Origin of the sequence: Pseudomonas sp. NY15463, from assembly GCF_048068415.1 — a bacterium.
Classification (GTDB): domain Bacteria; phylum Pseudomonadota; class Gammaproteobacteria; order Pseudomonadales; family Pseudomonadaceae; genus Aquipseudomonas; species Aquipseudomonas mosselii_C.
In genome coordinates, this window is the sequence record NZ_JBLUQD010000004.1 from 286,903 (window position 1) to 344,573 (window position 57,671).

The 57,671-nt window shown below is 61.8% G+C and carries 45 protein-coding genes and 2 pseudogenes; 15 read left to right on the plus strand and 32 right to left on the minus strand.

Translation table 11 applies throughout. From position 1 onward, the window contains the following. Window position 1: 1 nt before the first annotated feature. The 3 genes and pseudogenes from ACNFIC_RS12085 to ACNFIC_RS12095 all read left to right on the plus strand — a co-directional run bounded on the left by ACNFIC_RS12085 (window position 2) and on the right by ACNFIC_RS12095 (window position 2,825). The gene (locus tag ACNFIC_RS12085) at window positions 2-715 is read left to right on the plus strand and encodes a methyl-accepting chemotaxis protein (protein ID WP_416781174.1); all 714 of its coding nucleotides are present in this window, start codon (window positions 2-4) and stop codon (window positions 713-715) included. A gap of 187 nt (window positions 716-902) precedes the next feature. Beyond that, window positions 903-1,922: pseudogene (locus ACNFIC_RS12090) on the plus strand (methyl-accepting chemotaxis protein); the annotation flags it as partial. 198 nt (window positions 1,923-2,120) lie between these two features. After that, a complete protein-coding gene (locus ACNFIC_RS12095) occupies window positions 2,121-2,825 on the plus strand; it encodes a methyl-accepting chemotaxis protein (RefSeq protein WP_416781175.1) in 705 nt (234 codons plus the stop codon). A 103-nt stretch (window positions 2,826-2,928) separates the two neighbouring features. Here the strand turns inward: ACNFIC_RS12095 and ACNFIC_RS12100 are convergent, their stop codons facing one another. The 7 genes from ACNFIC_RS12100 to pip form a co-directional block, all read right to left on the minus strand. Beyond that, window positions 2,929-3,663 carry an amino acid ABC transporter ATP-binding protein gene (locus tag ACNFIC_RS12100; RefSeq protein ID WP_138219270.1) on the minus strand — a complete coding sequence of 245 codons (735 nt, stop codon included), beginning with the start codon at window positions 3,661-3,663 and terminating at the stop codon, window positions 2,929-2,931. After that, the gene (locus ACNFIC_RS12105; RefSeq protein ID WP_138219271.1) at window positions 3,656-4,618 is read right to left on the minus strand and encodes an amino acid ABC transporter permease; all 963 of its coding nucleotides are present in this window, start codon (window positions 4,616-4,618) and stop codon (window positions 3,656-3,658) included. Before ACNFIC_RS12105 ends, ACNFIC_RS12100 begins: the two co-directional genes overlap by 8 nt. Window positions 4,619-4,728: 110 nt before the next feature. Continuing rightward, a complete protein-coding gene (locus ACNFIC_RS12110) occupies window positions 4,729-5,526 on the minus strand; it encodes a transporter substrate-binding domain-containing protein (RefSeq protein WP_138219415.1) in 798 nt (265 codons plus the stop codon). Window positions 5,527-5,769: 243 nt separating this feature from the next. Further along, complete coding sequence (gene mdoH, locus ACNFIC_RS12115; RefSeq protein WP_138219272.1) at window positions 5,770-8,337, minus strand: glucans biosynthesis glucosyltransferase MdoH; 2,568 nt, start codon at window positions 8,335-8,337, stop codon at window positions 5,770-5,772. Then, entirely contained in the window at window positions 8,330-10,057 is a 1,728-nt protein-coding gene (locus tag ACNFIC_RS12120) for a glucan biosynthesis protein G (protein ID WP_205884547.1), read from the minus strand. The genes mdoH and ACNFIC_RS12120 overlap by 8 nt, the downstream gene beginning before the upstream one ends. A gap of 264 nt (window positions 10,058-10,321) precedes the next feature. Further along, window positions 10,322-10,759 carry a D-aminoacyl-tRNA deacylase gene (gene dtd / locus ACNFIC_RS12125; RefSeq protein ID WP_138219273.1) on the minus strand — a complete coding sequence of 146 codons (438 nt, stop codon included), beginning with the start codon at window positions 10,757-10,759 and terminating at the stop codon, window positions 10,322-10,324. After that, window positions 10,756-11,727, minus strand: coding sequence for a prolyl aminopeptidase (gene pip, locus ACNFIC_RS12130; RefSeq protein WP_138219274.1), 972 nt, complete (start codon window positions 11,725-11,727; stop codon window positions 10,756-10,758). Before pip ends, dtd begins: the two co-directional genes overlap by 4 nt. Before the next feature lie 267 nt (window positions 11,728-11,994). On the opposite strand from pip, the gene ACNFIC_RS12135 reads away from it, so the two are divergent. Then, entirely contained in the window at window positions 11,995-13,293 is a 1,299-nt protein-coding gene (locus ACNFIC_RS12135) for a dermonecrotic toxin domain-containing protein (RefSeq protein ID WP_416781074.1), read from the plus strand. A gap of 3,386 nt (window positions 13,294-16,679) precedes the next feature. Next, complete coding sequence (locus ACNFIC_RS12140; RefSeq protein WP_416781176.1) at window positions 16,680-17,489, plus strand: NEL-type E3 ubiquitin ligase domain-containing protein; 810 nt, start codon at window positions 16,680-16,682, stop codon at window positions 17,487-17,489. A gap of 46 nt (window positions 17,490-17,535) precedes the next feature. Here the strand turns inward: ACNFIC_RS12140 and hutG are convergent, their stop codons facing one another. The 6 genes from hutG to hutC form a co-directional block, all read right to left on the minus strand. Further along, complete coding sequence (gene hutG / locus ACNFIC_RS12145) at window positions 17,536-18,339, minus strand: N-formylglutamate deformylase (RefSeq protein ID WP_416781075.1); 804 nt, start codon at window positions 18,337-18,339, stop codon at window positions 17,536-17,538. A 113-nt stretch (window positions 18,340-18,452) separates the two neighbouring features. Further along, window positions 18,453-19,658 (minus strand): imidazolonepropionase, encoded by a 1,206-nt coding sequence (gene hutI / locus ACNFIC_RS12150; RefSeq protein ID WP_138219276.1) that lies wholly within the window; start codon window positions 19,656-19,658, stop codon window positions 18,453-18,455. Window positions 19,659-19,832: 174 nt separating this feature from the next. Continuing rightward, window positions 19,833-21,365, minus strand: coding sequence for a histidine ammonia-lyase (hutH, locus tag ACNFIC_RS12155; protein WP_416781076.1), 1,533 nt, complete (start codon window positions 21,363-21,365; stop codon window positions 19,833-19,835). A 92-nt stretch (window positions 21,366-21,457) separates the two neighbouring features. Then, on the minus strand, window positions 21,458-23,137 hold the full coding sequence (gene hutU, locus ACNFIC_RS12160; RefSeq protein WP_416781077.1) for a urocanate hydratase: 1,680 nt from the start codon (window positions 23,135-23,137) through the stop codon (window positions 21,458-21,460). A gap of 378 nt (window positions 23,138-23,515) precedes the next feature. Beyond that, window positions 23,516-24,091 (minus strand): HutD family protein, encoded by a 576-nt coding sequence (locus ACNFIC_RS12165; protein ID WP_138219279.1) that lies wholly within the window; start codon window positions 24,089-24,091, stop codon window positions 23,516-23,518. Then, a complete protein-coding gene (hutC, locus tag ACNFIC_RS12170) occupies window positions 24,088-24,798 on the minus strand; it encodes a histidine utilization repressor (protein ID WP_171030931.1) in 711 nt (236 codons plus the stop codon). Before hutC ends, ACNFIC_RS12165 begins: the two co-directional genes overlap by 4 nt. Window positions 24,799-24,944: 146 nt before the next feature. On the opposite strand from hutC, the gene ACNFIC_RS12175 reads away from it, so the two are divergent. Beyond that, window positions 24,945-26,309 carry a formimidoylglutamate deiminase gene (locus ACNFIC_RS12175; RefSeq protein ID WP_416781078.1) on the plus strand — a complete coding sequence of 455 codons (1,365 nt, stop codon included), beginning with the start codon at window positions 24,945-24,947 and terminating at the stop codon, window positions 26,307-26,309. A 142-nt stretch (window positions 26,310-26,451) separates the two neighbouring features. Here the strand turns inward: ACNFIC_RS12175 and ACNFIC_RS12180 are convergent, their stop codons facing one another. Then, window positions 26,452-27,024, minus strand: coding sequence for a lipocalin family protein (locus ACNFIC_RS12180; RefSeq protein WP_416781079.1), 573 nt, complete (start codon window positions 27,022-27,024; stop codon window positions 26,452-26,454). Further along, window positions 27,021-27,275, minus strand: coding sequence for an outer membrane protein assembly factor BamE domain-containing protein (gene bamE, locus ACNFIC_RS12185; RefSeq protein WP_138219283.1), 255 nt, complete (start codon window positions 27,273-27,275; stop codon window positions 27,021-27,023). Before bamE ends, ACNFIC_RS12180 begins: the two co-directional genes overlap by 4 nt. A 226-nt stretch (window positions 27,276-27,501) precedes the next feature. Here bamE and ACNFIC_RS12190 point away from each other — a divergent pair. Continuing rightward, window positions 27,502-28,536 (plus strand): annotated as a pseudogene (locus ACNFIC_RS12190) (cache domain-containing protein); the annotation flags it as partial. Window positions 28,537-28,668: 132 nt separating this feature from the next. After that, window positions 28,669-29,394: a methyl-accepting chemotaxis protein gene (locus ACNFIC_RS12195; RefSeq protein WP_416781177.1), complete on the plus strand. Its 726-nt coding sequence runs from the start codon at window positions 28,669-28,671 to the stop codon at window positions 29,392-29,394. A 285-nt stretch (window positions 29,395-29,679) separates the two neighbouring features. On the opposite strand, the gene ACNFIC_RS12200 is transcribed toward ACNFIC_RS12195, so the two are convergent. The 3 genes from ACNFIC_RS12200 to ACNFIC_RS12210 all read right to left on the minus strand — a co-directional run bounded on the left by ACNFIC_RS12200 (window position 29,680) and on the right by ACNFIC_RS12210 (window position 34,002). Further along, window positions 29,680-30,276, minus strand: a complete 597-nt coding sequence (locus ACNFIC_RS12200; protein ID WP_416781080.1) for a DUF924 family protein — start codon at window positions 30,274-30,276, stop codon at window positions 29,680-29,682. Window positions 30,277-30,279: 3 nt separating this feature from the next. After that, complete coding sequence (locus tag ACNFIC_RS12205; protein ID WP_138219286.1) at window positions 30,280-31,290, minus strand: class 1 fructose-bisphosphatase; 1,011 nt, start codon at window positions 31,288-31,290, stop codon at window positions 30,280-30,282. Window positions 31,291-31,536: 246 nt separating this feature from the next. Continuing rightward, entirely contained in the window at window positions 31,537-34,002 is a 2,466-nt protein-coding gene (locus ACNFIC_RS12210; RefSeq protein WP_416781081.1) for a glycogen/starch/alpha-glucan phosphorylase, read from the minus strand. A 173-nt stretch (window positions 34,003-34,175) separates the two neighbouring features. On the opposite strand from ACNFIC_RS12210, the gene ACNFIC_RS12215 reads away from it, so the two are divergent. After that, window positions 34,176-34,580, plus strand: a complete 405-nt coding sequence (locus ACNFIC_RS12215; protein WP_138219288.1) for a YkgJ family cysteine cluster protein — start codon at window positions 34,176-34,178, stop codon at window positions 34,578-34,580. Between the two features lie 237 nt (window positions 34,581-34,817). Here the strand turns inward: ACNFIC_RS12215 and typA are convergent, their stop codons facing one another. From typA to ACNFIC_RS12230, 3 genes are all read right to left on the minus strand, one after another. Continuing rightward, a complete protein-coding gene (gene typA / locus ACNFIC_RS12220; RefSeq protein ID WP_138219289.1) occupies window positions 34,818-36,638 on the minus strand; it encodes a translational GTPase TypA in 1,821 nt (606 codons plus the stop codon). Window positions 36,639-36,766: 128 nt separating this feature from the next. Beyond that, entirely contained in the window at window positions 36,767-38,221 is a 1,455-nt protein-coding gene (gene thiI / locus ACNFIC_RS12225; protein WP_138219290.1) for a tRNA uracil 4-sulfurtransferase ThiI, read from the minus strand. Between the two features lie 377 nt (window positions 38,222-38,598). Further along, on the minus strand, window positions 38,599-39,099 hold the full coding sequence (locus tag ACNFIC_RS12230; RefSeq protein ID WP_138219291.1) for an ATP-dependent zinc protease: 501 nt from the start codon (window positions 39,097-39,099) through the stop codon (window positions 38,599-38,601). Between the two features lie 265 nt (window positions 39,100-39,364). Here ACNFIC_RS12230 and ACNFIC_RS12235 point away from each other — a divergent pair, with 265 nt between their 5' ends. Further along, on the plus strand, window positions 39,365-40,252 hold the full coding sequence (locus ACNFIC_RS12235) for an acyltransferase (protein ID WP_138219292.1): 888 nt from the start codon (window positions 39,365-39,367) through the stop codon (window positions 40,250-40,252). Between the two features lie 494 nt (window positions 40,253-40,746). Here the strand turns inward: ACNFIC_RS12235 and ACNFIC_RS12240 are convergent, their stop codons facing one another. Both ACNFIC_RS12240 and ACNFIC_RS12245 read right to left on the minus strand, forming a co-directional pair. Then, window positions 40,747-41,319 carry a DUF2780 domain-containing protein gene (locus tag ACNFIC_RS12240; RefSeq protein WP_138219293.1) on the minus strand — a complete coding sequence of 191 codons (573 nt, stop codon included), beginning with the start codon at window positions 41,317-41,319 and terminating at the stop codon, window positions 40,747-40,749. Window positions 41,320-41,482: 163 nt separating this feature from the next. Further along, window positions 41,483-41,761, minus strand: coding sequence for a hypothetical protein (locus tag ACNFIC_RS12245; protein ID WP_138219294.1), 279 nt, complete (start codon window positions 41,759-41,761; stop codon window positions 41,483-41,485). 400 nt (window positions 41,762-42,161) lie between these two features. Between ACNFIC_RS12245 and ACNFIC_RS12250 the strand changes: the two genes are divergently transcribed. From ACNFIC_RS12250 to ACNFIC_RS12265, 4 genes are all read left to right on the plus strand, one after another. Then, window positions 42,162-43,106: an RHS repeat-associated core domain-containing protein gene (locus tag ACNFIC_RS12250; protein ID WP_138219295.1), complete on the plus strand. Its 945-nt coding sequence runs from the start codon at window positions 42,162-42,164 to the stop codon at window positions 43,104-43,106. A 292-nt stretch (window positions 43,107-43,398) separates the two neighbouring features. Beyond that, the gene (locus ACNFIC_RS12255) at window positions 43,399-43,578 is read left to right on the plus strand and encodes a hypothetical protein (RefSeq protein WP_138219296.1); all 180 of its coding nucleotides are present in this window, start codon (window positions 43,399-43,401) and stop codon (window positions 43,576-43,578) included. 175 nt (window positions 43,579-43,753) lie between these two features. After that, window positions 43,754-44,650 carry an RHS repeat-associated core domain-containing protein gene (locus ACNFIC_RS12260; RefSeq protein ID WP_416781082.1) on the plus strand — a complete coding sequence of 299 codons (897 nt, stop codon included), beginning with the start codon at window positions 43,754-43,756 and terminating at the stop codon, window positions 44,648-44,650. Between the two features lie 826 nt (window positions 44,651-45,476). Further along, the gene (locus ACNFIC_RS12265) at window positions 45,477-46,379 is read left to right on the plus strand and encodes an RHS repeat-associated core domain-containing protein (protein ID WP_416781083.1); all 903 of its coding nucleotides are present in this window, start codon (window positions 45,477-45,479) and stop codon (window positions 46,377-46,379) included. Between the two features lie 70 nt (window positions 46,380-46,449). On the opposite strand, the gene fdhA is transcribed toward ACNFIC_RS12265, so the two are convergent. From fdhA to ACNFIC_RS12300, 7 genes are all read right to left on the minus strand, one after another. Further along, window positions 46,450-47,649, minus strand: a complete 1,200-nt coding sequence (gene fdhA / locus ACNFIC_RS12270) for a formaldehyde dehydrogenase, glutathione-independent (RefSeq protein WP_138219299.1) — start codon at window positions 47,647-47,649, stop codon at window positions 46,450-46,452. Window positions 47,650-47,931: 282 nt separating this feature from the next. After that, window positions 47,932-48,789, minus strand: coding sequence for a formyltetrahydrofolate deformylase (gene purU, locus ACNFIC_RS12275; RefSeq protein ID WP_138219300.1), 858 nt, complete (start codon window positions 48,787-48,789; stop codon window positions 47,932-47,934). 12 nt (window positions 48,790-48,801) lie between these two features. Further along, window positions 48,802-49,434, minus strand: a complete 633-nt coding sequence (locus tag ACNFIC_RS12280) for a sarcosine oxidase subunit gamma (protein WP_138219301.1) — start codon at window positions 49,432-49,434, stop codon at window positions 48,802-48,804. A gap of 191 nt (window positions 49,435-49,625) precedes the next feature. Next, complete coding sequence (locus ACNFIC_RS12285) at window positions 49,626-52,643, minus strand: sarcosine oxidase subunit alpha (protein ID WP_138219302.1); 3,018 nt, start codon at window positions 52,641-52,643, stop codon at window positions 49,626-49,628. After that, window positions 52,640-52,975 (minus strand): sarcosine oxidase subunit delta, encoded by a 336-nt coding sequence (locus ACNFIC_RS12290; RefSeq protein WP_138219303.1) that lies wholly within the window; start codon window positions 52,973-52,975, stop codon window positions 52,640-52,642. Before ACNFIC_RS12290 ends, ACNFIC_RS12285 begins: the two co-directional genes overlap by 4 nt. Before the next feature lie 14 nt (window positions 52,976-52,989). After that, entirely contained in the window at window positions 52,990-54,240 is a 1,251-nt protein-coding gene (locus ACNFIC_RS12295) for a sarcosine oxidase subunit beta family protein (RefSeq protein WP_138219304.1), read from the minus strand. A gap of 15 nt (window positions 54,241-54,255) precedes the next feature. After that, a complete protein-coding gene (locus tag ACNFIC_RS12300) occupies window positions 54,256-55,509 on the minus strand; it encodes a serine hydroxymethyltransferase (RefSeq protein ID WP_138219305.1) in 1,254 nt (417 codons plus the stop codon). A gap of 329 nt (window positions 55,510-55,838) precedes the next feature. On the opposite strand from ACNFIC_RS12300, the gene ACNFIC_RS12305 reads away from it, so the two are divergent. Beyond that, a complete protein-coding gene (locus ACNFIC_RS12305; RefSeq protein WP_138219306.1) occupies window positions 55,839-56,879 on the plus strand; it encodes a threonine aldolase family protein in 1,041 nt (346 codons plus the stop codon). 36 nt (window positions 56,880-56,915) lie between these two features. Here the strand turns inward: ACNFIC_RS12305 and ACNFIC_RS12310 are convergent, their stop codons facing one another. Then, window positions 56,916-57,218 carry a cell division protein ZapA gene (locus ACNFIC_RS12310; protein ID WP_138219307.1) on the minus strand — a complete coding sequence of 101 codons (303 nt, stop codon included), beginning with the start codon at window positions 57,216-57,218 and terminating at the stop codon, window positions 56,916-56,918. Further along, entirely contained in the window at window positions 57,215-57,424 is a 210-nt protein-coding gene (locus ACNFIC_RS12315) for a hypothetical protein (protein ID WP_138219308.1), read from the minus strand. The genes ACNFIC_RS12310 and ACNFIC_RS12315 overlap by 4 nt, the downstream gene beginning before the upstream one ends. Window positions 57,425-57,671 lie beyond the last annotated feature (247 nt).

Here is a 57,671-nt window from a genome sequence, read left to right on the forward strand (position 1 = left end):
CATGAACGAAATGGCCGCTACCGTGCAAGAGGTCGCGCTCAATGCCGAACAGGCCCGCGAAGCCGCCCTGATGGCCGACCAGCAAGCCCGCGAGGGCGACAAGGTGGTCGGTGAGGCGATCGCCCAGATCGAGCGCCTGGCCTGTGAGGTGATCAACTCCAGCGAGGCGATGAACCAGCTCAAGGCCGAGAGCGACAAGATCGGCAGCGTGCTCGATGTGATCAAGTCGGTGGCCCAGCAAACCAACCTGCTGGCGCTCAACGCCGCCATCGAAGCCGCCCGTGCGGGCGAGGCCGGGCGTGGCTTCGCAGTGGTGGCCGATGAAGTGCGTAGCCTGGCCCAGCGTACCCAGCAGTCCACCGAGGAAATCGAAGAGTTGATCGCCAGCCTGCAAAATGGCACCCAGCGAGTCGCCAGTGTGATGGACAACAGCCGTGCGCTGACCGACAGCAGCGTGGAACTGACACGCCGTGCCGGTGGCTCGCTGGGCACCATCACCCGTACGGTGTCATCGATCCAGGCGATGAACCAGCAGATCGCCACCGCCGCTGAGCAGCAAAGCGCAGTCGCAGAGGAGATCAACCGCAGCGTGATGAACGTGCGCGACATTTCCGACCAAACCTCCGCGGCCAGCGAAGAAACCGCCAGCTCCAGCGTCGAACTGGCCCGCCTGGGCACGCACCTGCAAGGGTTGGTGGGCCAGTTCCGGCTGTAGTCGATCTGCGGCTCGGGCGTTCGGAATGAGCGCCCGAGCAAAATGCCCACCACGCCACGGGAAATCTCCTACAGCATTTACAGGTCCAGTCCTACGCAACCCCGGCCGATGAGCTGAGGGTCCGCGCCTTGCGGCGTGTACCCCTTTCCATTGCTGGAGACTCATCATGCTCGGACCTTTCAACAGGATGCTCAGCCACCTCAGCGTTCGCGCGAAACTGGCCAGCGGATTCGCCGTAGTACTGCTGCTGACCCTGCTCACCACACTGACCGGCTGGTTCGCCTTGGACGATGCCATCGAACGCTCGGAAAAGCTCACCCAGATTGCCCACCTCAACGACTACAGCAAGGACCTACGCGCCGAGCGCATCACCTATCGCGTACTCGCTGACGAGCACAGCCGTACCCAGGTAGAAAGTGCGATCCAGCAGATCGAAGGCCTGCTTGACCAGATGCGCCCGCGTTACAACAGCCCTGAAAGCCTCCGCGTGCTAGCCAACACGCGCGACATCGTCAGTCGCTACCGGAGCGACTTCAGCAACCTGCAAAAGGCAGTAGCCACACGCCAGCAGCAACAGCAGGCACTCACGACGCAGCAGACAACGCTGGACACGGTCAGTACGCAGGTGCAGCAAAAATTGGTGGTACAGCTGAGTCAAGTGGATCAGACGGCCACGAAAAGCCAGGCCTTCTACCTATTGGATAAGGTCATCCGGCACATCGAAATGTCCAGCCAGAGCGCTGCAAGCCCAGCCTATTTCAGCGAGCCGCTGCAAGCCTTCGCGCAAGTCGGCCAACCTGCCGTTGCCTCTGCCGACGCCGCTCTAGGTGAATTGCGCACGCTGCTGCCCCAGGCTCAGCAACTGATCGAGCCATTGAGCAATCACCTGGCGCGCTACCGCGAGCAGTTGCAGCAATACGCCCGCGCCGCCATCGCCGTCGAAGAGCTACAGGCCGACATGGAGCGGTTGGGCGACCAGATCACCGCCAGCAGCCGTGAAATGAGCGACAACCAAGTCGTGCTGCGCGACCAGCAAGCCTTGGCCGCCCGCAGCCTGATGAGCAGCGTGGCGCTTATAGCCCTGTTGATCGGCAGCCTGGCAGCCTTGCTGATCAGCCAGCAGATCACCGGGCCGCTGCGTCTGACCCTGCAACAAGCCGAGCGCATCGCTCATGGCGACCTGAGCCAGGTCGACGAGGTGCACCGTGAGGATGAACTAGGGCAATTGCAACGCAGCATGCGCAGTATGACCTTGAGCCTGCGCGAGCTACTGGGCGGTATCGACAAAGGGGTGTCGCGACTGTCCCAGGCTACGACTGAACTGTCGTCGGTCAGCGTGCAGACCCAGCAGCGTGTCGGCCAGCAGCGCGAGGAAACCGACCAGGTCGCCACGGCCATGAACCAGATGAGCGCTACCGTGCAGGAGGTGGCACACAACGCCGAACTGGCCTCTCAGGCGGCGACCACGGCCGATCAGCAGGCGCAAGTGGGGGATCAGGTGGTGGCCGAGGCGATCGGCCAGATCGAGCAACTGGCCGAGCAGATGGACCATTGCCTGGGAGCGATGAACCACCTGGCAGCGGAAAGCGAGCGGATCGGCACGATTCTCGATGTGATCAAGTCGGTATCCGAGCAGACCAACCTGCTGGCCCTCAACGCCGCCATCGAAGCGGCACGCGCCGGTGAGGCAGGACGCGGGTTCGCGGTGGTGGCCGACGAAGTACGCGGCCTGGCCCAACGCACCCAGCAGTCCACCGAAGAAATCGAAAAACTGATCGAAAGCCTGCACGGCGGTACCGACCAAGTGATGACACTACTGGGAGACAGCAAGCGCTTGACCGAGCAGAGCGTCGAACTCAGCCGCAAGGCGGGCGAAGCGCTGGGGCAAATCACCAGCACCGTGTCGACCATCCAGGGCATGAACCAGCAGATCGCCACGGCCAGCGAAGAACAGAGCGTGGTGGCCGAGCAGATCAACCGCAGCGTGATCAATGTGCGCGACGCCTCGGACCAGACCAGCACGGCCAGCGAGCAGACAGCAGCATCAAGCGTCGAATTGGGGGACTTGGGGCGGGAACTGCGTACGATGGTGGGGCGTTTCAGGCTCTGAAACAGCTACAAGCTGCAAGCTGCAAGAAAAAGCCAGACCGCGACATCCCTACATTCTGGGTCTGGCGTTGCTTGTCGCTTGCAGCTTGCAGCTTGCTACTGCTTCACAGCACCTGGCGCAGAAATGCCTGGGCACGTGGGTCTTTCGGCGCATCGAAGAACGCCTGGGGCACCGAGTCCTCCAGCAGCTTGCCGTGATCGAAGAACAGCACGCGGTCGGCCACTTCACGGGCAAAGCCCATCTCGTGGGTGACGCAGACCATGGTCATGCCTTCCTGGGCCAGGGTCTTCATCACGTCCAGCACCTCGCCGACCATCTCCGGGTCGAGCGCCGAGGTGGGCTCGTCGAACAGCATCACCTTGGGCTCCATCGCCAGGGCGCGGGCAATTGCCACGCGCTGCTGCTGGCCACCGGACAGGCGCGAGGGGTACTCGTTGGCCTTCTCGGCGATGCCGACCTTTTTCAGCAGCGCGTGTGCTTTGGCTTCGCGTTCGGCCTTGTTGCGCTTGCGCACCACCTTCTGTGCCAGGCACAGGTTCTCCAGCACAGTCATGTGCGGGAACAGGTTGAAGTGCTGGAACACCATGCCGACTTCGCGGCGGTAGGCGTTGATGTCGGTCTTCGGATCGTCCAGTTGCAGGCCGTCGATGGCCACATGCCCGGCATCGAAATGCTCCAGGCCGTTGAGGCAACGCAGGAAGGTCGACTTGCCCGAGCCCGACGGGCCCAGCACCACCACCACCTCTCCCTTGGCCACGCGGGTGGTGACGTTGTCCACGGCGCGAACCAGCATGCCGCGGGTGTCGAAGACTTTCAGCAGGTCACGAACTTCAATCACTTTGCGCAAGCCTCCGCTCAAGCCGGCTGGCGATATGCGACAGCGGCAGGTTGATCAGCAGGTACAGGCCAGCCACGCAGAACCAGATCTCGAAGGTCGAGAACGAGGTGGTGATGGCTTCGCGACCGCTCTTGGTCAGCTCGGTGATCGCGATCACCGACACCAGCGAGGTGTCCTTGACCAGGCTGATGAACTGCCCGGCAAGTGGCGGCAGCACACGTTTGAAAGCCTGCGGCAGGATCACGTGGCGCATCGACTGGCTGCCGTTCAGGCCCAGCGAGCGCGCAGCCTCGTTCTGGCCCTTGGCGATCGACTGTACGCCGGCACGCACGATCTCGGCCACGTAGGCGCCAGTGAACAGTGCCAGCGCCGCGACCCCGGCGAACTCGCGGGACAGGTTGAGCACGGTGCCGATGAAGAAGTAGAAAATGAAGATCTGCACCAGCAGCGGCGTACCGCGCACCAGCTCTACATACACCGTCGACAAGTCGCGCAGGGTCGGGTTGGCGGACAACCGGCAGAGGCCTGCGAACAGGCCGATCAACAGCCCCAGGGCACCGGAAATCACCGAGATCCACAACGTAGTCCACAGGCCCCAGGCCAGGGGGCCTGCGGCCCAATGACGGGTGACGCCGATGGCATCGCCTTCGGCCACATCGTCGCCACGCGATAATTGCAGGCTGTCGTTGGCCACGTCGATGACTTGCGTGGTGCCGCTGTCATCTTTCAGGGTGACCCGGGCGTTGTCGCCGGACACCACGATTTGCTCGACGGTGCCGTAGTTGGCGGCACGCTGGGTTTCCTCGGCCTTGTAGGCGAAGTATTGCGGAACGCGGTTCCAGCGCCACTCGTAGGAAATCATCGAGGTGGCCAGGTACAGGCTAACCGCCAGGCCCACCAGGACCAGCGCGGTCAGCCCATGCCAGGGCCACTGGGCTTTCTTGTGTTTGATCACGTGTCAACTCCAGAAAGCGACAAGCCGCAAGCTACAAGCTGCAAGGCAAGCGGACCCAAGGTGGACCTGCTTCTTCTTGCAACTGGCAACTTGCGGCTTGCAGCTGTCTCTTATTCCATTTCCTTCAGCCAGTCCTTGCTCTTGAACCACTTATCGTGGATACGATCGTAGGTCCCGTCATGCTTGATCTGGTGCAGGAAGTTGTTGATGTAGTTGATGCTGTCGTAGTCGCCTTTCTTCAGGCCGAAGGCCAGCGGCTCGTAGGTGAAGGGTTCTTCCAGGAACACCAGCTTGCCAGCGCCGGCTTTCTCCACGGCAACCACGTTGTAGGGCGAGTCGTAGACAAAGGCATCGGCCTTGCCGTTGACCACGTCCATCACGCCTTCCTGTTCGTTGTCGTAACCGTGGTACTTGGCTTTGCTGATCAGCTTCTTGGCCACCATCTCGCCGGTGGTGCCGAGCTTGGAGGTCAGGCGGTACTTCTCGTTGTTCAGGTCCTTGTACGACTTGATCTCACCGGCCAGTTCCTTGCGGATCAGCAGGGTCTGGCCGACCACGATGAAGGGCTCGCTGAAGTTCAGGCGCAGGTTGCGTTCCTGGGTCAGGGTCATGCCGCTGCCGATGAAGTCGAACTTGTCGGTCATCAGGGCCGGGATGATGCCGTCGTACGCGGTGGAAACCATCTCCAGCTTGACGCCCATAGACTTGGCCATCGCCTTGAGAATGTCCACCTCGAAGCCGATGATCTCACCGCGCTTGTTGGTCATCTCGAACGGCATGTAGGTCGGGTCCATACCGACACGCAGGGTGCCGCGCTTGACCGCATCGTCGATGGCGCCAGCCTGGGCTGTGCTCACCGCGACCAGTGCGGTCACGCCGAGCAGCAGTCGCGACAGGTATTTCTTCATCATCACCAAGTCCCCTGAAAAAAATAGTCTGCAGTTGTTCTTATAGGCACGGCCGTACCGACCTGTGCGATATGTCGGGTGGGATGCTAACGCATGCGCGGCCTGGGACCTAGTGCCGGGGGGGACTTTGTTGGCCAAATTCGCCGCAAAAGCATCGCGGGCAAGCCCGCCCCCACAGGTCGGTGAAGATCCTGTGGGAGCGGGCTTGCCCGCGATTGGGCCGCTAAGCAGCCGCTAAGCGCATCAAGCCAAAGCCGGCTGGGCCTGGCTCTCTGGATGCAGCGGCAGCAGTGGCGAGTGCGGATCGTTGTCGATCGATGCGCGCCACACGTCGATCCACGCCGAGTGATGCCCGGCCCAGACCTGCTCGTGCAGGCGCGACAGAGCCACTGGATCGCTCAGCAAGGCCAAGCGGGTATTGCCGTCCAGCCCCTTTGGCCCGACTTCCAGCGCCTTGGCCACTCGCTCGGCACGCAAAGCCTCGATTGGCGCAGCCTTGCCATGCCGCGCCGTGGCCATGGCACAAGCCAGCGCGTTCTGGCGCGGGTCGACCACGGCCCGCACGAAACCGTCGTGCAGGGCGTGCCAGCGGTTCTCGTGGGTGTACTGGTCGGTGGCCAGCAGCGCTTGCGGCGTGGCGTACTCCTCAGGAATCAGGAACAGCTTCTCGTCACGGGCCGCCAGGCCCAGGCGCACACGGCTGGAGATAACCGATACCGGGATCGACAACACCAGCGAACCCACGATTGGTGCCAGCCACCACAGGAAACTCGGATTCAACCATGCCACCAGGCCAGCCCAGGCAACGCCGAGCAGGGTCTGCGGACCGTGGCGGCGTACCGCCTCGCTCCATGGAGTGGAGTCATCGTCACGCTGCGGCGAGTTCCAGGTTGCGGCCCAGCCGAGGAACGCAGCCAGCACGAAACGGGTGTGGAAGATCATCCGCACCGGCGCCAGGAGCATGGAAAACAGCATCTCCATCAGCATCGACAGGGTGACTTTGACGCGCCCACCGAATTCGGTGGCGCCCTTGGCCCAGATCAGTACCACGCTCAGCAGCTTCGGCAGGAACAGCAGCACAATGGTGGTGGAGAACAGCGCGATGGCTTTTTCCGGGTGCCACTGCGGCCACAGCGGGTAGAGCTGGAACGGCTCAATGAAGTATTGCGGCTCCATCAATGTGTTGGTCGCCAGCAACGCCGTCGACAACACCAGGAACAGGAACCACAGCGGTGCCGACAGGTACGACATGACACCGGTGAGGAACACCGCGCGGTGTACCGGGTGCATGCCCTTGACCAGGAACAGGCGGAAGTTCATCAGGTTGCCGTGGCACCAGCGACGGTCACGCTTGAGTTCATCGAGCAGGTTCGGCGGCAGCTCTTCGTAACTGCCCGGCAGGTCGTAGGCAATCCAGACGCCCCAACCGGCACGACGCATCAACGCGGCTTCGACGAAGTCGTGGGACAGAATCGCCCCGGCGAACGCGCCCTTGCCCGGCAACGGCGCCAACGCGCAGTGCTCGATAAAAGGCTTCATGCGAATGATCGCGTTGTGGCCCCAGTAGTGCGACTCGCCCAGTTGCCAGAAATGCAGGCCGGCGGTGAACAGCGGGCCATACACCCGGGTGGCGAACTGCTGCATGCGTGCATACAGGGTATCCATGCCCGAGGCCTTCGGCCCGGTCTGGATGATGCCCGCATCCGGGTTGGCCTCCATCAGGCGCACCAGGCTGCTCAGGCATTCGCCGGTCATGACGCTGTCGGCGTCGAGCACGACCATGTACTTGTACTCGCCACCCCAGCGACGGCAGAAGTCGTCGAGGTTGCCGCTCTTGCGTTTGACCCGGCGCCGACGGCGGCGATAGAAGATGCGCCCGAAACCTTTGGTCTCGCGGCACACGTCCAGCCAGGCCTGTTGCTCGGCCACGGCGATATCGGTGTCGTTGGTGTCGCTGAGCACGAAGAAGTCGAAACGGTCAAGGTTGCCGCTGGCGGCCACCGACTCGAACGTCGCCCGCAGGCCGGCGAACACACGCGGCACATCTTCGTTGCAGATCGGCATCACCAGCGCGGTGCGCGCCTCGGGAGCGATTGGCTCATTGCCTGCGCTGCTGCCCGAGATGCGGTACTTGTCACGCCCGGTGAGCAGCTCCAAAAAGCCCATCAACGCGGTCCAGAAACCGGCCGATACCCAGCAGAACAGGATGCCGAACAGCACCAGGATGGACGTCTGCAAGGCATACGGCCAGACCTGCACCACGGTGTCCCACAGCGGCTGGTTGAAGATCTCGTCGAAATCGACGAACGACCAGCCCTGGTAAGGCAGGATACCCTTCATGTACCAGCCGGCAACGAACGTCTGGCCGATCATCAGGGTCAGCAGGATGTAGCGACGGATCGAGCCAACCGTACGCCAGCGCGCTGGCGGCAGCTCGCGCTTGGGCGGCTGCGGGGCGTTGGTGCGACCGGTCATGCGCCGCCAGATACGGATCAGCACGTTGGTGCGCCACGGCTCGGGCACGACCTTGGTGCGCTTGATCGGCGGGGCGATCTTCAGGCACAGCCGCCCACTGCCGTCGACGCCGAGCATTTCGGCCTCTTCCAGCTCGGCGGCGCTGCCAATAGTCAGGCGCGAACCCACCGAGGCCTGCACGGCCTCGGTAGTGCTGGCGGCAGGTTGCGCCGCCAGGCGTTGGTGCAGCTCGCTGAACGAGGTGCAGCTAGCGAGTTCCGCACGCTGCTCGTCGCTCAGAGGAAGGTGGGCCAGGTATTCGCCAAGCGATTCTGGCCTTGGGCTTGAGTTACTCATCGGCAGGCAACTGATAGCTCCAGGTCTCGGTCAGCACTTTCTCAGTGGTGGCCGGGGCCTCGGTGGTGGACGCCGCGTCGGCGGCAGGTTGCTCGGCAGCTTTCTCAGCCTTGGCTTTCTCGGCCTTGGCGTGGACGTTCTTGGCGGCGGCCTTGGTTTCCTTGGCAGGCTTAGGCTGCTCGACCGGCACGTCACGCACCAGGGCGGCACGCATTTCGGTGGACTTCTTCGGATCCTTGATCTTCAACCGCAGGGTCAGGCGCCAGCCTTTGGTTTCCGGGTTGTAGCGCAGGTTGTTCTCGACCACCTCGGCGTTGTCGCCGGTGCTGACCTGGCTACGCACAGCGGCGTCGGCCGGCAGGGCGGCGAGGTTGGGGCCGACGAAGTCGACCAGCAGGGCGACGCTGCCATCGAGCTGGCGAATCAGGTTGGCTTGCTTGACGTCACCGCTGGAGCGTAGGGTCTGCTTGACCCAACCCAGGTCCTGGGCGTGCAGTTGGTCTTCCTTGATGGTCCAGCGCAGGCGATAGTCGTACTCGAACGGCTTGCCTGGCTCAGGCAAGGTTTCCGGGCTCCAGAAAGCCACGATGTTGTCGTTGGTCTCGTCGGCGGTTGGGATCTCGACCAGATCGACAGTGCCTTTGCCCCAGTCGCCTTTAGGCTCGATCCAGGCGCTCGGGCGCTTTTCGTACTCGTCGTCGAGGTCTTCGAAGTCGCTGAACGCGCGCTGGCGCTGCAAGAGGCCGAAACCACGCGGGTTTTCCACGCTGAAGTTGCTGACTGCCAGGTGCTTTGGGTTGTTCAGCGGGCGCCACAGCCATTCGCCGTTGCCCGCGTGGATGCTCAGGCCTTCGGAGTCGTGCAGGGCCGGACGGTAGTTCTGTACCTTGGACGGCTGGTTGGGACCGAACAGGAACATGCTGGTCAGCGGGGCGATGCCCAGGCGGCTGACGTGGTCACGCAGGTACACGCGCGACTTGACGTCGACCAGGGTGTCTTCGCCCGGACGCAGGGTCAGCTTGTAGGCCCCAGTGGAACGCGGCGAGTCGAGCAGTGCGTAGATCACCAGATGCTTGTCGTTAGGCTTGGGCTTCTCGACCCAGAACTCGCGAAAACGCGGGAACTCTTCGCCCGACGGCAGTGCGGTGTCGATGGCCAGGCCACGGGCCGACAGGCCGTAGCGGTGGCCCTTGCCGACCACGCGGAAGTAGCTGGCGCCAAGCAGGGTCATGATCTCGTCCTGCTTGTCGGCCTTGTTGATCGGGTAGAGCACGCGGAAGCCTGCATAACCCAGGTTCTTGGTGGCCTCGGCGTCATGCGGCACGTCGCCGAACTCGAAACGGCTTGGGTCGTACTTGATCTCTTCGACCTTGTTGGCGGTGATCTCGTTGATTTTCACCGGCGTGTCGAAGTGCATGCCCTGATGGTAGAAGGACAGCTTGAACGGCGTCTTGTCCTTGGCCCACTCGGCCTTTTCCTGGAGGAAGTGGATCTTCTGGTAGTCGGCGTACTTCATGTCGCGGAACACCGGCGGCAGATTGCTCTTCGGTGCCTCGAACTTCTGACCGGCCAGATCCTTTGCCTTGGCTGCAACATCGTCCAGATTGAATGCCCACAGCTGGCCTGCGCTCATCAGGCCGACCAGCGCAACGCCAGCCAGCACGACCTTACGTAGCCGGGTGCCGGGGATTCTTGGTGCAATACAGGGGCTTACAATCACGAGCAATCCTCGCCGAAAAACAGATCATGAAACCAACGGCCAGCGACAAATGCCGGGTTGGCGAGCACTGTTCGGACCCCGTGAGGGCGTAATGATTCCCCAAACGGATCCAGACAATGCTCGTGTCAAAGTGAACCGAACCTACGAACGCAGGCTCACGCAGCGCGCGATTATCCAGCAGGTCGCGTTACAACGCATCAGGCTGGACAAAGTATTTATCGTACAAAACCCCTTGTTTTCCTACAAACAAGGGGTTTTTTGACCTCATATTTGTAACATAAATGTTACCGGGCCATCATTGACCAGGTGAACCTGCATATCGGCACCAAAACGCCCGCTGGCCACGTTCGGGTGTTGGCGCCCAGCCTGCGTGAAAAGATACTCGAACAACTCGGCGCCAAGTGCCGGAGGGGCCGCGGTCGAGAAGCTCGGGCGCATGCCGCTGCGGGTATCTGCCGCCAGGGTGAATTGTGAAACCAGCAGCAGCCCACCGCCGACATCTGTCAGCGAGCGATTCATCTTGCCCTGCTCGTCACTGAACACCCGATAGTTGAGCAGCTTGTGCAGCAGTTTATCGGCATGTTCCCGAGAATCTTCAGGCTCAACCGCCACCAGCGCCAGCAAACCCTGGTCGATGGCGCCGACGATCTCGCCGGCAACTTCGACCCGTGCGCCGCGCACACGCTGGATCAGGCCTTTCATGCTTCGTCCAGGGGCAGGTCGAGCAGGCGGCGGGCCATCTGGTCGGCAGCGCGCACCAGAGCATCGGTAATACCGGGTTCGGAGGCCGCGTGACCGGCGTCGCGGATCACCTTCAACTCGCTGTTCGGCCAGGCCTGGTGCAGCGCCCAGGCGTTATCAAGCGGGCAGATCACGTCATAGCGGCCATGCACGATCACCGCTGGCAGGTGGGCAATCTTCGGCATGTCGCGGATCAGTTGGTCCGGTTCGAGGAACGCGTTGTTAGTGAAATAGTGGCACTCGATGCGGGCAATCGACAGCGCGCGCTGCGGCTCGGAGAAACGATCGACCACCAACGGGTTGGGACGCAGCGTGGCGGTGCGCCCTTCCCAGGTGGACCAGGCCTTGGCCGCGTGCATCTGGGCGATCTGGTCGTTGCCGGTAAGGCGCTTGTGGAAGGCACCGACCAGGTCGCCCCGCTCTTCGGGCGGGATCGGCGCGATGTAGTCCTGCCAGTAGTCGGGGAACAGGCGGCTGGCACCTTCCTGGTAGAACCAACTGATCTCCTGCGGGCGGCACAGAAAAATGCCACGCAGGATCAAGCCGTGCACGCGTTCTGGGTGCGTCTGGGCATACGCCAGGGCCAGGGTCGAACCCCATGAGCCGCCGAACAACACCCACTTGTCGATCCCCAGGTGCTCGCGAATACGCTCGAGGTCCTCGACCAGGTGCCAGGTGGTGTTGTTCTCCAGGCTCGCATGGGGCGTGGAACGGCCGCAGCCACGCTGGTCGAAGGTGACGATACGGTACAGGTTCGGGTCGAAGTAGCAACGGCTCTGGGCATCGCAACCAGCGCCAGGGCCGCCGTGGATGAACACCACCGGCAGACCTTCTGGCGAGCCGCTTTCATCGACGTACAACACGTGCGGCGCTTCCACGGCCAGATCGTGCCGGGCGTAGGGTTTGATCTGCGGGTACAGGGTCTGCATTGCGCACTCCGTGTGAGGATTTAGTCAGCCGTTGGGCATCATAAACCTGAATTGCGCTTTGAGCATGTGTCTCGGCGAGATCATCTTGTGCATAGGCAGTAGGCAAGGCCCATTACCCACCGCCCACCTGCAAATTACCCGACAAGCCGATGCCGACCTGCACGCGCAGCCACTCAGCCAAAGGCCTGTGAAGCACATATATCTACCACTTTCGCGCCAGGCGGAACCGCCAAAGTCCGTTGCCCTCATCACGCAATGGAGCTCGCTATGCCAACCTCGCCCAACATCCACTACGCCACGATCGAACAAAAGATCCCTGCCTGGCTAAAACAAACCTCCGCGCCAGTGCACCACGCGCTGCGCAAGGCGCAACAGGCACCCGCCTGGCTGGTGGCGGCGATCCAGCGACAGCCCGATGTCGCCAAGGCCTGGAGCGATGAGCATGCGCGCCACCGTGAACACCATGCACGCGTGCAGGAACTGTTCGCCCAGTTGCCCGACCTGGAGAGCTTTGCCAGAAAGGTGCTGAGCGATGCCATCGAAGAACGGTTCAGCCCCGCGTCCCCCATCGATGTGGACAAGACCTATCTCATCGACGCACGCCTGATCGACACGACCCATGCCATCGACAGCCGCCAGGCCGTGAACCGCGCGACACGTTCACTACTGCAATGCGCTCTGCACAACTTCGATACCGACTCGGCAGCCGAGCATGGCATGGACGCACCCGATGCGCTGTTGAAGAAGTCAGTGATCGTCGATCACCGCCGATTCATGGGCACACTGCCCATCAACAACCGGATCGACATCACCGCCGAAGCCTTTGCCGGCCTGTGCCGCAGCCTGGATATCGGGGCTAGGTATCATGAACGGGTGCATGCCATCTATTACCCCGCAGCCACCGTCGAGCGCAGCGCCGACGAGGTGGCGCTGGAGGTCTACCAAACATTGGGTAGAGCCGAAGTCTCGGCATTCCGGCAGTCCTTGCACTTCGCAAGGCTCAAGGGCGATATCGATCAAGGTTTCTACGACGCAGCCCTTGCCTTGCCCATGGACGAAGCACCGAAGGCAAACGCCACCATCACCTTCAACACACTGAGCCTCTGGGAAGCCGAGCTGACCGGCGTTGTCCTCATCGAGCGGGAAGCCGACGGGCAAAAGACGCACACGCTGTACATCCCACAAGACGACGAGACACCGCTCAAGACATTTTCCTCCATCGAGGCACTGGACAAGGCGCTTAGCGACCGTCTACGGGCGAACATGGGCTACTTGAACCCGCATATTGCCGATCGCGACAAAGCCTCGGTGCAAACCCGCCTGGCAGACCGCCTTGCACCGCTTGGATGGAGCACGCGTGGCCTGCACGAGCGCTTACCCGACCCACATGCCAGCCTGTACCCGGTAGCCCACCCGTTCAGATCAGACATGCCTTCCAGGGCAAGATGGCGTTCCAGAAGGCCGAGCGCCATGAAAAGGATGCCCTGTACAACGCCACCCCCACCGAAATCGTCGATCGTCGTGCCGCCCAGGCCCACCGCGAACTGGTCTTCGCACGCGTGCTGACCGGATTGAACATTGCCGGCTTCTTCGTGCCGGGCCTGGGCCAGTTCATGCTTGCAATCTGCGTGACGCAATTGGCCTTCGAGGTATATGAGGGTATCGAAGCCTGGCACAACGACGAACGCGACACCGCGCTTAATTACCTGGTCGACGTCATTGAGAACGTTGCGATCATGGCCGCACTCAGCGCTGCGCATAAGGGCCTCAAGGGTATGAAGGGTGAAGCCAATGGCCCGGAAGAAGAACTTGAGGTCGAGCGCATCCCGGTGGAAACGCCATCCTTCATCGAAGAGCTGGAAGACGTCGTGATGCCTGACGGCCAGGTACGCTTGTGGAAACCGGACCTTACGGCTTACCACAGTAGCGAGACACTCCCTGATGACCTGGAACCCGATGAACGTGGTCTGCGCCAGTACCAGGGCAAGCAATGGCTGGTGATCGAAGGCCAGCAATACCAAGTCGAACAAACGCCAGCGACGGATGAGTATCGCCTGCGACATCCCACCAACACGCGCCGTTACCAGCCCCGCGTCACGCATAACGGCTCCGGTGTCTGGCTGCTGCCCGGCGACCAGCCATCTGAATGGACAGGCTCGGCATTACTGCGCCGGCTTGGGCATGCGAGTGCGCATTTCGACGAGGCCACGTTGCAACGCATGCTCGACATCAGCGCCACCCACGAGGATGTACTCCGCCGAGCGCTGACGGAACACCAGCGTCTACCCGCTTTGCTAGAAGACACCTTGCAACGCTTCAAGCTGGACCAGTCCATCCGCCAGATGCCAGACCACAGCGCTTGGCCTGAAGCGTTCACCCAGGCCTACAAACGCATCCACATCATCCAGGCACCCCACAGCGAGATCATCCAGCGTATCTATCCCAGCCTGCCCGGCGCGGTCGTCGACGAGCTGGTACGCAATGCCAGTGCCAGCGAACTGCAAGCACTCAGTACGGGTAAGGTCCCCCTGCGTCTGAGCGAAGAAATTCGCATCTATCAGCAACACATTCGCCTGGCCCGTGCCTACGAGGGGCTGTACTTGGCCAGCGTGCAAAGCTGGGACAGCGACCGGCTGGTCTTGCAAACCCTGGCACACCTGCCTGGCTGGCCCGCTGACTGCAAGCTGCAAATACTCCAGCGCAGCGTCTGGCCTGACCAGCAATATGCCATTGGCCCTCAGGACACACGCCCCGACACGACGATCACCCATGCACATGCCGGCTACATCGTCCATGATGCGAGTCGGCCCGGGGCTGCTGTGAGCGCTCACCCGGACATTTACACTGCATTGCACGAAACGCTGCCTGAAGTCATGGCACAGCTCGGCGCGGCAGATGGCAAGGCGCTTCAGTTCCTGATGCAGCAGAGCCCGTTGCTACCCCGCGCAGCCCTGCGCGAGGCGCTGGGCATGCAACCTATTCGACCCGGATACCGTTCACCCATGCGCCTTGCCGATGGCCGCATCGGTTACCCCTTGAGCGGCGGCAACAGCGACTCGCCAGGGAGCACGCGCCAGCATCTGCTCGCTATGGTCCAGGCAACAGGTATCCCAGAACGCACCGGCAGGTCCGCCGAGCACATTCTGACCTCGATTGCCAGCCAAGGCCGCAACCGGCTGCAGATCCTTGAATACCTGAACACCCTGGAGGAGGAACGTAACACGCTGCAAAGCCGTCTTGACGACTGGAGTGAAGCCATTTCACCCGCATCCGACGAGGCCGCTCGCGCCTACGACACCCTACGTGAATCGATCATGCAACACTGGTACGAGACAGCCCTGGAAGATGATGCCGCGCTGGCAGCCGAGCTGAGCGTACAGGGTGTGGCGTTGACAGATATCCCGATGACCCTGCCTGATTTTTTTTACCGGCGTATCCGCAGCCTGCGCCTGCTCGACCTGCCGAGCGGAACCCTCTCAGGTTGGGGACAACACGACCGCCTCGTGCAACGCTTGCTCGCACTAGTGCCACGTCTCGAGTCGCTGGAAGTCAGCAGGCCCTACACGTCCAGAGCAACCCCCTCACTGTGGCTGTCCAGCGCCCCGATCATCGCGACGGCATTGCCCAACTTGCGCAGGCTGGCACTGACAAACCAGAACATCGCCTTGTCCGGCAGCGACCTGAACGCACTCGCAGAGCTTGCGCATCTAGGCCACCTGGACCTCAGCGGCAACCGGCTACAGCAGGTCAGTGACAGGCCCAGCTTCCATGTGTTTAGCCTGGATTATCTCGGTCTGGACCGCATGCAGTTGAGCCAATGGCCCGCAGGCATCGGTAGCGATGCCCTGGACCGAATCGGCCATCTGTCCCTACAACAGAACAACTTGACGGCGCTGCCCTCGTTCTTGCTTAACGAAGCAGACACGCTGACCCGACCGCCGGTCATCTCGTTACAAGGCAACCCCATCAACGAAACTCACCTGCAACGTCTGTTGCTGAACGAGCGACCCGAGACCGCGCAGGTGTCGGTGGATCAATCAGCATCACTCAATGAGCGGCTAGAACGTGTCCGTAACGAGCGGCAAGCGTTGCGCGATGCGATCGATGGCTGGGTCCAGGCCTCCAGCTCAAGCAACCCGTTGAGCCAGGCCGCCCTCGCAGACAGGCAACGGATCGCTTCCTCCATAAATGAATTCTGGGAGCGCCAGGAGCAGGGTCAGCGATACCTTCGCCTGCAACTGGAGGACATCGCGATCGAGCACTTCCCCCGTCGGCTTCCCGCGTTCTTCGGCGAACGCGTGGACTCGATGGCACTGACCCGTTTGAGCGGCACGGCCGCGCAGCTCGATGAACTGCTCGGTCACTTCCCGAACATCACCCGCCTGACCCTCGATGCACACCAAGCAGCAACCCCCGCACTGGTATCCGCATTGCCACGCCTTTCCCAACTGACCTACCTCGAGTTCCGCAACATGGGCCTGGAGGTCGACCAGGCTATGCTGGACACCTTTGCCCAGCTGGAACACCTAAACTCGCTCGACCTGTCAGGCAACCGTTTGGGCACCATCACGCAAGTGCCCGCGCGGTTGTCCACCAATCTGACGTCACTCGGACTCACCAACATGAACCTGCAAGCCTGGCCGAACTGGTGCAATGATTTACTACCGCTGGAACTGCTGGATCTGAGCTCCAACAACCTTACCGACTTGCCCGAGCACATCCTTTCCAACCTGAACAACACCATGCCAATTTCGTCGATTTCCCTGTTCGACAACCCCTTGCCCATGGAAACCATCCTGCGTGTACGTACGTTCTCGGACAGCCAAAATAGCTACTCTTTCGCCTTGGACATTCCCGAGAACCTCCTGCTGGTCAACGCCTCCAGCGAAGAGGCCCTGGAACATCCGCATTTTCCCTTGCAGGGCGACGACACCCCCAGGTTGGCAGACTGGATGCTGGGGAACGCGGCACAGAACGAGGCGTTACAGGACTGTTGGACACAACTCGAAGGCAGTGACCTGCTGCGCTTGGTTGGCCGTTTGCACAATGCTGCACCGTTCGTCGATCTGAGCACCCGGGCCAGCTTCTGCGAGCGAGTACGACTGATGCTTGTGGCGGCGGTGGCCAACGAAGCCCAACGCCCGATCATGGAAAGCATTGCCGCAGCGGCGCTACCTGATCCTGAAACAGGCTCGCAAACCTGCCATGATGGCGCGCTGCAAGAGTTCAACAATATCGAACTTCATCTGATGACTGAACGCGTGCTGATCGACGCTGGCGATACCCTGCAAACTCTGTACAAGCGACTGCTGCAGTTGTTCCGCGTCGAGCAACTGGAGAAGCTTGCCAGCACACGCAACCAACCCGGTGATCGGGTTTCGGTACGCCTGGCCTATCGCCGTGAGCTGGCCAAGGAACTGGACTTGCCGATTGCGGACAGCATGCGTTTTCGAAGCGCCGCCAATCTGGCGCATGGCGAACTGTCCAGCGTGCTGGAGAGCGTGCGTCAGAGTGAACACAGCGAGGCCTTCATCGACTACCTGCTGAACAACGCCGATTGGAGCACACGCCTACGGGCCGAACATGCATCTCGCTTTGCCGAGGTCGAGGCAAGATTCCGTCAACGCGTACTCGACCTAGCCGGTGCCGACCACGCGCTTCAGGAGGAATTGGACCTGCAGCGAAGCCTCCAGATCAGCAAGGAGCAGGAAGAGACGGCTCTTCTACGCGAGCTGACTATCACCTACGTCGATAACAGCTAAGCAGCCCAGCACAAGGCGACGTCCGTGCGTGGGGCGTCGCCACCGCTCAGCGTGGGTAACGCTCGCGCCCCCAGGCCAGCAGCGTCTCCAGCAACCGCCGCAACACCTCCTGCGTCGGCTGCGCCAGATCCTCGCGGTAGGCGAACGGCTCGACCTCCTGCATATAGGTACGCTGCGCCAGCTCCAGCTGGACCGCATGGATATGGTTGGCCGGATCGCCATAATGGCGGGTGATGTGCCCGCCCTTGAAGCGCCCGTTGAGCACATGGCTATAGGCCGGAAACTCCGCACACACAACCTTCAAGCGTTCAGCCAGTTGGGGATCGCAACTGGCGCCGTTGAAGGTGCCGAGGTTGAAATCCGGCAGCTTGCCTTCGAACAGATGCGGGATCTGCGAGCGGATCGAGTGGGCATCCCACAGCAGCGCATAGCCGAATGTCTCGCGCAGGCGGGCCAACTCGCGACGAATCGTGTCGTGGTAAGGGCGCCAGATGTGCGTCAAGTACTCGGCCCGCTGCTCGGCCGTCGGGGCCTTGCCCTCCTGGAACAGCGGCTCGCCTTCGAACAGCGTGGCCGGGTACAGGCCGGTGGTGGCGCCGACGTACAGCGGCTTGTCGTCGTCGGGGCGGTTGAGGTCGATGACGAAGCGCGAGTACTCCGCCGCCACCACACTGGCACCCAGCTCACGGGCGAAGTCGTACAGTTGCGGGATGTGCCAGTCGGTGTCCGGCAGGCTGCGCGCAGGGGCGACCAGACCGTCAGCCACCGCCTCGGTCAGGGCCAGGCCTGCGTGGGGCATGCTGATCAGTAGCGGCAGTTGACCCTGGTGAAAACTCAATACCTTGTCCATATGACTCCTGAGGTTGCTACACCCTAAACCTAGCCAACGGGGCCGCCTTGCGGCCCTTTCGTGGCACGAGGCCGCTCCTACAATGTCCGCGTGAGCCCGGTGAATGCCGGGTTTCAGTTGGATATTTCATGACCCAGGCGCACCACGCGCTTGGGCAGGTCGCCGCCAAGCCAGTAGGCAAGGTCAGCAGGGCGCTCGATCTGCCAGGCGACGAAGTCGGCGACCTTGCCCTCTTCCAGCGAGCCGTGGCTGTCACCCAATCCCAACGCGATGGCGGCGTGCAGGGTGACGCCTGCCAGGGCCTCCTCGGGCGTCATGCGAAACAGCGTGCAGCCCATGTTCAGCATCAGGCGCAGCGACAGCCCCGGCGATGTGCCAGGGTTGAGGTCGCTGGCCAGGGCGATCTTCACGCCATGCCGACGCAAGGCGTCCATCGGCGGCAGCTGGGTTTCGCGCAGGAAGTAGAACGCGCCCGGCAGCAACACTGCGACCGTGCCGGCCTCGGCCATGGCGATGGCGTCTTGCTCGGTCATGAATTCCAGATGGTCGGCCGACAGCGCCTGATAGCGCGCCGCCAGGCTGGAGCCATGCAGCGACGACAGTTGTTCGGCATGCAGCTTGACCGGCAGCCCCAGTTCGCGAGCCTTGATGAACACACGCTCAACCTGCGCCGGGGAGAACGCCAGGTGCTCGCAAAAGGCGTCCACGGCGTCCACCAGGCCTTCGGCAGCCAGCGCCGGGAGCATCTGCTCGCAAATATGCGTAATGTAGTCATCGGCCCGGCCCGCGTACTCGGGCGGCAGGGCGTGAGCGGCCAGGCAGGTGGTACGCACGCCCAACGGCAGTTCTTCGCCCAGGCGCCGCGCCACGCGCAGCATCTTGCGCTCGCCGGCCAAGTCCAGGCCATAGCCGGACTTGATCTCCAGGGTGGTCACACCGTCGCGCATCAGCGCCTGGACACGCTGGCGGGCACTGGCCAACAGCGCTTCTTCGCTGGCCGCACGGGTAGCCCGCACGGTGCTGGCGATGCCACCGCCCTGGGCGGCGATCTCGGCGTAGCTCACACCCTGCAGGCGCTGTTCGAACTCACCGCTGCGGTTACCGCCGAACACCGCATGGGTGTGGCAGTCGATCAGCCCCGGCGTCACCCAGGCGCCGCCCAGGTCGACGATGCGGTCGGCGGCCACGGGCGGCACGTCGTTACGCGGGCCGATCCATTCGATCAGGCCTGCACGGGTGACGATCGCGGCGTCCTCGATGACCGAGTAACGGCCCTCGCGAAGGGTCGCGGCATGGCAGTGCTGCCAGAGGGTTCTCATATACAGGCTCCGTTGTTGCAAAGTTCTACGGCCAGACGCGCTCCCCTGTAGGAGCGGCCTTGTGTCGCGATGGGCCGCGCAGCGGCCCCGAGGTCGGCGCGCAAACTCAACACATGCGGGGGCCGCTTTGCGGTGCTATCGCGACACAAGGCCGCTCCTACAGAAATTGTGTGATCACAGGCTCGGCAACACACCCGCTGGCAGCAGTCCGGTCAGGGTGCCTTTGGCCAGAAGGTCGGCGGCCACTTCGATGTCCGGCGCAAAGAAACGGTCGCGGTCGTAATGCGGCACCTCGCGGCGCAGCACCTGGCGGGCATGCTCCAGCTTTACCGAGGTCTTCAGCCCTTTACGCAGGTCCAGCCCCTGGCAGGCCCCCAGCCACTCGATGGCCAGCACGCCACGGGTGTTCTCGGCCATTTCCCACAGGCGATTGCCAGCCGCCGGGGCCATGGACACATGGTCCTCCTGGTTGGCCGAGGTGGGCAGGCTGTCGACGCTGTGCGGATGCGACAGGGCCTTGTTCTCGCTGGCCAGGGCCGCCGCGGTGACCTGGGCGATCATGAAGCCTGAGTTCACCCCGCCGTTCTCCACCAGGAACGGCGGCAACTGCGACATGTGCTTGTCCATCATCAGCGAAATGCGCCGCTCACTCAGCGCGCCGATCTCGGCGATTGCCAGGGCGAGGTTGTCAGCGGCCATGGCCACTGGCTCGGCATGGAAGTTGCCGCCCGACACCACATCCCCCTCGGCAGCGAACACCAGTGGATTGTCCGACACCGCGTTGGCCTCTATGCCCAGCACTTCGGCCGCCTGGCGCAGCTGGGTCAGGCAGGCGCCCATGACCTGCGGCTGACAGCGCAGGGAATACGGATCCTGCACCTTGTCGCAATTTTTGTGCGACAGCGACACCTCGCTGCTGTCGCCCAGCAGCTCACGCAAGCACGCGGCGCTATCGATCTGCCCGCGCTGACCGCGTACGGCATGAATACGGGCATCGAATGGCGCCCGCGAGCCCAGCGCCGCCTCGACGCTCAAGGCGCCACAGGCGATGCCAGCGGCGTACAGGTCTTCGGCCTGGAACAAACCACGCAGGGCGTAGGCGGTGGATGCCTGAGTACCGTTGAGCAGCGCCAGCCCCTCCTTGGCCGCCAGGGTCAGCGGCTCCAGGCCTGCAACGGCCAGAGCCTCGGGAGCCGACAGCCACTGCCCCTGATAACGCGCCTTGCCCTCCCCCAACAGCACCAGCGACATGTGCGCCAGCGGCGCCAGGTCACCCGAGGCCCCGACAGACCCCTTGAGCGGAATGTGCGGGTAGACCTCGGCGTTGACCAGGGCGATCAACGCATCGATGACCTTGCGGCGGATCCCCGAAAAACCCCGGCTCAAGCTATTGATCTTGAGCACCATGATCAACCGCACCAGGTCGTCATCCAGCGGCGCGCCGATACCCGCAGCGTGCGACAGCACCAGCGAGCGTTGCAGGTTCTCAAGGTCGTGGCTGGCGATGCGGGTCGAGGCCAACAGGCCGAAACCTGTGTTGATGCCATAGGCGGTGCGGTCTTCGGCAATGATCTGCTCGACACAGGCGACGCTGGCGTCGATCGCCGGCGCGGCGCTGTCATCCAGTTGCAGGCGCACCGGCCCGTGGTGGATACGACGCAGGTCGGCCAACGTCAGGTGGCCGGGCAGCAGGTTCAGGGGTTGCATAGTCAGTTCCTTGTCATTGTTCAGTGCAGCGCCGCCAACACAGGCTGCGCCAACCAGGGTCGGTTGGGGACGCGTTGCCCCCCAACGGCCCATCAGCCAGTGATCATCGGCAGGTTCAGGCCCTGCTCCCTGGCGCAATTGATCGCGATTTCATAACCGGCATCAGCATGGCGCATCACACCGGTTCCAGGATCATTGGTCAGCACCCGCGCGATGCGTGCAGCCGCTTCGTCTGTGCCATCGCACACAATCACCATGCCAGAATGCTGCGAGAAGCCCATGCCCACCCCCCCACCGTGGTGCAGCGAAACCCAGGTGGCGCCGCTGGCAGTGTTCAAAAGTGCATTGAGCAGCGGCCAGTCGGACACCGCGTCCGAACCGTCGCGCATGGCCTCGGTCTCGCGGTTGGGGCTGGAGACCGAGCCCGAGTCGAGGTGGTCGCGGCCAATCACGATCGGTGCCGACAACTCGCCGCTGCGCACCATCTCGTTGAACGCCAGGCCCAGTTTGGCACGCTGACCCAGGCCCACCCAGCAGATACGCGCTGGCAGGCCTTGGAAGCTGATGCGCTCGCGGGCCATGTCCAGCCAGCGGTGCAGGTGGGCGTCATCGGGGATCAGTTCCTTGACCTTGGCGTCGGTCTTGTAGATGTCCTCGGCGTCGCCGGACAGCGCCGCCCAGCGGAACGGGCCGATGCCCCGGCAGAACAGCGGGCGGATGTACGCCGGCACGAAGCCTGGGAAGTCGAAGGCGTTGGCCACGCCTTCCTCCTTGGCCATCTGGCGGATGTTGTTGCCATAGTCGAAGGTCGGTACACCCGCCTTCTGGAAGTCCAGCATGGCTTGCACATGCACGGCCATGGACTGCTTGGCCGCCTTGACCACGGCAGTAGGGTCGGTCTTGGCGCGGTCGCGATACTGCTCCCAACTCCAGCCAATCGGCAGATAGCCGTTGAGCGGGTCGTGGGCGCTGGTCTGGTCGGTGACCAAGTCCGGGCGCACGCCACGGCGCACCAGCTCCGGCAGGACTTCGGCTGCGTTGCCGTGCAGGGCGATGGAAACCGCCTTGCCTTCGGCGGTGTACTTGGCGATACGCGCCAGCGCGTCATCCAGGTCGCTGGCCTGCTCGTCGACGTAGCGGGTGCGCAAGCGGAAGTCGATGCTGGTCTGCTGGCACTCGATGTTCAGCGAGCAGGCGCCGGCAAGGGTGGCCGCCAATGGCTGCGCACCGCCCATGCCGCCGAGGCCGGCGGTGAGCACCCACTTGCCCTTGAGGCTGCCGTTGTAGTGCTGGCGACCGGCCTCGACGAAGGTCTCAAAGGTGCCCTGGACGATGCCCTGGCTGCCGATGTAGATCCAGCTACCCGCGGTCATCTGGCCGTACATGGCCAGGCCCTTGGCATCGAGTTCGTTGAAGTGCTCCCAGTTGGCCCAGTGCGGCACCAGGTTGGAGTTGGCGATCAGCACCCGTGGGGCATTGCTGTGGGTCTTGAACACGCCCACCGGCTTGCCCGACTGCACCAGCAGCGTCTCGTCGTCGTTCAGTTCCTTGAGCGTCGAGACGATCTTGTCGTAGCACTCCCAGTTGCGCGCCGCGCGGCCGATACCGCCATACACCACCAGCTCCTTGGGGTTTTCGGCCACTTGCGGATCGAGGTTGTTCATCAGCATGCGCAGCGGCGCTTCGGTCAGCCAGCTTTTGGCAGTGAGCGTGGTGCCACGCGGGGCGCGGATCTCGACGTCACGGAAGGTGTTGAACGCTTTGTCAGTCACGAAGGGGCTCCTTGAGCGATCGTTTCAAACCCGGCGAGATCGGCGGGCCAGTTAAGTCGGTGTATGCAGCGCGAAAGGGACGGCCTAACTACTATCGCGCACTTAGCTTTACTTGTACATACAAGCATAGGCAATTGAAATGCCAAGTTCTGAATCGCGCCCGAGCGAGGGCCCGATGCCGCTGTGCAGGCCGCGTGAATAGAGGGTTCAGGAGGAAGGGAAATCTACGCAGGGCGTAAGCGAGGGGCGCAAAACGATCAAAGCATTGCGCCATCTTGGGGCGTTCGGTAACAGCGCGCCGCTGTTGCGGGCGCTACCGGGGTAACTCATCTATCAAAAGCGACACTGCCCCTGTGAGAGCGGTGTCAGGCGGGAAACTCAGCGAATCTCGGTCAGCTCGATCACGCAGCAACGCCCAACCACATCCACTTCCAACAAACGCTCGTTACCACTCAGGCGCAGACAGTCATAACGGCCCAGCGAGACTGGCGGCTGGCCGCTGATCGTCACCGGCAAGTCCGTCTGCGCACTGAACACCATCAGCGCACCCGCAGCACTGAAGAGCCGGGTACCGCCATTGAACCACTGCAATCGCGCGCGGTAGCGGTCCGGCGCGTAGATCAGGTTGAAATCCCGGATTGGCCCGCCCAGCAGCGCGCAGCCCACGTGGCTTTCGCCGCTAAAGGCAAATGCGTCGAACGGCACCAGAGGCCGACTGTCATGGCCGTCTACTGTCAGACGCATGCCATCGCCCTGCAGCACGGTGATGATCCGCTGGTAACCGGCAAAACTCGAAAAGCCGCCGGACGCTTCGATGTCGGCAATCGACAGGCGCCAGCCGAACCCTTCAAGGCCCGTACCGGCATCGCGGGTGATCTCTTCGGTGGAGCCACCGCCATTCTTCCAGGGCATGCGCAGGTAGTCGCCTGCACGCAACACTTGCAACGCGCTCATTTGCTGAAACGTCCTTCCAGACGGTGACGGGAACCGGGGTGGATCAGCCGTGCGGCCGTCACCGGCTGACGCCCCGACCAGGTACGTCGGCGAATCAACAGGCACGGCTCGCCGCGCTCGATCTGCAACAACCGGCATTCGTCCGCTTCGGCCAGGATCGCCTCGACCACGTGCTCGCCCTCGGTGAGTGGCGCGACGTGCGAAAGGTATTCATAGGGGGTCTGGCGGGTGAAGTCCTGCTTGAGGTAGTCCGGGGCCACGCTGGCGTTGACATAGCGATCCTCGATCTGCACAGGCACGCCGTTCTCGCAGTGCACGATCAGCGAGTGGAACACCCGCTGGCCTTCGCGCATGTCCAGCGCCAGCGCGCGCTCGGAGCCCGCCGCCTCCTCCACCAGGGTGATCACCTGGCAGCTATGCTGATGGCCGCGCGCGGCGATCTCGTCAGCGATGTTGTTGACCTCGAACAGTGCCGAACGGGTCTTGGGTTCGGCGACGAAGGTGCCCACGCCCTGCATGCGCACCAACAGCCCTTCGGCGGTCAGCTCGCGCAGGGCACGGTTGATGGTCATGCGGCTGAAGCCCAGCTGATTGACCAACTCACTCTCCGAAGGGACCCGGTGATGCGGCGGCCAGCTGCCGTTTTCGATCTGCTGGATGATCATCTGTTTTACCCGCGCATAGAGCGGCGCCGGCCCTTCGCCCATCTGGGCAACCAGTTCGGAGACAGGAGGTTTGGGCACGACGTGAGGTCCTTGTGCGATTGGAGTGAGCGGTAGCTTGCCGGAGTTTACCCGGCAGGCAAACGGCTGTATATGTATATACAAGTTAATCCCTGACAGAGAAATGACCCATGCCCGCCTATTTCGCCGAACGCGCCCTGCTGCCCACAGGCTGGGCACGCAACGTCCGCCTGGAGGTCGCCAACGATGGTCGTCTGGCCTCGGTGAGCGCAGATGCCCAGGCCGACGGTGCCGAGCGGCTGGCTGGGCCGTTGTTGCCAGGCATGCCCAACCTCCATTCGCATGCCTTCCAGCGGGCCATGGCCGGCTTGGCGGAGGTGGTCGGCAACCCCAACGACAGTTTCTGGACCTGGCGCGAACTCATGTACCGGCTGGCGGGCAACGTCAGCCCGGAGCAATTGCAGGTTATTGCGCAACAGGTGTACATCGAGATGCTCAAGGCCGGGTACACGTCGGTGGCCGAGTTCCACTATGTCCACCACGACCCACACGGTCAGGTCTACGCCGACCCCGCCGAGCTGTCGCGCCGCATCAGCGCCGCAGCGGCCTCGACAGGTATCGGCCTGACCCTGCTGCCAGTGCTCTACAGCCATTCAGGCTTCGGCGGCCAGGCACCCAGCCACGGGCAGCGGCGCTTCATCAACAGCACCGAGCAATACCTGCACCTGCAACGACAACTTGAACCTCTGCTGGCCGCGCAACCGGCACAGCGCCTGGGCCTGTGCTTCCATTCGCTGCGCGCGGTCACCCCCGCACAAATCGCCGAAGTACTCGGCGCCAGCGACGCCCACAGCCCGGTGCATATCCATATCGCCGAACAACACAAGGAAGTCGAGGACTGCCTGGCCTGGAGCGGCCGACGTCCGCTGCAATGGCTGTACGAGCATGCCGAGGTCGACGCGCGCTGGTGCCTGGTCCACGCCACCCATGCACAGCCCGACGAAGTGCGTGCCATGGCCCGTAGCGGCGCGGTGGCCGGGCTGTGCCTGACCACAGAGGCCAACCTGGGCGACGGCATTTTCCCAGCGGTGGACTACCTGGCCCAGGGCGGGCGCCTGGGCATCGGCTCGGACAGCCATGTGTCATTGAGCGTGGTAGAGGAACTGCGCTGGCTGGAATACGGCCAGCGCCTGCGCGACCAACGCCGCAATCGACTGCACCGCAGCGATCAGCCGGGGGTCGGGCGCACGCTCTACGACGCAGCCCTGGCCGGTGGTGCACAAGCACTGGGGCAGCCGATAGGCGAGCTGGCGGCGGGCAAACGGGCGGACTGGCTGGTGCTGGACGGGCAAGACCCGTACCTGGCCGTGGCCGAAGGCGATGCGATCCTCAACCGCTGGCTGTTCGCCGGCAGCGATCGCCAAGTGCGTGACGTGATGGTCAACGGACAGTGGGTGGTGCGCCAGGGGCGGCACGGGCTGGAGAGCGAGAGCGCGGTGGCATTTGCCGAAGTGTTGCGCCAGTTGCTGGGCTGACGCGGCCTGTTGTAGGAGCGGCCTTGTGTCGCGAAAGGGGTGCGTAGCGCCCCCAAGATTCCAGCCAAGGCACACATCGTCGGGGCCGCTTTGCGGCCCTTTCGCGACACAAGGCCGCTCTTACATGGGTCGCGTTGCGTCTTCAGTGCCGGGCGACGATATCGCGATCCGGCGTGCGCCAGATCAGCCGGCTGGTGTCATAACCCTGCTGACGCGCCTTGGACATCAGGCTCTCACGTTCCCAGGCCGGCATCGATGGCGTGCGCGACAGGATCCACAGGTACTTGCGGTCAGGGCTGCCGACGATCGCGGTGCGGTAGCGCTCATCGACGTACAGAATCCAGTAATCCCCCTTGGCCACCCCTGGCACTAGGCGGGTGAACCAATTATCGAACTCCACCCACAGCTTGTCGGTGTGTCCAGGCTGCTGCGCCGTGGCATGGCCCTCTGCGCGCAGCCATTCGTCACCGAGGGTCCGGCAACGGTTGAGCACGCCGACGCTGCCGTCGGGCTTGAGGTTGTAGTGGGCTTCGGATTGCGCGCAGCCTTCCTGGTACTTCATCGGCAGGCGCGCCAGTTCGAACCATTTGCCCTGGTAACGCTTGAGGTCGACCGCACCTGCGGTCTTCGGCGCCAGCGGGTCGGTGGCAGAGGTGGCACAGCCACCCAACAGCATCACCAGGCACACGCCCAGCAGCAGGTGCATACGCCTCATTTGAGGCCCTGCCCGGAATACATCAGGACCTTGTCAGCCGCGTACTGCACGCTGATGAAGCTCTTCTCGTCACCCCAGGTGCAACTGCTCATGCCCAGCGCGCCAGAGCACTCGGTCGGCGTGCCGAGCAACTGCTCGACCTCGGCTTTGTGCATGCCGGCCTTGAGCTTGGCATAGTTTTCCTGGTTGATCTTGCTGCAGGCGGTCAGGATGACGCACAAGGACAACAGGGCGAGGGAACGCAACGACATGAAGGGACACTCCTGGAGGTGGATACACAGGCTTGAAGGCCTGCAGGGAGCTTAGAAGGGAAAAAGGGTCCTCGGTTCCCTGCCTGCACAGGTTTTCGTCGGCCACCGCTGGTCGGACGGCGCCTAAACGCTTCATGTTTTCAACCGGCAGGTCGAAACAGTCTACGACGGTACGGCCTTGCGCCGCGCCAGCCCTCCTTCGTGCCCGTGCGCAGACCTTAGAAAAATGACCAAGAACCTCAAGTTCAGCCACAAGATCCTGCTGGCTGCCGCCCTCGTCGTAGCGGTAGCCTTCACCTGCTTCGTGCTGTTCAACGATTACCGACAACGTCAGTCCCTGCGCAGTGACGCGCAGACCACGCTACAGGATCTGGGCAACCTGACTGCGGGCAACATCCACAATTGGCTCGACAGCCGCATCCAGCTACTGAACACCTTCGCCCAACAGGTGGCCGTCGATGGCCCCAGCAAAGCCAGCCTGGACCGCAGCCTGGGGCTGCCGGTGTATGCCAGCAACTTCATGCTGACCTACTTTGGCGGTCAGGATGGCAGCATGCAGTCCGTCCCGGTGGGCAACCGCGCCGCCGACTACGACCCGCGTGCGCGCGGCTGGTACAAGGCAGCCAGTGCGGCCGGCCAAACCATCGTCACCGAGCCCTACCTGTCGGCCTCGGCCGGCAAACTGGTGATCACCCTGGCCACGCCTGTGCAGCAGGCGGGCAAGTTGATCGGCGTGAGCGGGGTGGATACCGACCTGCAAACCATCAGCAAGCTGATCAACACCCTCAACTTCGATGGCCGAGGCCATGCCTTCATCGTCAACGGCGAGGGCAAGATTCTCATCCACCCTAACGCCGAGCTGGCGCTCAAGACCCTCGCCGATGTCTATCCCGGCGACACCCCGCGCATCGGCAGTGGCTTGAAAGACGTCGAAAGCGACGGACGCAAGCAGTTCATCAGCTTCAGCCATATCGATGGCGTACCCTCGGCAGACTGGTACGTAGCGCTGGTACTGGATCAGGACGCCGCCTTCGCGATGCTCAGCGAACTGCGCACCTCGGCGCTGGTGGCCACCCTGATCGCGGTACTGGTGATCATCGGCCTGCTTGGGCTGCTGATCCGTGTGCTGATGGAACCGCTGCACGTGATGGGCCGAGCCATGCGTGACATCGCCGAAGGCGAAGGCGACCTAACCCGGCGCCTGACGATCCACGCCCACGACGAGTTCGGCAGCCTGGCGCTCTCGTTCAACCGTTTCGTCGAGCGTATCCACACCTCGATTCGTGAAGTGGCCTCGGCCACCGACCAGGTCAACAGCGTGGCCAGCCAGGTAGTCAGCGCCTCCAATGCTTCGATCCACAACGCCGACCAACAGTCCAGCCGCACCAACAGCGTGGCGGCGGCGATCAACCAGTTGGGCGCCGCAGCGCAGGAGATCGCCCAGAACGCCGCCCTCGCCTCGCAGCACTCCAGCGACGCGCGTGGCCTGGCCGAGGAAGGCCAGCAGGTGGTGGGCGAGACCATCGAGGTGATGAACCAACTGTCATCGCGCATCAGCGATGCCAGCGGCAACATCGAGACACTCAACCACCATACGGTGAACATCGGCCAGATTCTCGATGTGATCAGTGGCATCTCCCAGCAAACCAACCTGCTGGCGCTCAACGCCGCCATTGAGGCAGCCAGGGCCGGCGAAGCAGGACGTGGGTTCGCCGTGGTGGCCGATGAGGTGCGCAACCTGGCGCACCGCACGCAGGAATCGGCGCAACAGGTACAGCGCCTGATCGAGGAATTGCAGGCCGGCGCGCAAATGGCTGTGAGCACCATGAACCAGAGCCAGCAACACAGCGACCGCAGCGTGGGCATCGCCAACCAGGCCGGCGAGCGCCTGGGCAGCGTCACCCAACGGATCGGCGAAATCGATGGCATGAATCAGTCGGTGGCCACTGCCACCGAAGAGCAAACCGCCGTGGTCGAGTCGATCAATGTCGACATCACCGAGATCAATACGCTGAATCAGGAAGGGGTGCAGAACCTGCAGAGCACCTTGCGTGCCTGCAACGACCTGGAGCTTCAGGTAGAGCGGTTGAAGCATCTGGTGGGTAGTTTCAGGATCTGAAATCGGCGCCGCCTGCTTCGCGGGTAAATCGGGGCGCCGAACCGCCGCTCCCACAGGAATGTGCAAAGCCTGAATCCAGCGCTGTACCTGTAGGAGCGGCTTTAGCCGCGAACACCGGCAAAGCCGGTGCCATCTACCAAGTCGCCTGCTTCGCGGGCAAGCCCGCTCCCACAGGGATGTGCAAAGCCTAAATCCAGCGCTGTACCTGTAGGAGCGGCTTTAGCCGCGAACACCGGCAAAGCCGGTGCCATCCACCGCGAAGAGGCAGGATCAGGCTTTCACCACTCAGAACCTGGACCCAGGCTCCAGCAAGAAGTCCATCTCTTCACTGGTGCTAGGCCGGCCAAGCATCAGGTTGCGCTGCGGGAAGCGACCAAAACGGACGATCACCCGCTGGTGCTGCTCGGCGTAATCCAGGAACCCTTCGAACAGCCTGCGGTTGGCTTCAGGCTGCTCGTCCAGCAAGGCCTGGTAGCGCTCCACGCAAAGGTTCTGCCAGTCCAGCACTTCGGCGTGCTCCAGCACCAGCAGCACGAACACCCGCTGAATTGGCAGCAACTGGTAATCCCAGCCCTTCTGCAAGCCCTGCAAAGCCACCACCTGCGCCCGCCGGTCGCCTTCGAAGGCGCGCGGCGTGTCGCGGTAGAGCATGCGCGGCAACTGATCCAACAGGATCAGCAGCCCCAGCCAACCCTGCGGGCTTTGCTGCCACTCCTCGAGCCCGCCCGCCAGGGCCTGCTCGACCAAGTCGCCGAACAGCGCCTGCGCGTCGGCATCGTGCTGCTTGCCGAACCACAGCGTACTCTTCTCGTCAGCCACGGCCTGGGGACTGGTGCCCCAACCGAACCACCACTCCAGCAACGGCTGCCAAGGTGCGAGCATGACTTACTCCTTGTGGTAGGCGGTGGCGCGCTCGACCTCTTCCTTCGAGCCCAGGATCACCGACACACGCTGGTGCAGGCTCTCAGGCTTGATATCGAGGATGCGCTCGTAGCCGTTGGTGGAGGCGCCACCGGCCTGCTCGATGATGAACGACATCGGGTTGGCCTCGTACATCAGGCGCAGCTTGCCCGGCTTGCTCGGCTCGCGGGCATCACGTGGGTACATGAACAGGCCGCCACGGGTCAGGATGCGGTGCACGTCGGCCACCATCGAGGCGATCCAACGCATGTTGTAGTTCTTCTTCAGCGGACCGGTCTCACCGGCCAGCAGCTCGCCAACATAGCGCTGTACTGGGGCTTCCCAGTGACGCTGGTTGGACATGTTGATGGCGAACTCGGCGGTGCTTTCCGGGACGCGGATGTTCTCGTGGGTGAGCACGAAGCTGCCCAGCTCGCGGTCCAGGGTGAAGCCCTTGACGCCGTTGCCCAGGGTGAGGATCAGCATGGTCTGCGGGCCGTAGATGGCGTAACCGGCGGCGACCTGCTGGGTGCCTGGTTGCAGGAAGGCGTTCTCGTTCAGGGTTTCGTTCTGGCTCAGGTACTCGTTGGGGCAACGCAGGACCGAGAAGATGGTGCCGACCGAGACGTTGACGTCGATGTTCGACGAGCCGTCCAATGGGTCGAAGACCAGCAGGTAAGCGCCTTTGGGGTACTTGCCCGGGATCTGGTAGGCGTTGTCCATTTCTTCGGACGCCATGCCGGCCAGGTGGCCGCCCCACTCGTTGGCTTCGAGCAAGATGTCGTTGGAGATCACGTCGAGCTTCTTCTGCACTTCGCCCTGCACGTTTTCGGTGCCCATGCTGCCCAGCACGCCGCCCAGGGCGCCCTTGGAAACGTGGTGGCTGATCTCCTTGCACGCACGCGCCACCACCTCGATCAGGAAGCGCAGATCGGCAGGGGTATTGTTGCTGCGGGTCTGCTCAATCAGATAGCGACTCAGGGTAACGCGGGACATGTATGGCTCCGAAAAGGATAGGGGGAGAAAAACCCCCGCAGTTTACAGGGAGTGATGCGGGCTAGCGAGCAAAGAGACTCGCTTGAAGGGGTTAGGTTCAGCCCACAGCCTGCCAATGGTCGGCGTGGCTGCCTTGCAGCCCTTAGCCGGCAAGCCCGCGCCCAACGGTACGGCGCAGCTCTGGATATCAGCGCTGTACCGTGGGAGCGTACTTGCCCGCGAAGGGCGGTAAGGCGATTCACAGCCTCAATCGAGCGCCTTCCAGATCTCGTCCGCATACTCGCGAATGGTCCGGTCCGATGAGAACCAACCCATTCGCGCGGTGTTGAGCACGGCCATGCGCCACCACTCCTGGGGGGTATGCCACAGCTCCTCGACTCGCCGCTGGGCGTCCCAGTAGGCATCAAAGTCTGCGCATACCAGGAAGCGGTCGTAGCCGACCAGTCCATCGATCAGCCCGGTGTAGCGCGATGGATCGTCCGGCGAGAACACCCCGCTGCGAATCGCCTGCAATACATCCCCCAGCCGACTGGAGGCGGTGATCGCGGCAGTCGCGCCAAAGTCGCCGGACTTGCCGCGCGCGCCCACCTGCTGCGCGGTCAGGCCGAAGATGAACATATTCTCCGCTCCCACCTGCTCGCACATCTCGACGTTGGCGCCATCGAGGGTGCCGATGGTCAATGCACCGTTGAGGGCGAACTTCATGTTGCTGGTGCCCGAGGCCTCATAACCGGCGGTGGAGATCTGCTCAGAGAGGTCGGCAGCCGGAATGATGCTTTCGGCCAGGCTGACGTTGTAGTTGGGCAGGAACACCACCTTCAACAGGCCACGCACGGTGGGGTCGTTGTTGACCACCCGGGCGATGTCATTGGCCAGCTTGATGATCAATTTGGCCTGGTGGTAGCTGGCCGCAGCCTTGCCGGCGAAGATCTTCACGCGTGGCACCCAGTCGGTGCTCGGATCGTTACGAATGGCCTGGTACAACGCCACGGTATGCAGCAGGTTGAGCAACTGGCGCTTGTACTCGTGGATGCGCTTGACCTGCACATCGAACATCGCCTCGGGGTTAACCGTCACCCCAATGCGGTCCTGGATGATGCTGGCCAGGGCTCGCTTGCTATGCAGACGCTGGGCAGCGAACTGCTTGCGGAAGGTTGCCTTGTCGGCGAACGGCTCCAGCGCCTTGAGCTTGCCTTGCGGGTCGTCCAGCACGCCCTCGCCCAGTGCCTCGACCAACATGGCGGTGAGCGGTGGGTTGGCCTGGTACAGCCAGCGGCGGAAGGTGATGCCGTTGGTCTTGTTGTTGATGCGCTGCGGATAGAGCTTGTGCAGCTCGGCGAACACCGTGCTCTTCATCAGCTTGCTGTGCAGCGCCGACACGCCATTGACACTGTGCGAGCCGAGGAACGCCAGGTTGCCCATGCGCACGCGGCGGCCGTTGTCTTCTTCGATCAGCGACACCGCGCGCAGCACGTCGAAATCGTGCAAGCCTTTGGCGCGCAAGGCGTCGATATGGTAGGCGTTGATCAGGTAGATGATCTGCATGTGCCGCGGCAACATGCGCTCCATCAAGGCCACCGGCCAGGTTTCCAGGGCCTCGGGCAACAACGTGTGGTTGGTGTAGGCGAGGGTCCCGACGGTCAGTTCCCAGGCTTTATCCCAAGGAATTTCATGCTGATCCACCAACAGGCGCATCAACTCGGCCACGGCGATCGAGGGGTGCGTGTCGTTGAGCTGGATGGCCGCAGCATCAGGCAGGTTGAGCAGGTCCTTGTGCATGTTCAGGTGCCGGCGTAGCAGGTCCTGCAACGAAGCCGAGACGAAGAAGTACTCCTGGCGCAAACGCAGCTCCTGCCCGGCCTCGGTACTGTCGGCTGGGTACAGCACCCGCGAGATGCTCTCGGCGCGGGCCACTTCAGCGACCGCGCCCAAGTGGTCGCCGGCATTGAAGCGCTCCAGGTGCAACTCTTCCAGCGCCCTCGCCCGCCACAGGCGCAAGGTGTTGACGCTGAAGCCGCGCCAACCGACCACCGGCGTGTCGTAGGCCACTGCCCGCACCGTTTCGCCGGGCGACCACACCTGGCGTTGCTGGCCATTGCTCTCGTTCACGGTCTCGACACTACCGCCGAAGCTGATCGGGTAGATCACCTCGGCCCGCTCGAACTCCCACGGGTTGCCGAAATCCAGCCAGTTCTCGGTCTGTTCCTGCTGCCAGCCATCGACCAACGCCTGGCGGAACAGGCCATGTTCGTAGCGGATGCCGTAGCCGTGGGCGGCGATGCCAAGGGTCGACATGCTTTCCATGAAGCACGCCGCCAGGCGCCCGAGCCCGCCGTTGCCCAACGCTGCGTCCGGCTCCAGCAGGCGGATGCGCTCAAGGTCCACGTCCAGGCCTTCCAGGGCCTCGCGGGCGATGTCCAGGTAGCCCAGGTTGCTCAGGCTGTCGTACAGCAAGCGGCCGATGAGAAATTCGAGAGAGAGGTAATACACCCGTTTCTGGCTGCGTCGGTAGGCTTGGCGGGTGTGGTCCATCCAGTGATCGACCATGTGATCGCGGGCAGCCAGGGCGATGGCCTCGAACCAGTCGTGGTCGAAGGCGTGTTCCGGGTCCTTGCCGACCGCGTAGGTCAGCTTGGCCAGCACGGCGGCGCGGAAGTCGGCCACCTCTTCGTGTCGAGCTTTGGCCTCACGGGCCTTGTTTTCCTGGGACATGCGGCATCCTCGGGCAAGTAGGCTAAAGCGCAGGGAGATGATTGAGCCTAGACGCTCTGACACAGAGCGACAGCGCCGGTTCGCGGTTTTCATGAATCAGGCGAAAGGTTGTTCACAAATTGAACAACTCCGGTATGATCGCGCGCCCCAAGACCGTGATACGCCCCCAAAAAATGAAAACGACCCTGATCGCCGCCGCCGAAGTCGACCGCCTGGAGACTTGGCAGCGCTACGCCAGCCACATGTGCGGTGGCTGCCATTCGACCTGCTGCACCTTGCCGGTGGAGGTGAAGATCAAGGATCTGATCCGTATTGGCGTGGTGGATGAGTTCGAGAAAGACGAGCCGCCGAAGAACATCGCCAAGCGCCTGCAAAAGGACGGCATCATCGAGCGCTTCAACCAGAAGTCGGGGATTTTCACCCTGACCCGGATGAGCAACGACGACTGCCTGTACCTGGACCGCAAGAGCCGCCTGTGCACCATCTACGACAAGCGCCCGGACACCTGCCGCAACCATCCCAAGGTCGGGCCGCGGCCGGGATATTGCGCCTACAAGCCCAAGGTGGCTGGGCGTTGAAGCTGTTTTTTGCTTGAGCATCTGGGGCTGCTACGCAGCCCTTTCCGGCCGGTCCGGCGCCCCGGCAAGGCTGCTCCTATAGAACTGTACATAACTTGTTGATTTAGCGGGGATCTGTGGGAGCGGCGGTTCGGCGCTCCCACAGGACTGTGCAACGGGCCGCAAAATCCACAGGCAAACAAAAACGCCCCCGGCCTTGCGACCGGGGGCGTTTTCGTTTCAGCTCAGGCTAGACGATCAAGCCTTGGCTTTCTTGGCAGCGCGGGTACGCTCGCCCTCGTCGAGGATCTTCTTGCGCAGACGGATCGACTTCGGCGTGACTTCGCACAGCTCGTCGTCCTGGATGAATTCCAGGGCCTGTTCGAGGGTGTGGCGAACCGGCGGCACCAGGGCGATGACTTCGTCTTTGCCCGAAGCACGCATGTTGTCGAGCTTCTTGCCTTTGGTTGGGTTCACGCCCAGGTCGTTGTCACGGCTGTTCAGACCGATGATCTGACCGTTGTAGATCTCCTGGCCGTGCTCGACGAACAGCTTGCCGCGCGCCTGCAGGGTTTCCAGCGAGTAGGTCAGGGCCTTGCCAGTCTCGACCGAAACCAGCACACCGTTCAGACGGCCGGACATCTGGCCTGGCTTCATGGTGTCGTAGCGGTCGAAGATCGAGGTCAGGATGCCTGCACCGTTGGTCAGGGTCAGGAACTGGTTACGGAAACCGATCAGACCGCGAGCAGGTACGTTGTACTCCAGACGTACACGGCCCTTGCCATCCGGGACCATGTTGGTCAGGTCGCCCTTACGCAGGCCCATCTCTTCCATGACCTTGCCCTGGGATTCTTCAGGGATGTCGATGGTGACGTTCTCGAACGGCTCCTGCTTGACGCCGTCGACTTCACGGATGATCACTTCAGGACGGCCCACAGCCATCTCGAAGCCTTCACGACGCATGGTTTCGATCAGTACCGACAGGTGCAGCTCACCACGGCCCGAAACCTTGAACTTGTCTGGGGAGTCGGTTTCCTGAACGCGCAGGGCAACGTTGTACAGCAGTTCTTTGTCCAGACGGTCCTTGATGTTGCGGCTGGTAACGAACTTGCCTTCCTTGCCGCAGAACGGCGAATCGTTGACCTGGAAGGTCATCGAAACGGTCGGCTCGTCGACGGTCAGCGGCTTCATCGCTTCGACCGCGTCCGGGGCGCACAGGGTATCGGAGATGAACAGCTCGTCGAAGCCGCTGATGCAGACGATGTCGCCGGCCTGGGCTTCTTCGACGTCGACACGGTGCAGGCCGTGGTGGCCCATCAGCTTGAGGATACGACCGTTACGCTTCTTGCCGTTGGTGTCGATGGCGACCACCGGGGTGTTCGGCTTGATGCGGCCACGGGCGATACGGCCAACGCCGATAACGCCGAGGAAGCTGTTGTAGTCCAGTGCCGAAATCTGCATCTGGAACGAGCCGTCACGGTCAACGTCCGGCGCCGGTACGTTGTCGACGATCGACTGGTACAGGGCGGTCATGTCTTCGCCCATGGCGGTGTGGTCCAGACCGGCGATGCCGTTCAGGGCCGAGGCGTAGACGACTTTGAAGTCCAGCTGTTCGTCGGTGGCACCGAGGTTGTCGAACAGGTCGAAGATCTGGTCCAGAACCCAGTCAGGACGCGCGCCCGGACGGTCGACCTTGTTGATCACGACGATTGGCTTGAGGCCAGCTTCGAAGGCTTTCTTGGTCACGAAGCGGGTTTGCGGCATCGGGCCGTCTTGGGCGTCGACCAGCAGCAGCACCGAGTCAACCATCGACATTACACGCTCAACCTCGCCACCGAAGTCGGCGTGACCGGGGGTGTCGACGATGTTGATGTGGTAGCCGTTCCAGTTGATGGCGGTGTTTTTCGCCAGAATGGTAATGCCGCGCTCTTTTTCCTGGTCGTTGGAGTCCATGACGCGCTCGTCGTTGAGCTCGTTACGCTCCAGAGTGCCGGACTGACGCAGGAGTTTGTCGACCAGGGTGGTTTTACCATGGTCAACGTGGGCGATGATGGCGATGTTACGCAGATTTTCGATCACAACTGTATCTCGATCAGAGGATTCGGTTGCCGCCTAGTCTAGGTGGCGAATATGTAAGGTTTGAGGCTCAGCGGGCCCGGCGGTCGGGAGGGCGATGGCGGATGCTGCCGCCATACAGCCCTGGCGTCTTATGCCGGACGATAAACACGCACATTGGCATGTCCCTCACTGAGCAGGTGGTGTGCGTGCAAACGGCTCATCACACCTTTGTCGCAATACAGCAAGTACTGGCGCGTAGGGTCCAGGTGCTTGAACTTGCTGTTGATGGCGTAGAACGGCATGGCCTGGACTTCGATACCGTCCAGCGCCAGAGGTTCGTCTTCCTGGGCGTCGGGGTGACGGATGTCGATAACGATCTGGCCCGGCAGCGCCTCGGCCACCTCTTCGATTTCGATGTCCTTACCCAGTTCGTCGATCACGTGGTCGATGGAGATGAACTTGGCGCGCTCCAGGGCGCGCTCCAGTACCGCCATGTCGAACTGTTTCTCTTCGTGCTCCATGCGGTGACGCTTGGCATGGGTGGTCGGGTTTACCGAAATCACGCCGCAATACTCAGGCATGTGCTTGGCGAAGTCGGCAGTGCCGATTTCGGTGGCCTGGTCGATGATGTCCTGCTTGTGGCTGGCCAGCAGCGGGCGCAACACCAGCTTGTCGGTGGCCGAGTCGATGATCGACAGGTTCGGCAGGGTCTGGCTCGACACCTGCGAGATCGCCTCGCCGGTGACCAGCGCGTCGATCTGCAGGCGCTCGGCCATGTGCGCGGCACCGCGCAGCATCATGCGCTTGAGGGTGACGCCCATGTAGCTGTTGTCGACCTTGTTGAGGATCTCGCCAACCACTTCCTCGAACGGCACGCTGATGAACAGCACGCGCTGGCTGCTGCCGTACTTCTTCCACAGGAAGTGCGCCACTTCCATCACCCCCAGCTCGTGGGCACGCCCGCCGAGGTTGAAGAAGCAGAAGTGGGTCATCAGACCGCGACGCATCATCTGGTAGGCCGCCACGGTGGAGTCGAAACCACCGGACATCAGCACCAGGGTCTGCTCCAGCGCGCCTAGCGGGTAGCCGCCGATGCCGTTGTGTTGGTTGTGGATCACGTACAGGCGCTGGTCACGGATCTCGATGCGCACCAGCACTTCGGGGTTCTTCAGCGTGATGCCGGCGGCGCCGCATTGCTGGCGCAGTTGGCTACCGACGTAGCGGTCGACATCCATCGAGGTGAAGTCGTGGTGACCACCGCGCTTGCAGCGCACGGCGAAGTGCTTGCCGGCCAGCAGATGACCGAAGTGGTGCTTGCACTTGGCGACGATGTCGTCGAAGTCTCCCAACGGGTATTGCTCGACCTGCAAGAAGTGGGCGATCCCCGGGGTGCAGGTGAGGCGCTCGATCATTTCGCGCTGGATCTTCTCGTCCTCGACGCGGGTGACCACCTCGAGATTGTCCCAGACACCATCGACCGCAAGCTCAGGATCGAGATCCTTGAGCACGTTGCGGATGTTCTTGCCGAGCTGGCGGATGAAGCGCTTGCGCACCGGCCGGCTCTTGATGGTGATCTCAGGGAAGACTTTGACGATAAGTTTCATTGGGTTAACAGCGCGCGCAGGGCCTGCCGAAAATAGGGGGCGCGAATTATAGCGGAAATTGCTCAGCTTTTGAGCAACTTTTGATCAGAAGCTTTCAGATCGCTGCGCTGGGAGATTTCTGTAGGTGGCGCTGGCGTACAGAGCACCGATATCGCAGGCGCGCCGCGTACCTTGTGGGAGCGGCTTTAACCGCGAAGCAAGCAACGCGTTGGATGGCACCGGCTGCGCCGGTGTTCGCGGCGCGCCTGCGAAATCAGTTCTCTGCGCGACAGCGCAGCCCTAAGGGCTGGGTGATCTCCCACAGGTGCGGCGCTTTGTAAAAGTCCCTGCTACATCAACACTTTATGTGCCGATCCCTGAGCGCCGCCACCGCTCGATCAGCAGCTTGGCTTGCCTGCGGTGTACTTGTCCGCCGGATTCACCGCCGCCTTGAACGCTTTCAAGGCCTTGGAGCCGACCAGCAACGGATAGTTGAAGCTGCTGCGATCAACCAAGTTGACCTCGACGGTACGCTTCACATCGCCCAGACACAGCTCCAGGTCCACTACCGGGCGGTGCGACAACTCAGGGGCGTCGCCCTCTTCATCCTCGTCGGCGCGGTTCTTGATCTTGCTGATGCGCGAGACCTCATGCTCGTAGACCTTGCCATCGGCGTCCTTGGTCGCCAGGCGGAAACGCACCCACTCCTCGCCATCGCGGGTGAACAGCTCAATGTCCTTGGCCGACAGCGACGCGGTATAGGCGCCGGTGTCCATCTTGGCCCGCAGGGTCTGGCCGATCTCGGGCACGCCGATCCGCTCGTAACGGCCATACAGCGTGGGTTCGGCAGCCATGACCGGCAGCGCCAGGAAGGACAACAGAGCAATCAGGGATTTCACGGGGGCAGGCTTCCTTTTTCGAGCGGGTTGGTTTCGAGCTGCAAGTAACAAGCTGCAAGCTGCAAGTTAAAAGCGGATAGCGGCAACCTACACTGAACTGCTTAGCTTGTAACTTGCCGCTTGTAGCTTGTAGCTGCTGCGCCAGCAGCCTACCCAACATAATGTGAAACATTTGTTCCACCCGCCGGGCACTGGAGGTTTGGCGTAGGCCGCTGCCCTGCTTATCATTGCCAGCCGTACATTTCATACAACAAGAGTCTCCTCTATGCGTCGCCTGCTGACCGGCATCCTCACCACTACCCTGCTGCTGCTCAACACCTTGGTGATGATCGGCCCGCTGCTGGTCTTCGCCCTGCTCAAGCTGGTGTTGCCCGGCCGCTGGCGCGACTACGCCTCGGCGGCGGTGATGTGGATCGCCGAAAGCTGGTCGGAGGTGGACAAAGCCATCTTCGCCCTGTGCATCCCGACCCAGTGGGACATTCGCGGTGCCGAGAACCTGGGCAAGCACACCTCGTACCTGTGCGTCAGCAACCACCAGAGCTGGGTCGACATTCCCGCGCTGATCGAGGCGCTCAACCGACGGGTGCCGTTCTTCAAGTTCTTCCTCAAGAAAGAGCTGATCTGGGTGCCGCTGCTGGGCCTGGCCTGGTGGGGCCTGGATTACCCGTTCATGAAGCGCTACAGCAAGGCCTTCCTGGAAAAGCACCCCGAGCTCAAAGGCAAGGACCTGGAGATCACCAAGGCCGCCTGCGAGCTGTTCAAGCGCCAGCCGGTCACCGTGGTCAACTACCTCGAAGGCACCCGCTTCACCCAGGCCAAGCACGACCAGCAGCAATCGCCCTACCGTAACCTGCTCAAGCCCAAGGCAGGCGGCGTGGCCTTCGTGCTGGCGGCGCTGGGCGAACAGCTCGACGCGCTATTGGACGTCACCATCGTATATCCCGGCAACCAGGCACCGGGGTTCTGGGCGCTGCTCAATGGCAGCATCGACCGGGTGATCATCGACATCCGCGTACGTGAGCTGGACCCAGCGCTCAGCGCAGGTGACTACGAGAACGACCCGGCGTTCCGCCAGACGGTACAGGCATGGGTGAACCAGCTGTGGGCCGAGAAAGACCAGCGCATCGAGCAGTTGCGGGCCGAGCGGCGCTGAGCCGGCTCCGCCTCCGGCAAGCCCGAATCCACCGCCTCTCCTGTGTAGGAGATCACCCAGCCCTTTGGGCTGCGCTGTCGCGCAGAGAACTGATTTCGCAAGCGCTCCGCGTACCCTGTGGGAGCGGCGGTTCGGCGCCCCGACTTGCCCGCGAAGCAGGCGACTCGGTGTATGGCACCGGCTTTGCCGGTGTTCGCGGGCAAGCCCGCTCCCACAGATTCCTTCTAAATCAACAAGTTATGTGTAGCTCTATGAGAGCGGCCTCGTGCCGCGAACACCGGCGAAGCCGGTGCCATACACCGAGTCGCCTGTTTCGCGGGTAAACCCGCTCCCACAGGTCCCCGCTAAATCAACAAGTTATGTGTAGTTCTATGAAAGCGGGTTTACCGGAGTGCCGGATCACCGCCGAACACGGGCGAAGCCCGTGCCAGACAACGCGTCGTTTGGCTTCGCGATAGCCCGGCAACCAGCGCCCGCAGGTTCAGCACCGTGCTCTAGACCGACGGCTGAACCAACGGCGCCGGCGTCGTCCACAAATTCCCCAGGTTCTGCAACAACGACCCGGCAATCCCCTGTTGCCCCAGGTATTGCAGGATCAACGGCGCAAACTGCCCGATCATCCCGGTATCCATGCCCAACGCCTTGAACGCATTGTCCAGGTCGGTGCGGTTCTCTACCTCACCGCCCAGGGCATTGCCCAACGGCGTCGCGTTCTTGTCCCCACCGAGCAACTGCCCCAGCCCGCTCAAGCCGCCCAATGCGTTTGCGCCAGACAGCAGGTCCAGCCCCGGCACCGCCTTGGTCAATTGCCCATAGTCATCGCCACTGAGGTTGTTACGCGCCAGCCCCAACATCGCACCAGCACCACCGATGGCCTGCTCAGGGGTGATCTTCAGTTCGCTGCCCAAGGTGTTGAGCAAGTTGGCCTGGCCAGCCGGCGCTTGCACCTGGGCGCCCTGCTGCGGATGCTGCGTGGACGAGACCGCACTGGCCACATCGCTGAGGTTGAAGGCGAGCACCGGGCTTGCGGCCAGGGTCATCAGGGTTGCCAGGGTGAATGCTTTCATCAGGAAGAACCTCATTGGCCGGGATGGCCAGGAAACGAGGCATTCGACTGAGCACCCGAGCCTTTGTTCCAGCCCGACGGTCGGCTCCCGGTCGGGCCAGACGACGAGGCAAGTCACCGACCATCCAGCCCTAGGGACTGCCGCTAAACCTGTGGAAGCGGGCTCAATCCTCGGGCCGCTTCTCGACTGCACGGGTCAACGCATCCGCCTGGCCCCAGGCAATCTGCATGGCCCGCAGCCCGAGTTGCAGCAACTGCCGGGTTTCCTCGTCTTTGATGCGATCCAATGCGCGGTGGCTGTCGCTGAAGGCGAACATCAGGTAGTGGGAGACGTTCATCAGCACGTACTCCATCGGCACGACACCATCCTGGATGGCACGGGCGAGGGATTTGTCGGGGGGAAGAATGAATTGATGGGGTGGGTCGGGGACGATTTTTTTCATTAGGCACCATACCTTGTCAGGTCCACCTGCTGCTTCCACCCATCAGGGTGACAGTTGCACGCGGGGTGGAAGACCAGGCGTATGGCGAACCCGGTAGACCCAAAGGTCTCCCGCGTGCAACTGTCATAACGACAGCCATCGACATTGCCGGGCTTCCACACCCGATCGCTGAACCCTCAGCGACGGACAGAGCCTAGTGGGCAGTGTTTCCCCGGACAATCAGACGCTTATCGACAGACTGCGTAGGATAATTCCGTCAACTCCCAGTGACTGTAGGAAGCAGGCCATGAACACGTAGGCCGTTTCTGCATAACTAGCATTTTTGCCAGTAGCCGCCATCTACGTACCGCCTGACTATTTAGCTCCCTACCTGACCTGATCCAAACGCAGGAGAGCGATCGTGGAAACTCAAGCAGGCAAAACGTTGCACTTTTATCAAGGAGACTGGCTCGTCACCATCAATCGCGCCGGCCAACCACGTGCAATTCTCCGCGCTACGGACATTCCCTTGGCCGAGCATTCAAAGGGAAGTCAAGCAACCAAAATATTGGCCGTAGATAAAAAAGGCTCGGCTTTGATCGCACTGAATGCTAATAAAAAACAACATGCCTTCACTGCGTATGGCCACTCACCCTCAAGTGAGGAAAGCATGAGTTCAATTCAATTCAATGGCCAATATGCAGACCCACTGACTGCCAGCTATCTCCTAGGAAATGGCTATCGAGCCTACTGCCCCAGCATTATGCGCTTCAATAGCCCCGATACACTTAGTCCATTTGAAGAGGGTGGGCTGAATGGCTATGCCTATGTTCAGAACGACCCAGTAAACTTTATCGACCCTTCAGGTCATTTTAGTTTTTTCAGCCATTCGCGAACGTTCAGGGGTGAAGCCAGGGTTATCGAGGCTGGGGCTTTCGCCTTTATGGCGAAACATCCAACTAACAAAGGAAAGCAAGCCATAACCTTAGCAGTTCATGGATCAGGCGGAAAAATTCATGGCCAACGTAAATCTCTGGATGCAAAGGGAATAATTAGTAACCTGGAAAAAGAAAACTTCAAAACTAAAGATTACGATATCCACCTCATTTCCTGCACATCTGCCGACACCCCCAAAGGCGCTGAATATTCTCTGGCGCAAGAGATCGCAAACTTAACCAAAAAAACTGTAATTGGATACTCCGGAACTGTACACGCCAGCACAAAGTTTAACAGACAAGGGCGACACACATTTATTAGTCACACCGTCTGGGAGGAAATATCATCATTCCGTCCAAAAACAAAAGTAAACTTCGACAGAAAAGTCTTTAAACCGCAAGCTCAGACCAATAATTTGCGGAAGTCGTAGCTGAAATCCGCCAGGGCTGCGCATCCATGTCAAATTAAACTACGTGGAAGCACTCCCGCCCTGTGATTAAGTCAGCACAGGCAAGCTCACTGAACCTGTCGCGGCCATCGCGGGGTAAACCCTCGGGCTCAACACACAGGACGGTCCTCGCCTGCACTGTTCAGCGCATCCGCCCAGGTCGGTGTAAGGCGTTTTTGCATAACTAGAATTTTTGTCAGTATAAAACGGGCATGTTTCCTATCAGAATCAACTAGAGACTGTTTTCTAGAGCTGCCGCAATAAGGAAACCAACATGGCAACCAACACATCAATAAACCTTATTTTCTACAAACATTTCAAATTGATTAAAATTCAAAAAGGCGAACAAGCTTGCGCCATATTCCGCGCAGCGACAACGCCTCTAGAGGAGCACCAAACAGCCTCAGCCGAAGTCAATTTACTGGCGACAAACAAAAACAGTTCAATACTGTGAACAGGACGAAAATATATTTTATTGGCGAGACCCAAGCGCTAATCGCGACGATTCACTAAAATAAATAAGCCTGAATACGTTGATTATTAATTTTTTCCAGCAACCTCAGCCCTCAACAGTTACCAGCCTCTGTCTGAGCATTATTGAAAGCACTGACTGTACATAGGAGATCGCCATGAAGCGCCAAGTCAACAGCACTCAATTTTTCTACCAGAACGGCAAACTAGCAACCGTCAGTCAACCGGGCCAGCAGCGCGCGATCTTCCGCAGCGCCGAACTTCCTCTGGCCGAATTGGAGGCAGGAAGCAGCCCACACGCCGCACTGCTGGAAACCGACCAAAGCGGTTCCGTGCTGGCCGCCCAGCGAGATAGCGACGAGGAAGAACACTATTGCTACACCGTGTATGGGCATGATCCATCACAGCCTTCGGTACGCACGCAGGCTGGTTTCAATGGCGAACGTATTGAGGCCGTGGCGCAAGGGTACCTACTGGGTAATGGCTACAGGTTATACAACCCTGCACTGATGCGCTTTCAGGCACCGGACAATATCAGCCCTTTCGACGAAGGTGGCTTGAATGCGTACAGCTATTGCCAAGGCGACCCGGTGAATAACACTGACCCTAGCGGACATTTCTCTCTCTGGCGGCCGCAGACTTGGATTACCACGCGCACTACACGAAATGAGCAGCGCCTTGCGGCTCTGAATAAACTGATACCTGATATTGAAGCTAAAACCTCACAAATCGCAGCGCTAAATGGGGGCTACACCGATCTCTCCAAAAATGCTGCAAAAAAAATCTTTTCCGCGAAACTAGAAAGATTAATTGAAAGAGCAGAAAGAAAGGCTAACAAACTTGACACATATAAATACAACAAACCTGAGCGCACTTGGGAAATCATAGAAGACGCTAAAATCACAATAAAACCGCCTGAAAAATACATACACCCTCAGAAGGTAAATAAAGGACCCTTTGGACGTAACGACAGGAGACCTAACCCATATGGTGACGGCGGTGAAGACCAGTCAAAATCTACCTCCATCACAATGAATGTTATCCGCAAAACCTGACAACAACCTGGAATACGCTAGCTGCTCATTACCCTGCAATAGCTAGTGAATATAAAAAGCATTTCAGTGTGCCGAGGATATGTGCCCCATCTGAAAGTTTCCATAACTATCGAGTAGGAGGCGGCTTTACAGCCGCCGTCCTCTTACACCACCGTGCGTACGGTTCCGTACACGGCGGTTCAGGTTATGCGGCTAAGCCGGTTAATTTTATCCAGCATCGATTGTTCCAGTCCGGTGGTCGGCTCTAGATCAGACCGTCGACGAGGACGATTACAGAGCATTCAGCCCCTTGGGTTGCGTTGTCACGCGGAGAACTGATTCCGCAAGCACGCCTCGCACCCTGTGGGAGCGGGCTTGCCGGAGTGCCGGACTACCACGAAGCAGACGACGCGGTAGAGGATCGGGGACGATTTTTCATATGATCACCATATTGGCTATGGGCCACCCGTTCGTTTCCACACATTGGGGTGACAGCTGTACGCGGGGTGGAAAACCAGGCATATGGCGGACCCGGTAGGCCCAAAGGTCTCCCGCGTGCAACTGTCATAACGACAGCCATCGACATTGCCGGGCTTCCACACCCGATCGCTGAACCCTCAGCGACGGACAGAGCCTAGTGGGCAGTGTTTCCCCGGACAATCAGACGCGCATCGACAGACTGCGTAGGATAATTCCATTAACCCCAAGCGACTGTAAGACGCAGACTATGAGTACGTAGGCCGTTTCTGCATAACTAGCATTTTTACCAGTAGCCCTAGCGCCCATCACTAATCAGCATCCTGCTTCAGCACGATTGAAAAACACTCGCTGCAAACAGGAGATCGCGATGAAGCGCCAAGCTACCACCACCCAATTCTTCTACCAAAACGGCAAGCTCGCTACGGTCAACCAGGGCGGACAGAAGCGAGCCATCTTTCGTAGCGCCGACATGCCGTTAGCCGAACTCTCGGCAGGCGAACGCCAAGAAACCGGGCTGCTTGAGGTCGACCAGAATGGCTCTGTACTGAAAGTCTCGGGGGATGCCGATGATGAAGAACGTCATGCTTACTCAGTATACGGCCATGATCCGTCCCTGCCCTCGCAGCGCACTATGGCCGGGTTCAACGGCGAGCATATCGAAGCGGTAGCAGCAGGTTATTTGCTGGGGAACGGATATAGGCTATTCAACCCTGCGCTAATGCGTTTTCACTCAGCTGACAGCCTCAGTCCTTTCGGTATAGGTGGCCTTAATGCTTACAGTTACTGCCAAGGCGACCCGATAAACTTTAAAGACCCTTCCGGCCACACTTTACAAAGGCTATTGATTTCTTTAGGCCTCAGAAAGAGGCGCGCAGGCGTAGCTGAGCTAATAAAATCCACTTCAAACATTTCGAAACACTTGGTAAATCGAGACTATAACTTGCCAAGTTATAAAGCGGCTCTTAGGGAGTTTAGCTACGATGGCGTTCCTTCTCCGGAATACACCACCTTACCTACCGAGGGGCAATCTGTAATAACCGAGCCGACGTTCGAAGGCATACCAATAAACATTAGTTCAGGTGCGCTTTCAAGCAAAATTCGAGCAGTGGACCGTCGCCTGGAAAACCTTAAAAGCGAATTAGAAGGCCTCAAACTAGAACAACCTGGCTCAGCACAACTGGCTGGAACTCACATCAAAGAGATCGAGGCACTGGAGACTATGGAACGGATGCTCATAATCCGCAGCGAAAGGCTAAATCTAAATAGATGAACGGGCATTTAGAAACTATCCTAAAAAGGAGCCCCTCGACTCAAGGGGCTCTGTAGTCAAACCACGGAGTTCAAGCCGCACCCCACATCTTATGCGGGTCAATCACAAACTTCTTCGGCACCCCTGCATCGAACTCGCCATACCCTTCCGGCGCCTGATCCAGGTTGATCACCTGCACCCCCACCACTTCAGCAATATTGATGCGGTCCCACATGATCGCCTGCATCAGCTGGCGGTTGTACTTCATGGTCGGGGTTTGCCCGGTGTGGAAGCTGTGCGACTTCGCCCAGCCCAGACCGAAGCGGATGCTCAACGCGCCGATCTTGGCAGCGGCATCCACCGCACCCGGGTCTTCGGTCACATACAGGCCCGGAATACCGATGCTGCCGGCCACCCGGGTCACTTGCATCAGCGAGTTGAGCACCGTGGCCGGGGCCTCGTGCTTGGCGCCTTCGTGGCCGTGGCCACGGGCTTCGAAGCCTACCGCGTCAACGGCGCAGTCCACTTCTGGCTCGCCGAGGATATCGACGATCTGCTCGTGCAGCGGGGTATCTTTGGACAGGTCGACCACCTCGAAGCCTTGCGACTTGGCATGGGCCAGGCGTGCCGGGTTCAGGTCGCCGACGATCACGCAGGCGGCGCCCAACAGGCGCGCCGAGGCAGCGGCGGCGAGGCCGACCGGGCCGGCACCAGCCACATACACGGTGCTGCCTGGGCCGACACCGGCAGTAACGGCGCCGTGGTAGCCGGTGGGCAGAATGTCCGACAGGCAGGTCAGGTCACGGATCTTTTCCATGGCCTTGTCGCGCTCGGGCAGTTTCAGCAGGTTGAAGTCGGCATACGGCACCAGCACGTACTCAGCCTGGCCACCGGTCCAGTCGCCCATGTCGACGTAGCCGTAGGCGCCACCGGCGCGGGCGGGGTTGACGGTCAGGCACACGCCGGTGTGCATTTCCTTGCAGGAGCGGCAACGGCCGCACGCGACGTTGAACGGTACCGAGACCAGGTCGCCGATCTGCATGCGCTCGACGTCACGGCCTTTCTCGACGATTTCACCGGTGATTTCGTGGCCCAGAACCAGGCCGACTTGGGCAGTAGTGCGGCCACGGACCATGTGCTGGTCGGAGCCGCAAATGTTGGTGGAAACCACCTTCAAAATGACGCCGTGCTCGATCTTCTTACCGCGCGGATCCTGCATCTTGGGGTAGTCGATCTTCTGCACCTCGACCTTACCTGCGCCGAGATACACCACTCCACGATTACCAGACATGCTCTTACCTCGCTTGATTTTTATTTATGCAGCGGTGGTTGAACCTGCCGCCATCCCTGGGCGGCATGTGTTACTGGAATGAGGAGGATTGTGGGCCCGATAGGGGATGTCGCGGTGACTGGAAACGACAGGGAGATGCCTCTTAGCGGCAAAAAAACCCGGGGCCGCTTTGCGGCCCTCTAGCGACACAAGGCCACTCCTACAGGGGATCGCGTGGTCCTGTAGGAGCGGCCTTGCCGGGGCGCCGGACCGGTCGGAAAGGGCTGCAGAGCAGCCCCAATGTCAAAGCACGACGGTACGATTGGCGTTCAGGAACACCCGGCGCTCGATGTGGTACCCCACCGCTCGCGCCAGGGTCAGGCATTCGATATCGCGCCCCTTGGCGATCAGGTCTTCCGGGTAGTGGCTGTGGTCCACCACCTCGACGCCCTGGGCGATGATCGGGCCTTCGTCGAGGTCGTTGTTGATGTAGTGCGCGGTGGCACCGACCATCTTCACGCCCTTGTTGTAGGCCTGGTGATACGGCTTGGCGCCCTTGAAGCCGGGCAGCAGCGAGTGATGGATGTTAATCGCACGGCCATCGAGCTGGCGGCACAGCTCGGGCGACAGCACCTGCATGTAGCGGGCAAGAATCACCAGCTCCGCGCCGGTCTGCTCGATCACCTGCAACACCTTGCGCTCTTGCGCCGGTTTGTCGTTCGGGTCGAGGGCGAAGTGGTAGTACGGAATCTTGTGCCAGTGCGCCAGCGGTTCAAGGTCGGGGTGGTTGGACACCACCGCGACCACGTCCATGCCCAGCTGGCCAATGCGCTGGCGATACAGCAGGTCGTTCAGGCAATGGTCGGCCTTGGACACCATGATCACCACCTTGGGGCGGTGATTTGGCGCGGTCAGCTCGAAGGCCATGCCGAACGCTGCGCTACGCTCGGCAAGGCCGGCCCGGAAACCGTCCTCGTCGAAACCGTCAGGAGCGCGGAACTCCACGCGAATGAAGAACCGCCCCGACAGCCGGTCGTCGAACGAATGGTGCTCGGTGACGTAGCAGCGCTGCTCGTAGAGGTGACGCGTCACTACATCGACGGTGCCGAGCATGCTCGGGCAGTCGGCAGTGAGAATCCAGGTGTCCGGTGCCCGACTCATGCTGTGTGCTCCTTAGGCTTCGATGGCCAAGCCGTACTCGGCCGAAGCGTCCTGCAGCCACAGCCACCAGTAGTCGGAGAAGCTGCGACGGATCATCAGTTCCCAGGTGTCTTCGGCGGTACGGCGGATCACCAGCTGCGACTTGGCGAACACGGTGCCGATGGCCTTGCCGACCGGGAAGTTGTTGGGGTGTACGTCGTAGCTGGTGGACTTCATCAGCACGTCACGCACGTTCGGGCCGCGCAGTTCGAGCAGGGTCTGCCCGCCGCTGACGTTGACCACCTGGATGTGCTGGCCGTCGAGGGCTGCACGCAGCTTGTTCTCGACTTCCACTTCCTGGCCGCCAGGCACGATCAGCAGATACTCGTCCGGGCCCATCCATTGCAGCGACATCTCGCCGTTGGCGACCACGGTCAGGGCCACCGGCAGTTCCAGGCCCAGGGCCTTGTGCACGCCGCCGGCAAAGGCCGGGTCATGGCCATCGCCACGCAGGGTGAGGTGGCCGAGGAATTTCTTCTCGCGCAGGGTCACACCTGCGTTCTTGCGGCCTTTGCCGACCAGGCTGGCCAGGTCGGCGTGGTGCAGCGGCGACTGAGCCTTGGCGTTGCCGCCAGGGTTTTGCTCGAAGACGTTGATAGCGCTCATTTGTTACCTGCCTTGAATTCTTGTTGATCGCAAAGACTGGAGATCAGGCAAAGGGCGCCTAGGCGCAGGCGGTCCTGTGGGAGCGGGCTTGCCCGCGAAGAAGGCGGCGTTGCCACCATCGCATTCGCGGGCAAGCCCGCTCCCACAGGTACCTCTTCTGGCCATCGGCGCGCGGTTTGCCTCACGCAGCCTTAAACGTTCTGCCGCTCACCCTTCGGATCGAAGAACACCGAAGACACGATTTCCGCCTCGATCACGCTGCCATCGGCTTGCGGCGAGTAGACGCGTTCACCCATGCGCTTCAGGCCGCCCTTGACCACGCCCATGGCGAACGAATAGCCCAGGGAGTTGGAGGCGTAGCTGGAGGTGACGTGACCCACCATGTCCATCGGGATCGGCTGCTTGGGATCGAACACCAACTGAGCGCCCTCAGGCAGCCACTTGGTCGGATCGATCGGCTTGAGGCCGACCAGCTGCTTGCGGTTCTCGCGCACGCAGTCCTCGCGGTTCATGCCGCGCAGGCCGATCCACGAGAACGGCTTGTTGCGGCCCACGCACCAGCTCATGTTGAGGTCGTCCGGGGTCATCGAGCCGTCGGTGTCCTGGCCCACGATGATGAAGCCCTTCTCGGCCCGCAGCACGTGCATGGTCTCGGTGCCATACGGGGTCAGGTTGTACTTCTTGCCGGCCTCGATGATCTGTTCCAGCACGCCCATGGCGTAGTTAGCCTGCACGTTGACTTCGTACGACAGCTCGCCGGTGAACGAGATACGGAACACGCGGGCAGGCACACCGCCGACGTTGCCTTCCTTCCAGGTCATGAACGGGAAGGCTTCCTTGTCCATGTCGATGTCGGTCAGCTCGCTGAGCAGCTTGCGGCTGTTCGGGCCGGACAGGGTCATGGTGGCCCAGTGGTCGGTGACGGAGGTGAAGTACACCTTCATGTCCGGCCATTCGGTCTGGTGGTACAGCTCCAGCCATTGCAGCACGCGGGCGGCGCCGCCGGTGGTGGTGGTCATGATGAAGTGGTTGTCGCCGACGCAGGCAGTCACGCCGTCGTCGAAGACCATGCCATCCTCTTTGCACATCAGGCCGTAGCGGGCCTTGCCCACGTCGAGCTTGGTCCAGGCGTTGGTGTACACGCGGTTGAGGAACTCGCGCGCATCCGGGCCCTGGATGTCGATCTTACCCAGGGTCGAGGCGTCGAGCAGGCCAACGCTGTCACGTACCGCCTTGCACTCGCGCTCAACGGCAGCGTGGATGTCTTCACCGGGTTTTGGGAAGTACCACGGACGCTTCCACTGGCCGACGTCCTCGAACTCGGCGCCATTCTTCACATGCCAGGCATGCAGGGCGGTGAAGCGCACCGGCTCGAACAGGTGGCCACAGTGACGACCGGCAACGGCGCCGAAGGTCACCGGGGTGTAGTTCGGGCGGAACATGGTGGTGCCCATTTCCGGGATACCGATGCCCAGCGAACGGGCGGCGATGGCCAGGCCGTTGATGTTGCCCAGCTTGCCCTGGTCGGTACCGAAGCCCAGCGCGGTGTAGCGCTTGACGTGCTCGACCGACTCGAAGCCTTCGCGGGTGGCCAGCTCGATGGCGGCGGCAGTGACGTCGTTCTGTTGGTCGACGAACTGCTTGGGCGCACGCGCCGTGCCTTTGTCATGCGGCACCTGGAACAGGGCCACGGTGGCCTCTTCCTTGCGTGCCACGGTTTTCGGGACGCTGCCGGCGACCGCCTTGAAACCGGCCTCGGTGGCGGCGCGGGCGCCACCTTCGAAACCATCGGCAATCACGTCGCTCAGTGGGTAGACACCGTTCACACCGCCCACGCAGACGCGTTTCTGCGGCGCATCGCCCGGCACGAAGCCGAGGATGTCCTCACGCCATACCGGGCGACCGCCCAGGTGCGAGGCCAGGTGAACCACAGGGCTGTAGCCACCGGAGGTCGCGATCAGGTCGCAGTCCAGGGTCTCGCCGGGGCTGGTGACCTGGTGCGCCTGCACATCGATGGCGGCCACGCGGGCGCCGGTAACGTGCTTGCTGCCCTTGGCCTCGATCACGGCGCTGGAGGTCAGGATACGGATGCCCTTGGCGCGCGCTTCCTCGACCAGCGAACCACGCGGGTTGTGGCGGGCGTCAGCGATGGCGACTACTTGCAAGCCAGCGTCATGCCAGTCCAGTGCGGTGCGGTAGGCGTGGTCGTTGTTGGTCGACAGCACCAGCTTGCGGCCCGGTGCCACGCCGTAACGGCGTACGTAGGTCGACACGGCGCCGGCCAGCATGTTGCCGGGCACGTCGTTGTTGGCGTAGACCAGCGGACGCTCATGCGCGCCGGCGGCCAGCACCACACGCTTGGCGCGTACGCGGTGGACCCGGTGGCGAACCTGGCCAATCGGTGCGCGATCACCGAGGTGGTCGGTCAGACGCTCATGAATGGTCAGGAAGTTGTGGTCGTGGTAGCCGTTGACCGTGGCGCGCGGCAGCAAGGTCACTTCTGGCAGGTTTTCCAGCTCCTTGACCACGCTGGCGACCCACTCGGCGGCCGGTTTGCCGTCCAGGGTCTCGCGGGTGTCGAGCAGGCTGCCGCCGAACTCTTCCTGTTCATCGGCCACAATCACGCGGGCGCCACTGCGCGCGGCAGAGAGTGCCGCGGCGAGGCCGGCAGGGCCTGCACCGACCACCAGCACGTCGCAGTGCTGGTTCATGTAGTCGTAGCTGTCCGGGTCGTTCTGCAGCGGCGCCCGGCCAAGACCTGCGGCCTTGCGGATGTACTTCTCGTAGGTCATCCAGAACGACTTGGGGTACATGAAGGTTTTGTAGTAGAAGCCCGGCGGCATCATGCTGCCCCCGACTTTACCCAGGATACCCATCATGTCGTTGTTGACGTTCGGCCAACCGTTGGTGCTGGTGGCGACCAGACCGGCGTACAGCGCCTGCTGGGTGGCGCGCACGTTGGGGATCTGGGTGGCTTCGCTGGAGCCAATCTGCAAGATGGCGTTCGGCTCCTCGGGGCCTGCGGCGATGATGCCGCGCGGACGCGAGTACTTGAAGCTGCGACCAACGATGTCGACGCCGTTGGCCAGCAGGGCAGCGGCCAGGCTGTCGCCGGCATAGCCCTGGTAGGTCTTGCCGTTGAAGCTGAAGTTCAGCACCTTGCTGCGGTCGATACGGCCGCCGCTGGCGAGGCGATAGGTCTGGCTCATACTTTTTCCCCTTGGCCCTTGGCGGTCGCGGCGCCCGCGCCTTGCTTGCCGGCAGCGGTAACTTGAGGCTTCTCGCCGATCTTGTAGGTTTCCAGAATTTCGTAGGTCACGGTGTCGCGGGTGACGTTGAAGTACTGGCGGCAGCCGGCGACGTGGTCCCACAGTTCATGGTGAATACCGCGCGGGTTGTCGCGGTAGAACATGTAGGTGCCCCACTCCTGGTCGGAGCAGGCGTTGGGGTCCAGCGGACGGGCAATGTGCGCCTGGCCAGAGGCGTGGAACTCTTCTTCGGAGCGCAGCTCGCCGCAGTGGGGACAGAAAATGTGCAACATGACGGTGTCTCCGGTTAGTGGGCGACGGCAGCGGCGCCGTGTTCGTCGATCAATGCGCCGTTGTAGAAACGGTCCATGGAGAACGGTGCGGCCAATGGGTGCATTTCGCCCTTGGCCAGGCTCGCAGCGAACACGTTGCCCGAACCTGGGGTCGCCTTGAAGCCGCCGGTGCCCCAGCCACAGTTGAAGAACAGGTTCTTGACCGGGGTCTTGGTGATGATCGGGCAGGCGTCGGGCGAGGTATCGACGATGCCACCCCATTGACGGTTCATGCGCACGCGCGAGAGGTTGGGGAACATCTCGACGATCGCTTGCAGGGTGTGCTCGATCACCGGGTACGAACCGCGCTGGCCGTAGCCGACCCAACCGTCGATACCCGCACCGATGACCAGGTCGCCTTTGTCGGACTGGCTGATGTAGCCGTGCACCGCGTTGGACATGATCACGCTGTCGATGATCGGCTTGATCGGCTCGGACACCAGCGCTTGCAGCGGGTGGGATTCGAGCGGCAGGCGGAAGCCTGCGAGCTTGGCCATGTGCCCGGAGTTACCGGCAGTGACCACACCGACGCGCTTGGCACCGATGAAGCCCTTGTTGGTCTCGACACCGATGACCGCGCCGTTTTCCTTGCGGAAACCGGTCACCTCGGTCTGCTGGATCAGGTCCACGCCCAAGGCATCGGCGGCACGCGCGAAGCCCCAGGCCACGGCGTCGTGACGCGCCACGCCGCCACGCCTTTGCACGGTCGCACCGAGGATCGGATAGCGGGTGTTCTTCGAGCAGTCCAGGTACGGAATCTCGGCGGCGACTTGCGCCGTGTTGAGCAGTTCGCCGTCCACGCCATTGAGGCGGTTGGCGCTGACACGGCGCTCGGAGTCACGCATGTCTTGCAGGGTGTGGCACAGGTTGTAGACACCGCGCTGGGAGAACATCACGTTGTAGTTCAGGTCCTGCGACAGGCCTTCCCACAATTTCATGGCGTGTTCGTACAGGTGCGCCGACTCGTCCCACAGGTAGTTGGAACGCACGATGGTGGTGTTACGGGCGGTGTTGCCGCCGCCCAGGTAACCCTTCTCGATCACCGCGACGTTGGTGATGCCGTGTTCCTTGGCCAGGTAGTAGGCGGTGGCCAGGCCATGCCCGCCACCGCCGACGATGACCACGTCATAGACCTTCTTAGGGGTCGGCGTGCGCCACATGCGCTGCCAGTTTTCGTGGTGGCTGAGGGAGTGTTTGAAGAGGCCGAAGCCCGAATAGCGTTGCATGGTGTGTTACTCCACTCAGCGGTAGACCGGGAAGTCGGCGCACAGCGCGGCGACGTTCTTGGCGACATCGGCCTCGACGTCGGCATCGCCCAAGTTGTCCAGCACATCGCAGATCCAGCCGGCCAGCGCGACGCACTGAGCGACCTTGAAACCGCGAGTGGTGACCGCCGGGGTGCCGATACGCAGGCCCGAGGTGACGAACGGCGACTGTGGGTCGTTCGGCACGGCGTTCTTGTTGACAGTGATATGGGCGCGGCCGAGGGCGGCATCCGCGTCCTTGCCGGTCAGGCCCTGACGGATCAGGCTGACCAGGAACAGGTGGTTGTCGGTACCGCCCGAGACCACGTCATAGCCACGCTCGATGAACACCTGGGCCATGGCCTGGGCGTTTTCGATGACCTGCTGCTGGTAGGCCTTGAAGCCAGGCTCCAGCGCTTCCTTGAAGCACACCGCCTTGGCGGCGATCACGTGCATCAGCGGGCCGCCCTGGGCGCCAGGGAAGACGGCGGCGTTGAGCTTTTTCTCGATCTCTTCGTTGGCCTTGGCCAGGATCAGGCCACCACGCGGACCGCGCAGGGTCTTGTGGGTGGTGGTGGTGACCACGTCGGCGAAGGGGATCGGGTTCGGGTACAGGCCTGCGGCGACCAGGCCGGCAACGTGGGCCATGTCGACGAACAGCAGCGCACCGACTTTGTCGGCGATGGCGCGGAAACGTGGGAAATCAAGGGTTTTCGAGTAAGCCGAGAAGCCTGCGACGATCATCTTGGGCTTGTGCTCGACGGCCAAGCGCTCGACCTCATCGTAGTCGATCAAGCCGGTATTGGTATCGATACCGTACTGAACAGCGTTATACAGCTTGCCCGAGCTGGATACCTTGGCGCCGTGAGTCAGGTGGCCGCCGTGGGCCAAGCTCATGCCCAGGATGGTATCACCGGCCTGCAGCAGGGCCAGGTACACGGCGCTGTTGGCCGAGGAGCCGGAATGCGGCTGGACGTTGGCGTAGTCGGCGCCGAACAACTGCTTGGCGCGCTCAATGGCCAGTGCCTCGACTTTGTCGACGTGCTCACAGCCACCGTAGTAGCGCTTGCCCGGATAGCCTTCGGCGTACTTGTTGGTCAGGCCGCTGCCCTGGGCCTGCATCACGCGCTTGCTGGTGTAGTTCTCCGAGGCGATCAGCTCGATGTGATCTTCCTGGCGCTGTTCTTCGGCATTCATCGCCGCCAGCAGTGCATCGTCATAACCCTGGATCTGGTCTTGCTTGCTGAACATCGTGTTTCTCCCGGCAGCGATCAGTTCTTGTTTGGAGAGGGATTAGTCACCCTTTGCGGCGATGTTATGACTGGGCCGGGGGGCACAGATGCCTGCGCGCGCCTTGCAATGGCGCGTTTACGACATTGACCGATTGGCAGTGATGGTCCTTTCGCGGTGGTCCGGTATTCCGGCCCGCTCCCATAGTCTTCCAGAGCGCTACAACCCCTGTGGGATCGGGCTTGCCCGCGCAAGGGCCAGTCCAGGCTAACAAGGCACCCCGGTTGTATAGGCAACCTGCGAATCAATGGTTTAGAGTGCTTTCCTGCGTCGTAAAAAGGACAGGCGTCATGACCGACAACAACCAACAATTCGCCAGCGACAACTACTCCGGCATCTGCCCTGAAGCCTGGAGCGCGATGGAAAAGGCCAACCAGGGCCATGAACGCGCCTACGGCGACGACCAATGGACCGAACGCGCCGCCGAGTATTTTCGTAAATTGTTCGAAACCGACTGCGAGGTGTTCTTCGCCTTCAACGGCACCGCTGCCAACTCTCTGGCCCTCGCCTCGCTGTGCCAGAGCTACCATAGCGTGATCTGTTCGGAGACTGCCCACGTCGAGACCGACGAGTGCGGCGCGCCGGAGTTCTTCTCCAATGGCTCCAAGCTACTCACCGCCGCCAGCGTCAGCGGCAAGCTCACCCCGCAGTCGATCCGCGAAGTGGCGCTCAAGCGCCAGGACATCCACTACCCCAAGCCACGCGTGGTGACCATCACCCAGGCCACCGAAGTTGGCACCGTGTACAGCCCCGAGGAGCTCAAGGCGATTAGCGCTACCTGCAAGGAGCTGGGCCTGAACCTGCACATGGACGGCGCGCGCTTCACCAACGCCTGTGCATTCCTCGGCTGCTCGCCGGCAGAGCTGACCTGGAAAGCCGGCGTCGATGTACTGTGCTTTGGCGGCACCAAGAACGGCATGGCGGTAGGCGAGGCGATCCTGTTCTTCAACCGCCAACTGGCCGAAGACTTCGACTACCGCTGCAAGCAGGCCGGGCAACTGGCCTCGAAGATGCGCTTCCTGTCTGCGCCCTGGGTGGGCCTGCTGGAAGACGGCGCCTGGCTGCGCCACGGCGCACACGCCAACCACTGCGCGCAGTTGCTGGCATCGCTGGTGAGTGACCTGCCGGGCATCGAGCTGATGTTCCCGGTGCAAGCCAACGGGGTGTTCCTGCACATGCCGGAGCCGGCCATCGAGGCCCTGCGCGCCAAGGGCTGGCGCTTCTACACCTTCATTGGCAGCGGCGGCGCGCGGTTCATGTGTTCGTGGGACACCGAAGAGGCGCGCGTGCGTCAGCTGGCGGCGGATATCCGCAGCATCGTCGGCGCCTGACGCCTAATCCTGCGCCCTTGCCGGGGCGCAGGACTTTTACTGCTCGCCGATGGTACGGCTGATGGCATCGACCGTGGCGTCGATCTGCGCTTGTGTGCGCTCAAGCGTCTGCTGATGCTCGCGCTGTAGCTCGATCTGCTTGGAGCACAGGTTCAGGGCAGCCAACACCAGGAGCTTGTCGCCAATCAGAGTCGGGTAATTGCGCTTGGTTTCGGCCAGGGCGGCATTGAGCATGCGCACGGCTTGGGACAGCGTCTCTTCCTGCCCCTCGGGCGCCTTGAGCGAATAGTCGTTGCCCAGGATCGACACGACATTGATCGGCTGCGCGTGCAGTCTCATGCGCCGACAACGCCAGCGCTGGCGCGGTCGACCAGCGCCTGGATGCGTGCGGCGGTCGCGCCGTGCTTCTCTTCCTGCTCCATCAGCGACAGTTGCAGGGTTTCGTTCTCTTCCTTGGCTTGGGCCAGTTCTTGGGCCAGTTGCGCGTTTTTGTGCATCAGGTCAGTGACCAGTTGCTCGAGTTGATTCAGGGAAGTTTCCAGCATGGGGGCAATCTCGGGTTGTTGCAGAGGGCGCACACGATAAGGAAAAACCTGCGCCACCGCCATTAAATATCGGATTCATAAGGTTTTTGCCTGGTCAGGTTGACCTGAGATTGGCCGGCTTGTTCCGGCTATGGGCAACCACTGGTCAGGAAACACCGCCGCCCCCGCCGCGCTGGTGCGCCCACAAGCAAACGCGGGCAAGCACACCCCCTTCGAGATCGCTTGATCCCTGTGGGGGCGGGCTTGC

What these genes read in the sequence shown, in the direction of transcription:
- ACNFIC_RS12255 (WP_138219296.1), top strand. Translation starts at nt 43,399, where the DNA reads ATGGCAACCAACACATCAATAAACCTTATTTTCTACAAACATTTCAAA.
- ACNFIC_RS12295 (WP_138219304.1), bottom strand. Translation starts at nt 54,240, where the DNA reads ATGCAACGCTATTCGGGCTTCGGCCTCTTCAAACACTCCCTCAGCCAC.
- ACNFIC_RS12210 (WP_416781081.1), bottom strand. Translation starts at nt 34,002, where the DNA reads ATGTCCCAGGAAAACAAGGCCCGTGAGGCCAAAGCTCGACACGAAGAG.
- bamE (WP_138219283.1), bottom strand. Translation starts at nt 27,275, where the DNA reads ATGTCGTTGCGTTCCCTCGCCCTGTTGTCCTTGTGCGTCATCCTGACC.
- ACNFIC_RS12205 (WP_138219286.1), bottom strand. Translation starts at nt 31,290, where the DNA reads ATGTCCCGCGTTACCCTGAGTCGCTATCTGATTGAGCAGACCCGCAGC.
- hutG (WP_416781075.1), bottom strand. Translation starts at nt 18,339, where the DNA reads ATGGACAAGGTATTGAGTTTTCACCAGGGTCAACTGCCGCTACTGATC.
- ACNFIC_RS12175 (WP_416781078.1), top strand. Translation starts at nt 24,945, where the DNA reads ATGCCCGCCTATTTCGCCGAACGCGCCCTGCTGCCCACAGGCTGGGCA.
- hutC (WP_171030931.1), bottom strand. Translation starts at nt 24,798, where the DNA reads ATGGGCGAAGGGCCGGCGCCGCTCTATGCGCGGGTAAAACAGATGATC.
- ACNFIC_RS12095 (WP_416781175.1), top strand. Translation starts at nt 2,121, where the DNA reads ATGAGCGCTACCGTGCAGGAGGTGGCACACAACGCCGAACTGGCCTCT.
- ACNFIC_RS12240 (WP_138219293.1), bottom strand. Translation starts at nt 41,319, where the DNA reads ATGAAAGCATTCACCCTGGCAACCCTGATGACCCTGGCCGCAAGCCCG.
- ACNFIC_RS12310 (WP_138219307.1), bottom strand. Translation starts at nt 57,218, where the DNA reads ATGAGACTGCACGCGCAGCCGATCAATGTCGTGTCGATCCTGGGCAAC.
- ACNFIC_RS12085 (WP_416781174.1), top strand. Translation starts at nt 2, where the DNA reads ATGAACGAAATGGCCGCTACCGTGCAAGAGGTCGCGCTCAATGCCGAA.
- ACNFIC_RS12215 (WP_138219288.1), top strand. Translation starts at nt 34,176, where the DNA reads ATGAAAACGACCCTGATCGCCGCCGCCGAAGTCGACCGCCTGGAGACT.
- mdoH (WP_138219272.1), bottom strand. Translation starts at nt 8,337, where the DNA reads ATGAGTAACTCAAGCCCAAGGCCAGAATCGCTTGGCGAATACCTGGCC.
- ACNFIC_RS12180 (WP_416781079.1), bottom strand. Translation starts at nt 27,024, where the DNA reads ATGAGGCGTATGCACCTGCTGCTGGGCGTGTGCCTGGTGATGCTGTTG.
- hutI (WP_138219276.1), bottom strand. Translation starts at nt 19,658, where the DNA reads ATGAGAACCCTCTGGCAGCACTGCCATGCCGCGACCCTTCGCGAGGGC.
- ACNFIC_RS12280 (WP_138219301.1), bottom strand. Translation starts at nt 49,434, where the DNA reads ATGAGCGCTATCAACGTCTTCGAGCAAAACCCTGGCGGCAACGCCAAG.
- purU (WP_138219300.1), bottom strand. Translation starts at nt 48,789, where the DNA reads ATGAGTCGGGCACCGGACACCTGGATTCTCACTGCCGACTGCCCGAGC.
- ACNFIC_RS12290 (WP_138219303.1), bottom strand. Translation starts at nt 52,975, where the DNA reads ATGTTGCACATTTTCTGTCCCCACTGCGGCGAGCTGCGCTCCGAAGAA.
- fdhA (WP_138219299.1), bottom strand. Translation starts at nt 47,649, where the DNA reads ATGTCTGGTAATCGTGGAGTGGTGTATCTCGGCGCAGGTAAGGTCGAG.
- ACNFIC_RS12235 (WP_138219292.1), top strand. Translation starts at nt 39,365, where the DNA reads ATGCGTCGCCTGCTGACCGGCATCCTCACCACTACCCTGCTGCTGCTC.
- ACNFIC_RS12305 (WP_138219306.1), top strand. Translation starts at nt 55,839, where the DNA reads ATGACCGACAACAACCAACAATTCGCCAGCGACAACTACTCCGGCATC.
- ACNFIC_RS12135 (WP_416781074.1), top strand. Translation starts at nt 11,995, where the DNA reads ATGCCAACCTCGCCCAACATCCACTACGCCACGATCGAACAAAAGATC.
- dtd (WP_138219273.1), bottom strand. Translation starts at nt 10,759, where the DNA reads ATGAAAGGCCTGATCCAGCGTGTGCGCGGCGCACGGGTCGAAGTTGCC.
- hutH (WP_416781076.1), bottom strand. Translation starts at nt 21,365, where the DNA reads ATGCAACCCCTGAACCTGCTGCCCGGCCACCTGACGTTGGCCGACCTG.
- ACNFIC_RS12260 (WP_416781082.1), top strand. Translation starts at nt 43,754, where the DNA reads ATGAAGCGCCAAGTCAACAGCACTCAATTTTTCTACCAGAACGGCAAA.
- ACNFIC_RS12110 (WP_138219415.1), bottom strand. Translation starts at nt 5,526, where the DNA reads ATGAAGAAATACCTGTCGCGACTGCTGCTCGGCGTGACCGCACTGGTC.
- ACNFIC_RS12245 (WP_138219294.1), bottom strand. Translation starts at nt 41,761, where the DNA reads ATGAAAAAAATCGTCCCCGACCCACCCCATCAATTCATTCTTCCCCCC.
- ACNFIC_RS12285 (WP_138219302.1), bottom strand. Translation starts at nt 52,643, where the DNA reads ATGAGCCAGACCTATCGCCTCGCCAGCGGCGGCCGTATCGACCGCAGC.
- ACNFIC_RS12315 (WP_138219308.1), bottom strand. Translation starts at nt 57,424, where the DNA reads ATGCTGGAAACTTCCCTGAATCAACTCGAGCAACTGGTCACTGACCTG.
- ACNFIC_RS12140 (WP_416781176.1), top strand. Translation starts at nt 16,680, where the DNA reads ATGCTGGGGAACGCGGCACAGAACGAGGCGTTACAGGACTGTTGGACA.
- thiI (WP_138219290.1), bottom strand. Translation starts at nt 38,221, where the DNA reads ATGAAACTTATCGTCAAAGTCTTCCCTGAGATCACCATCAAGAGCCGG.
- pip (WP_138219274.1), bottom strand. Translation starts at nt 11,727, where the DNA reads ATGCAGACCCTGTACCCGCAGATCAAACCCTACGCCCGGCACGATCTG.
- ACNFIC_RS12300 (WP_138219305.1), bottom strand. Translation starts at nt 55,509, where the DNA reads ATGTTCAGCAAGCAAGACCAGATCCAGGGTTATGACGATGCACTGCTG.
- ACNFIC_RS12165 (WP_138219279.1), bottom strand. Translation starts at nt 24,091, where the DNA reads ATGAGCGCGTTGCAAGTGTTGCGTGCAGGCGACTACCTGCGCATGCCC.
- ACNFIC_RS12200 (WP_416781080.1), bottom strand. Translation starts at nt 30,276, where the DNA reads ATGCTCGCACCTTGGCAGCCGTTGCTGGAGTGGTGGTTCGGTTGGGGC.
- ACNFIC_RS12265 (WP_416781083.1), top strand. Translation starts at nt 45,477, where the DNA reads ATGAAGCGCCAAGCTACCACCACCCAATTCTTCTACCAAAACGGCAAG.